General features: G+C 43.1%; 53 protein-coding genes, 1 rRNA gene, 2 pseudogenes and 1 riboswitch (1 of these 57 running past the window's edge). Of the genes and pseudogenes, 26 read left to right on the forward strand and 30 right to left on the reverse strand.

Features of this window, described 5'->3' with window-relative positions:
• The first annotated feature begins 262 nt into the window (after positions 1–262).
• Positions 263–377: ribosomal RNA gene (rrf, locus tag FTU95_RS05410) — 5S ribosomal RNA — on the forward strand.
• 267 nt (positions 378–644) lie between these two features.
• Here rrf and FTU95_RS05415 read toward each other — a convergent pair.
• From FTU95_RS05415 to FTU95_RS05465, 11 genes and pseudogenes are all read right to left on the reverse strand, one after another.
• Positions 645–861: pseudogene (locus tag FTU95_RS05415) on the reverse strand (transposase domain-containing protein); the annotation flags it as partial.
• A gap of 104 nt (positions 862–965) precedes the next feature.
• Positions 966–2,627, reverse strand: a complete 1,662-nt coding sequence (gene ltrA, locus FTU95_RS05420; RefSeq protein WP_180077788.1) for a group II intron reverse transcriptase/maturase — start codon at positions 2,625–2,627, stop codon at positions 966–968.
• A 575-nt stretch (positions 2,628–3,202) separates the two neighbouring features.
• Positions 3,203–4,582, reverse strand: a pseudogene (locus tag FTU95_RS05425) (IS66 family transposase); the annotation flags it as partial.
• Between the two features lie 74 nt (positions 4,583–4,656).
• Entirely contained in the window at positions 4,657–4,992 is a 336-nt protein-coding gene (tnpB, locus tag FTU95_RS05430; protein ID WP_180077790.1) for an IS66 family insertion sequence element accessory protein TnpB, read from the reverse strand.
• A complete protein-coding gene (locus FTU95_RS05435; RefSeq protein ID WP_180077791.1) occupies positions 4,989–5,372 on the reverse strand; it encodes a transposase in 384 nt (127 codons plus the stop codon). The genes tnpB and FTU95_RS05435 overlap by 4 nt, the downstream gene beginning before the upstream one ends.
• 340 nt (positions 5,373–5,712) lie before the next feature.
• Positions 5,713–6,291 carry a transglycosylase SLT domain-containing protein gene (locus FTU95_RS05440; RefSeq protein ID WP_005097055.1) on the reverse strand — a complete coding sequence of 193 codons (579 nt, stop codon included), beginning with the start codon at positions 6,289–6,291 and terminating at the stop codon, positions 5,713–5,715.
• A gap of 211 nt (positions 6,292–6,502) precedes the next feature.
• Entirely contained in the window at positions 6,503–6,991 is a 489-nt protein-coding gene (locus tag FTU95_RS05445) for a GNAT family N-acetyltransferase (RefSeq protein ID WP_100328563.1), read from the reverse strand.
• Positions 6,992–7,080: 89 nt separating this feature from the next.
• Entirely contained in the window at positions 7,081–8,280 is a 1,200-nt protein-coding gene (locus FTU95_RS05450; RefSeq protein WP_005097053.1) for an acyl-CoA dehydrogenase family protein, read from the reverse strand.
• Positions 8,281–8,302: 22 nt separating this feature from the next.
• The gene (locus FTU95_RS05455) at positions 8,303–9,598 is read right to left on the reverse strand and encodes an acyl-CoA dehydrogenase family protein (RefSeq protein WP_074382715.1); all 1,296 of its coding nucleotides are present in this window, start codon (positions 9,596–9,598) and stop codon (positions 8,303–8,305) included.
• Between the two features lie 234 nt (positions 9,599–9,832).
• The gene (locus FTU95_RS05460; RefSeq protein ID WP_180077793.1) at positions 9,833–11,206 is read right to left on the reverse strand and encodes an AarF/ABC1/UbiB kinase family protein; all 1,374 of its coding nucleotides are present in this window, start codon (positions 11,204–11,206) and stop codon (positions 9,833–9,835) included.
• A gap of 160 nt (positions 11,207–11,366) precedes the next feature.
• The gene (locus tag FTU95_RS05465; RefSeq protein ID WP_005097049.1) at positions 11,367–11,675 is read right to left on the reverse strand and encodes a hypothetical protein; all 309 of its coding nucleotides are present in this window, start codon (positions 11,673–11,675) and stop codon (positions 11,367–11,369) included.
• A gap of 199 nt (positions 11,676–11,874) precedes the next feature.
• On the opposite strand from FTU95_RS05465, the gene FTU95_RS05470 reads away from it, so the two are divergent.
• The 6 genes from FTU95_RS05470 (at position 11,875) to FTU95_RS05495 (ending at position 18,005) form a co-directional block, all read left to right on the forward strand.
• A complete protein-coding gene (locus FTU95_RS05470) occupies positions 11,875–12,261 on the forward strand; it encodes a hypothetical protein (RefSeq protein ID WP_005097047.1) in 387 nt (128 codons plus the stop codon).
• Between the two features lie 204 nt (positions 12,262–12,465).
• Entirely contained in the window at positions 12,466–13,476 is a 1,011-nt protein-coding gene (gene prmB / locus FTU95_RS05475; RefSeq protein WP_034609000.1) for a 50S ribosomal protein L3 N(5)-glutamine methyltransferase, read from the forward strand.
• A gap of 13 nt (positions 13,477–13,489) precedes the next feature.
• A complete protein-coding gene (gene aroC, locus FTU95_RS05480) occupies positions 13,490–14,584 on the forward strand; it encodes a chorismate synthase (RefSeq protein ID WP_074382718.1) in 1,095 nt (364 codons plus the stop codon).
• Positions 14,585–14,652: 68 nt separating this feature from the next.
• Positions 14,653–15,171 carry a GNAT family N-acetyltransferase gene (locus FTU95_RS05485; protein WP_074382719.1) on the forward strand — a complete coding sequence of 173 codons (519 nt, stop codon included), beginning with the start codon at positions 14,653–14,655 and terminating at the stop codon, positions 15,169–15,171.
• Between the two features lie 127 nt (positions 15,172–15,298).
• A complete protein-coding gene (locus tag FTU95_RS05490) occupies positions 15,299–16,207 on the forward strand; it encodes an AEC family transporter (protein ID WP_180072756.1) in 909 nt (302 codons plus the stop codon).
• A 330-nt stretch (positions 16,208–16,537) separates the two neighbouring features.
• Positions 16,538–16,625: riboswitch (glycine riboswitch) on the forward strand.
• 135 nt (positions 16,626–16,760) lie between these two features.
• The gene (locus FTU95_RS05495; RefSeq protein WP_074382721.1) at positions 16,761–18,005 is read left to right on the forward strand and encodes a D-amino acid dehydrogenase; all 1,245 of its coding nucleotides are present in this window, start codon (positions 16,761–16,763) and stop codon (positions 18,003–18,005) included.
• 84 nt (positions 18,006–18,089) lie between these two features.
• Here FTU95_RS05495 and FTU95_RS05500 read toward each other — a convergent pair whose 3' ends face one another.
• Positions 18,090–18,743 carry a hypothetical protein gene (locus tag FTU95_RS05500; protein ID WP_005097039.1) on the reverse strand — a complete coding sequence of 218 codons (654 nt, stop codon included), beginning with the start codon at positions 18,741–18,743 and terminating at the stop codon, positions 18,090–18,092.
• 100 nt (positions 18,744–18,843) lie between these two features.
• On the opposite strand from FTU95_RS05500, the gene ispF reads away from it, so the two are divergent.
• Positions 18,844–19,332: a 2-C-methyl-D-erythritol 2,4-cyclodiphosphate synthase gene (ispF, locus tag FTU95_RS05505; RefSeq protein ID WP_005170695.1), complete on the forward strand. Its 489-nt coding sequence runs from the start codon at positions 18,844–18,846 to the stop codon at positions 19,330–19,332.
• A gap of 2 nt (positions 19,333–19,334) precedes the next feature.
• Here the strand turns inward: ispF and FTU95_RS05510 are convergent, their stop codons facing one another.
• The 3 genes from FTU95_RS05510 to FTU95_RS05520 all read right to left on the reverse strand — a co-directional run bounded on the left by FTU95_RS05510 (position 19,335) and on the right by FTU95_RS05520 (position 22,032).
• Positions 19,335–19,859, reverse strand: a complete 525-nt coding sequence (locus tag FTU95_RS05510; protein ID WP_100535153.1) for a protein tyrosine phosphatase family protein — start codon at positions 19,857–19,859, stop codon at positions 19,335–19,337.
• Between the two features lie 63 nt (positions 19,860–19,922).
• Positions 19,923–21,014 (reverse strand): 3-deoxy-7-phosphoheptulonate synthase, encoded by a 1,092-nt coding sequence (locus FTU95_RS05515; protein WP_180000403.1) that lies wholly within the window; start codon positions 21,012–21,014, stop codon positions 19,923–19,925.
• 127 nt (positions 21,015–21,141) lie between these two features.
• Positions 21,142–22,032, reverse strand: coding sequence for a sulfite exporter TauE/SafE family protein (locus FTU95_RS05520; protein WP_005097034.1), 891 nt, complete (start codon positions 22,030–22,032; stop codon positions 21,142–21,144).
• 389 nt (positions 22,033–22,421) lie between these two features.
• On the opposite strand from FTU95_RS05520, the gene lpxB reads away from it, so the two are divergent.
• On the forward strand, positions 22,422–23,594 hold the full coding sequence (lpxB, locus tag FTU95_RS05525) for a lipid-A-disaccharide synthase (RefSeq protein WP_100328571.1): 1,173 nt from the start codon (positions 22,422–22,424) through the stop codon (positions 23,592–23,594).
• Between the two features lie 15 nt (positions 23,595–23,609).
• Here lpxB and FTU95_RS05530 read toward each other — a convergent pair whose 3' ends face one another.
• A complete protein-coding gene (locus FTU95_RS05530) occupies positions 23,610–24,533 on the reverse strand; it encodes an AraC family transcriptional regulator (RefSeq protein ID WP_180077795.1) in 924 nt (307 codons plus the stop codon).
• 188 nt (positions 24,534–24,721) lie between these two features.
• Here FTU95_RS05530 and FTU95_RS05535 point away from each other — a divergent pair, with 188 nt between their 5' ends.
• Positions 24,722–25,939, forward strand: coding sequence for an alkane 1-monooxygenase (locus FTU95_RS05535; protein ID WP_005170714.1), 1,218 nt, complete (start codon positions 24,722–24,724; stop codon positions 25,937–25,939).
• A gap of 404 nt (positions 25,940–26,343) precedes the next feature.
• Here FTU95_RS05535 and FTU95_RS05540 read toward each other — a convergent pair whose 3' ends face one another.
• Positions 26,344–28,131 carry an acyl-CoA dehydrogenase gene (locus tag FTU95_RS05540; protein ID WP_180077796.1) on the reverse strand — a complete coding sequence of 596 codons (1,788 nt, stop codon included), beginning with the start codon at positions 28,129–28,131 and terminating at the stop codon, positions 26,344–26,346.
• A 114-nt stretch (positions 28,132–28,245) separates the two neighbouring features.
• Here FTU95_RS05540 and FTU95_RS05545 point away from each other — a divergent pair, with 114 nt between their 5' ends.
• The gene (locus FTU95_RS05545) at positions 28,246–29,226 is read left to right on the forward strand and encodes a GlxA family transcriptional regulator (RefSeq protein ID WP_180077798.1); all 981 of its coding nucleotides are present in this window, start codon (positions 28,246–28,248) and stop codon (positions 29,224–29,226) included.
• A gap of 6 nt (positions 29,227–29,232) precedes the next feature.
• Here FTU95_RS05545 and FTU95_RS05550 read toward each other — a convergent pair whose 3' ends face one another.
• Entirely contained in the window at positions 29,233–30,432 is a 1,200-nt protein-coding gene (locus FTU95_RS05550; RefSeq protein WP_180077800.1) for an MFS transporter, read from the reverse strand.
• Positions 30,432–30,872, reverse strand: coding sequence for a MarR family winged helix-turn-helix transcriptional regulator (locus FTU95_RS05555; RefSeq protein WP_159138084.1), 441 nt, complete (start codon positions 30,870–30,872; stop codon positions 30,432–30,434). Before FTU95_RS05555 ends, FTU95_RS05550 begins: the two co-directional genes overlap by 1 nt.
• 256 nt (positions 30,873–31,128) lie before the next feature.
• Between FTU95_RS05555 and FTU95_RS05560 the strand changes: the two genes are divergently transcribed.
• From FTU95_RS05560 to FTU95_RS05570, 3 genes are read left to right on the forward strand one after another with little or no spacing between them, the layout of a single operon-like run.
• Complete coding sequence (locus tag FTU95_RS05560) at positions 31,129–32,574, forward strand: cytochrome ubiquinol oxidase subunit I (RefSeq protein ID WP_180077801.1); 1,446 nt, start codon at positions 31,129–31,131, stop codon at positions 32,572–32,574.
• Entirely contained in the window at positions 32,571–33,575 is a 1,005-nt protein-coding gene (gene cydB / locus FTU95_RS05565) for a cytochrome d ubiquinol oxidase subunit II (RefSeq protein WP_005097023.1), read from the forward strand. The genes FTU95_RS05560 and cydB overlap by 4 nt, the downstream gene beginning before the upstream one ends.
• Positions 33,576–33,584: 9 nt before the next feature.
• On the forward strand, positions 33,585–33,692 hold the full coding sequence (locus FTU95_RS05570) for a DUF2474 domain-containing protein (protein WP_100328576.1): 108 nt from the start codon (positions 33,585–33,587) through the stop codon (positions 33,690–33,692).
• Between the two features lie 67 nt (positions 33,693–33,759).
• Here FTU95_RS05570 and FTU95_RS05575 read toward each other — a convergent pair whose 3' ends face one another.
• Together FTU95_RS05575 and FTU95_RS05580 are read right to left on the reverse strand one after the other, a co-directional pair.
• Entirely contained in the window at positions 33,760–34,314 is a 555-nt protein-coding gene (locus tag FTU95_RS05575; RefSeq protein ID WP_005170726.1) for a thermonuclease family protein, read from the reverse strand.
• 221 nt (positions 34,315–34,535) lie between these two features.
• On the reverse strand, positions 34,536–35,453 hold the full coding sequence (locus FTU95_RS05580; RefSeq protein ID WP_074382731.1) for a LysR family transcriptional regulator: 918 nt from the start codon (positions 35,451–35,453) through the stop codon (positions 34,536–34,538).
• Positions 35,454–35,545: 92 nt separating this feature from the next.
• Between FTU95_RS05580 and FTU95_RS05585 the strand changes: the two genes are divergently transcribed.
• From FTU95_RS05585 to FTU95_RS05605, 5 genes are all read left to right on the forward strand, one after another.
• Positions 35,546–36,787 carry an acyl-CoA dehydrogenase family protein gene (locus tag FTU95_RS05585; RefSeq protein ID WP_005097018.1) on the forward strand — a complete coding sequence of 414 codons (1,242 nt, stop codon included), beginning with the start codon at positions 35,546–35,548 and terminating at the stop codon, positions 36,785–36,787.
• 55 nt (positions 36,788–36,842) lie between these two features.
• Complete coding sequence (locus tag FTU95_RS05590; protein WP_180077803.1) at positions 36,843–37,964, forward strand: phosphotransferase family protein; 1,122 nt, start codon at positions 36,843–36,845, stop codon at positions 37,962–37,964.
• On the forward strand, positions 37,961–38,659 hold the full coding sequence (locus tag FTU95_RS05595; RefSeq protein WP_074382732.1) for a histidine phosphatase family protein: 699 nt from the start codon (positions 37,961–37,963) through the stop codon (positions 38,657–38,659). The genes FTU95_RS05590 and FTU95_RS05595 overlap by 4 nt, the downstream gene beginning before the upstream one ends.
• Positions 38,660–38,712: 53 nt before the next feature.
• Positions 38,713–39,456, forward strand: a complete 744-nt coding sequence (locus tag FTU95_RS05600) for an SDR family oxidoreductase (RefSeq protein WP_100354797.1) — start codon at positions 38,713–38,715, stop codon at positions 39,454–39,456.
• 481 nt (positions 39,457–39,937) lie between these two features.
• Complete coding sequence (locus FTU95_RS05605) at positions 39,938–40,999, forward strand: fatty acid desaturase (protein ID WP_180077805.1); 1,062 nt, start codon at positions 39,938–39,940, stop codon at positions 40,997–40,999.
• A gap of 41 nt (positions 41,000–41,040) precedes the next feature.
• Here the strand turns inward: FTU95_RS05605 and FTU95_RS05610 are convergent, their stop codons facing one another.
• Positions 41,041–42,336: an alpha/beta hydrolase-fold protein gene (locus FTU95_RS05610; RefSeq protein ID WP_100357645.1), complete on the reverse strand. Its 1,296-nt coding sequence runs from the start codon at positions 42,334–42,336 to the stop codon at positions 41,041–41,043.
• Positions 42,337–42,590: 254 nt separating this feature from the next.
• On the opposite strand from FTU95_RS05610, the gene FTU95_RS05615 reads away from it, so the two are divergent.
• Both FTU95_RS05615 and FTU95_RS05620 read left to right on the forward strand, forming a co-directional pair.
• The gene (locus FTU95_RS05615) at positions 42,591–43,301 is read left to right on the forward strand and encodes an SGNH/GDSL hydrolase family protein (RefSeq protein ID WP_180077807.1); all 711 of its coding nucleotides are present in this window, start codon (positions 42,591–42,593) and stop codon (positions 43,299–43,301) included.
• A gap of 32 nt (positions 43,302–43,333) precedes the next feature.
• Positions 43,334–43,918, forward strand: a complete 585-nt coding sequence (locus FTU95_RS05620) for a uracil-DNA glycosylase family protein (protein ID WP_005097010.1) — start codon at positions 43,334–43,336, stop codon at positions 43,916–43,918.
• A 96-nt stretch (positions 43,919–44,014) separates the two neighbouring features.
• Here the strand turns inward: FTU95_RS05620 and FTU95_RS05625 are convergent, their stop codons facing one another.
• The 3 genes from FTU95_RS05625 to FTU95_RS05635 form a co-directional block, all read right to left on the reverse strand.
• On the reverse strand, positions 44,015–44,491 hold the full coding sequence (locus FTU95_RS05625; protein WP_005097009.1) for a hypothetical protein: 477 nt from the start codon (positions 44,489–44,491) through the stop codon (positions 44,015–44,017).
• 161 nt (positions 44,492–44,652) lie between these two features.
• Positions 44,653–45,090 (reverse strand): hypothetical protein, encoded by a 438-nt coding sequence (locus FTU95_RS05630; protein ID WP_005097007.1) that lies wholly within the window; start codon positions 45,088–45,090, stop codon positions 44,653–44,655.
• Between the two features lie 168 nt (positions 45,091–45,258).
• Positions 45,259–46,815 carry a phospholipase D family protein gene (locus tag FTU95_RS05635; RefSeq protein WP_180077809.1) on the reverse strand — a complete coding sequence of 519 codons (1,557 nt, stop codon included), beginning with the start codon at positions 46,813–46,815 and terminating at the stop codon, positions 45,259–45,261.
• 120 nt (positions 46,816–46,935) lie between these two features.
• Here FTU95_RS05635 and FTU95_RS05640 point away from each other — a divergent pair, with 120 nt between their 5' ends.
• The 4 genes from FTU95_RS05640 to FTU95_RS05655 all read left to right on the forward strand — a co-directional run bounded on the left by FTU95_RS05640 (position 46,936) and on the right by FTU95_RS05655 (position 51,806).
• On the forward strand, positions 46,936–48,048 hold the full coding sequence (locus FTU95_RS05640) for an S-(hydroxymethyl)glutathione dehydrogenase/class III alcohol dehydrogenase (RefSeq protein ID WP_159515735.1): 1,113 nt from the start codon (positions 46,936–46,938) through the stop codon (positions 48,046–48,048).
• A 210-nt stretch (positions 48,049–48,258) separates the two neighbouring features.
• Positions 48,259–48,789: a glycine zipper domain-containing protein gene (locus tag FTU95_RS05645; protein WP_180077811.1), complete on the forward strand. Its 531-nt coding sequence runs from the start codon at positions 48,259–48,261 to the stop codon at positions 48,787–48,789.
• Between the two features lie 519 nt (positions 48,790–49,308).
• Positions 49,309–50,358: a 3-deoxy-7-phosphoheptulonate synthase gene (locus FTU95_RS05650; protein WP_074382738.1), complete on the forward strand. Its 1,050-nt coding sequence runs from the start codon at positions 49,309–49,311 to the stop codon at positions 50,356–50,358.
• A gap of 251 nt (positions 50,359–50,609) precedes the next feature.
• Entirely contained in the window at positions 50,610–51,806 is a 1,197-nt protein-coding gene (locus tag FTU95_RS05655; RefSeq protein ID WP_180049338.1) for a PilT/PilU family type 4a pilus ATPase, read from the forward strand.
• Between the two features lie 55 nt (positions 51,807–51,861).
• Here the strand turns inward: FTU95_RS05655 and FTU95_RS05660 are convergent, their stop codons facing one another.
• From FTU95_RS05660 to FTU95_RS05680, 5 genes are all read right to left on the reverse strand, one after another.
• Complete coding sequence (locus tag FTU95_RS05660) at positions 51,862–53,046, reverse strand: MFS transporter (protein WP_100328583.1); 1,185 nt, start codon at positions 53,044–53,046, stop codon at positions 51,862–51,864.
• 241 nt (positions 53,047–53,287) lie between these two features.
• Positions 53,288–53,662, reverse strand: coding sequence for a glycine cleavage system protein GcvH (gcvH, locus tag FTU95_RS05665; protein WP_005097000.1), 375 nt, complete (start codon positions 53,660–53,662; stop codon positions 53,288–53,290).
• An 83-nt stretch (positions 53,663–53,745) separates the two neighbouring features.
• Positions 53,746–54,774, reverse strand: a complete 1,029-nt coding sequence (locus FTU95_RS05670) for an AraC family transcriptional regulator (RefSeq protein WP_005096998.1) — start codon at positions 54,772–54,774, stop codon at positions 53,746–53,748.
• Positions 54,775–54,925: 151 nt separating this feature from the next.
• Positions 54,926–55,375: a MaoC/PaaZ C-terminal domain-containing protein gene (locus FTU95_RS05675; RefSeq protein WP_180077813.1), complete on the reverse strand. Its 450-nt coding sequence runs from the start codon at positions 55,373–55,375 to the stop codon at positions 54,926–54,928.
• A complete protein-coding gene (locus FTU95_RS05680; protein ID WP_005096995.1) occupies positions 55,375–57,228 on the reverse strand; it encodes an ABC transporter ATP-binding protein in 1,854 nt (617 codons plus the stop codon). The genes FTU95_RS05675 and FTU95_RS05680 overlap by 1 nt, the downstream gene beginning before the upstream one ends.
• A gap of 207 nt (positions 57,229–57,435) precedes the next feature.
• Here FTU95_RS05680 and FTU95_RS05685 point away from each other — a divergent pair, with 207 nt between their 5' ends.
• Positions 57,436–57,671 carry the beginning of a hypothetical protein gene (locus tag FTU95_RS05685; RefSeq protein WP_180049340.1) on the forward strand. 421 nt of this gene lie beyond the right edge of the window, so only the first 236 of its 657 coding nucleotides appear in the window; it begins with the start codon at positions 57,436–57,438; the stop codon falls past the right edge of the window.

A 57,671-nucleotide genomic window follows, 5' to 3' on the forward strand; every position in this document is an offset into this window, starting at 1 on the left:
TGATAGGTTGGATGTGGAAGCATAGTGATATGTGAAGCTGACCAATACTAATTGCTCGTGAGGCTTGACTATACAACACCCAAACAGTTGTTGTATTAAGCATCAATTGATTCGATATTCAGCAAAACGACTTGATTCAGTATCTCGTTAGTAAGACAATATTCAACTCAGATATACCTGTTAATGTATTCTATTTGGTACGAAGTACGGCATACACTGCAAAGCAGTTAAATAAGACCCGAACAAGTCCATAAACAGTTGTGCTGGCGACAATAGCAAGAGTGAACCACCTGATCCCTTCCCGAACTCAGAAGTGAAACCTCTTAGCGCTGATGGTAGTGTGGGGTTACCCATGTGAGAGTAAGTCATCGCCAGCTCATTATTCGAAACACCCCCTGCATAAGCAGGGGGTGTTTTTTTGTGTATTTAAAATAATCAAGTTATTATTTAAATCTCAAGCTTTTCAAAAAATGATTGAGATATGTTCAAGTTTAGCTATCAAGATAGTTAGAATAGGACTAAGTGCTAGGTCTTTATTTAATAAATCCTGTGATAGCTTTCTTAGGTGTTACTGGCATGATTTAGATATTAGAATAGAAATTGTTAGAGTAATGTAAGCGTCCGCTGAATCCCATGCCTATTTTTTAATTTTGGTCGGATTTCCAGCGGTGTGGCAGTAATTCTTCTATTTGGGTCACTTTATGCGTCGGCAGCCTTTTCAGCACATCACTTAAATAGGCATACGGATCCAGTCCATTCAGCTTTGCTGACTGGATTAAAGTCATGATATTGGCCGCTGCGCAGCGAGCCAGCAAACAGCCAGTTCTTACGTCCCAACGCCCAGGGGCGCATCTGATTGTCGGGTAGTCAGACGCAGTTACCTACGTCCAACCCCCTAAGAACCGTGCATGCGAGTTTCCCAGCACACGGCTCAAGCCTCTGCTAAGGCGCCATTCGGCACCCGGTTATACATCGTTGACATTGGCAAACTGAACACTCCTCGGACAATACAGATGGTAAATCTCAAGATTAGCAACTGCATCCGTTCCACCATGACTTAGCTTCACAATATGACGGCTGTGCCATGGTGTATCTTTGGTGACTGGTTTAAGATAGGCGCAGCAGCGACCACCTTGTTTTAGCCACACCCGATACAGCTTGGCTCGCCCCTTTGCGGAGACCAGCATTCTTTTACCCCATCGGGATTCGAAGTACTCATCCCATGCGGGGTCATGAGGGTTAGCAGCAGCCTTGATCTTGATATGTCGCACAATTGGCGTGTCCGAGGCAGACACTAATGTGTATTGTCGCTTCCGACCATCGGCGGACTGTTCATCACATGAGAACACCCATCGACGCGCTCCTTGTACTTTGAAATACCGATCTTTGACCCATCGGAGTGTCTTGCGAGGGTGGCGACGTACAGCCCATCGCCAGAGCATTTCCCACACTGCGTTGTCTACCTGGTTGAAAACCTTCTTGGCAACGACATGACTATGATAGTTGGCCCAACCCCTTAGAATCGGGTTGAGCAAACCGATCAAAGTGGCCTGTCGTGTCGCTTTGTTTGCATTGATTAATGCTCGCAGCTTGTCAAGATGAGCACTGATGTTTGCCTTTGACGGCTTGATCAGTAGCTTGCCGTTGTACTTACGTACGTTCCAGCCAAGAAAATCGAACCCGTTCCCTATGTGCGTGATTTTGGTCTTTTCCTGAGAGAGCACGAGACCGCGCTGCGCCAGAAATTCAACCACGGCAGGACGAACTTCATTTTCGAGCCACTCTTTAGAATACCCCGTGATGATGAAATCATCCGCATACCGTACCAGTTGCAGCTTTTTGCCTGTCCATTTGGCGTTAGAGAACCTCTTCGCCAGCATCGTTTCCAGTCCGTCCAAGGTCATGTTGGCCAGCACCGGGGAGATAATACCTCCTTGCGGTGTTCCGGAAAGACTGGGAAACAGCTTGCTTTGGTAGACGTAACCGGCTTTGAGCCATTTCCGTAGAATCACCTTGTCCATTGGGAGGTTGGCGATCATCCAGTCATGGCTGATATTGTCGAAACAGCCTTGAATGTCACCCTCTAGCACCCACTCCGCACTTACTTTTCTTGACAGCACACCAAAGCACTGTGCTGCAGCATCCGCGGTTGAGCGTTGCGGTCTGAACCCATAAGAGTTCCGATCAGCGATGGTCTCCGCGATGGGTTCCAAAGCCAGCAGATGGAGCGCCTGCATGGCCCGGCATTTCATCGTGGGTATCCCGAGAGGTCTCATCTTGCCATTTTTCTTCGGAATAAGGACTCTCCGAAGCGGAAGGGGCGTGTAACCTCGCCTCTTCAACGACATCATCGCACCGGTCTTGGCCTTGGGTGTATTCCAAGTCACCTTGTCGACCCCAGCCGTGTTTTTGCCTTTGTTTTCAGACACTCGTTTGACGGCCAATGCTTTGCCACTAAACGAGTGAGTCAGCAGCCATTGCAAAGCTTTCGCCTTGTTATGCCTGCCGTCTTGTACCGCCTTCACAATACGCGCTTGCAGCCCTCTGACATGACGCTGTACAGCAATCCAATCGATGCTGTCCCACGATGTGCTGGAAGGTGCACACGCTGATACTGCTGCATTCATTTGCTCTCCCTCCATTAAAAGGGTTCTACACACTCTCTTGTGATGAGAGACCATAAGGACGTCAGCCCGCTTTCGCGTGGGGTAATGTTTCAACCTCTATCCAACCCATTACAGACTGGCATTCGCTTTTTCCTCGTTCCTTCGCCCGCATCACCATGGGCAGTTTTTGCAAACTGCTTTCCCAATGGGAGTAATACGGGATTTCCACGTTCCGCTTACTGAAGTACATCGGCTTAGGTGCCTGCTATCGACCGGGAGGCGTATGGGTCACGAATGCGTAATCGAAAGACGCAATTTCCACCTCCATTACCGTTTTGGTTCGAGCGTATCAGCCATTTCCGCTCGTTCAACTTAACGATCGTTACGCAGATTCACATGTGTTCACCATACCGATTATCTAGCCCTTGTCCGGCTATGGCTGCCAGAAGGGTACGCCTCTCACGATTGATACCCCGCACCTTGCGGTGCCTCGTTACATTGTCGAAGGCGCTCTTTATTCAGCCTTCTAGATTCACCCGGTGACACGGGTGGTTCCCGCAGGGGGAACAACTTCATTAAGCGACTTCGTGTCGCACTTCAATCCAGTTATTATCTATAGGCAAATTGCCATCATCCAGATAGCGGCAGAGTGCCTGCCAACGTTTTAGGCTGTAATTGATCGCCTTGGCAGTTGGAGAACTCGATGGCACCGCCAGATAATGTTGGTTGAGCCATTCATACAGTTGTTGCATCACCGGTTGGCTATGCTGTTGCCGGTATTCGCGGCGATGTTCTGCTGTACCATCGGTCTTTTTCCTGAGTTCTGCTTCTATGGCATACAGTTTCTGAATCAGCACTAATGCCTGTTCAGCGATCTGACTTTTCCCGGTCACATGCAGTTCATGGAATTTACGACGTGCATGTGCCATGCAGCCCACCTCAATGACCTGGCCTGATTTAAAGCGTGCTTTATAACCACTGTAATCATCACAGACCAGATGACCCTGCCAGCCATTCAGGAACGCTTCAGCATGCTGACCTGAACGACTATCCTGAAAGTCATAGATCACCGCTTGAACTGGATTGTACTGTGTGGTGGCATAGGCCCAGACATAACCTTTCTTCGGTTTTTTCTCATTCTCACCCATCCGCATGATGGTGACCGGCGTTTCATCGGCATGGATTACCCGCTGTTGCAACACCACCTGTTTTAAGGCATTGGCCAGAGGTTCCAGTTCCACACCGCAGCGACCAATCCAGTCAGATAAAGTGGATCTGGACAGATCAATGCCCGCCCGCTGATAGATCAGGCGCTGACGGTACAGCGGCAAATGATCGGCATACTTCGATACCAGCACATGGCTGAGCAATTCAGGTGAAGCAATGCCTTTATCAATCACATAGGCAGGCATCGCTTGCTGAGTCAGAGTGTCGCACTGATCACAGACCCATTTGCCACGGACATGCTGTTCCTTGTAGAACTGTGCCGGTCTGAAATGCAGTTTTTCACTGATATCTTCGCCGATACGACGTAACTGGCAGCCACAACTGCATTGGGTTGATGCAGGTTCATGCTCAATACGGATGGTGTGTAGATGATCTGGCAGCAGTCGACGTTTAGGTTTGTTGACTGTGGCTTTCTGCGCGGATGCATCAGTTTTACCTGCATTTAATCGTTCTAATTCCAGATCAACAGCGGCAATATCTTCTTCGACCGCTTCGTCCCATAGATGGATTTGTTTTGCGGTAAGATGTTCGTTTTTACTGCCGAATTTATGATTTTTAAACAGCGCCAGTTCATGCTCGTATTTTTGATTGAGAATAGAAAGATGCTGAACTTTGGCATCCAATTGCTGGTTTGATTTTTCTAATTCTTGATTTGATTGTGCCAGAGACTGATGCTGCATCGCCAACTGCCGGGTAAATTCCAGCAGTTGTTCATGGGTCAGTTGGCTTAAGTCAGGCAGCGTATTCATGACCGCAGTATGCCTGAGGTCATGAGAAGAATGAAATAGAACGTTTGGAGAATAGCAGAATGGAACAGCCTGGTTTAAAGCATCGTCACCACTTGCTGTCGTCCAATGCGCTGCCAGGGCAAACCCTGAATGAGTGCCTGTAACTGTTCTGGACTGAGAGCTACGTTTTCACCCTGGTGAACTTTAGCCCAGTGGAATTTTCCCTGTTCCAAACGCCGGGCACAGAGCCAGATGCCCAGTCCATCATGCACCATCACTTTCATGCGATGGCCACGTTTATTACAGAACAGGTAAGCGCAATGCGGTTTGATGTAGCCAAAGGCTCTCACCACCTGAGCCATGACAGTATCCATCCCTGCTCGCATATCCAGAGGTTGGGTAGAAAGCCAGATTTCATCAATGCGGATCATGTTGCAAGTGCCTTGAGTAATTCTGCTAAAGCAGATATTTCTGATACTTGCCATTTCAAGCCAATTTCTGCTTTTGAGTGGGGTAAAGTAATTTGAACCGTTAACATGTCAGTAGGAATAGGATCTAATGGTGCAGAGCAAGATAAGGCAATAAATGCAGGTTTATTCGGTAGTGGTGAGCGATCATTCCCTGGCTTACCATCAATTAAGCGAATCCATTTGGATACAAGATTTGTATTCAATCCATGTTGCAAAGCGACCGAAGCAATTGAAACGTCCGGTGTTTTACAAGCCTGAACGATCTGCTGTTTAAATTCAGCACTGTATGTTCTTCGTTTTTTCGCAAGAGATGCGATGGATGTCTGATTATTTGTAGTCATAAATTTAAGTCCCCACTTGTTTTTAAGTGGGGACTAAATTAAGGCTTATAGGATGAATTCATAAGGTGTGTTCAGCGGACGCTTACAAATAAATGTATGAAATATAATTAAATATAGTTTTTCGCTAGATATATAAAATTATATTTTATATGTTGATATTTAATATATAGGTATAAAGTTGATTGGTTAAATATTAATCTTCCCCAAATTAAATGAAAAAACAAATATGTGATGGGTTTTGCATTATTTTAACGTTTTCAGAATCAATATAGCCGATAAAAGATGAATCAGTTTAATTTCAGGAGTTTTAAACTGATTCAAGCATTATGTTAAAGATAAATTAAATTACATTCTTCAGATCTTTTTTATGCTGTTTCACTTGTTGTGCATAACGTTTGCCTTGCTTACGCATTTTACGGTTTTTCTCATAGGCAGTCGGACCTACATTATAATAGCCCAGTGCTTTTTCTAAGCTACCACTGGATTCATGATAACGAGAAAGAATATGGCTACCACATGAAATATTTATAGCTTCATTATATAAATCATCACCACAAGTCGCTTGCCAATATCTTGGCATAATTTGCATGAGGCCAACAGCTCCAGCATGTGAAGCCACCTGGCTACGATAAGTTGACTCCTGACGAATTACGGCTGCTACAAGTAATGGATCCAGACGATTTTTTTCTGCATTCTGAATAATCAAAGGTGAAACGCGAGTTGCTGTGGTTGCTGGAACACCGTAGGCTGTCTGAATTCCTTTAGACAGTTGAGCAGAACGTTTTTCTAAAGAATTGCCGCCGAGAGAAGAACAGGCACTAAATAACACGGTACTTAGACCAAGCAGCCCAATTTTAAAAATTGTGCTATTGAATACTGGTAATAATAAGTTTTTTCTAACAGAAAATTTGCCTAACAACTTTCAGCTTCCATGTATTTTTAAAATTAAACTGATCTTAGGAAGATGTATAAAAATCGTCAAGAAATTATATGATTTGTTTACAAAGTCAAAGTAGATCTACTTGAATCATGGATGATTTATGAAGAGATGATCAAAGAAAAGCCGGTTGGAATAGATATTTATTTAAGGCTTTTCTTGGTGTTATGGATAAGATGAGGATCGACATCGATTAGGCTAGGTTTTTAAGCATCCAGACTTCACAGGCTTGACTATGGCCAGTGTCGCCTTCAGGCCGATCCAGATGCTCAAAACCTAAGTTCTCGTACAGCTTCACCGCTTGCCAAAGATTTTTGGTAGTCTCGAGATAAATCCGTTCAAATTTATGTTGTCGGGCAAAATCAAAGGCCAAATTCAAAATCTGTTTTGCAAAGCCATATCTACGAATGGCTGGTAGGAAATACATTTTCTGTATTTCTAAAATATTGTGATCACCTTGTAGTGGAGCAATACCACCACCGCCATAGACCTGATCCTGTTCATCAACAATGACCCAATAGGCAGAATTTGGCTGTTGATATACGTCATACAGGTGATCCAGGATTGAATCACCTACAGCGAAACCGGACTCCGCTGCCAGACCAAACTCCATGGAAACGTCACGAATAATCTTGGCAATTTGAGCATTATCTTGAGGCTGAATGGGACGAATAGAATACATAGCACATGACATAAAAGAAGATGGAATTTTTATAGTCCGAAAACTTTAAAAAAGCCATCTTTTTCGTTCAATTTTCCTTCGATAAAGTTTTATTTTAGCTCACTCGAAGATTTACCCAGTTCGCGTCGGGCGATAATCAGTTGTTGAATCTGCTGGGTACCTTCAAAAATATCCAGAATCTTGGAATCACGTGCCCATTTTTCCAACAGTTCAGTTTCGTTATAGCCTACCGCAGCTGCCAATTCTACACATTTTAAGGTGATTTCATTCCCCATACGTCCAGCTTTGGCCTTTGCAATAGATGCTTCACGTGAATTCGGTTTATGATTATCTGCCATCCACGCCGCTTTGAGCATCAGCAAGCGCGCAGCTTCCCATTCTGCTTCCATGCGATAGATTTGTGCAGCGATATTGGAGCTTTGTAAATAGGGCGTGACATAACTGGAATCCAGTTGATCCTTAAAAATTTCCTTGATACGTTCCAGCGAGGCTTTGGCACAGCCAATTGCCATGGCAGCGACCAATGGCCGGGTATTATCAAAGGTTTCCATTACACCGGCAAAGCCCTTGGCAACATCGATTTCTGCATGACCGAGCAAGTTTGCCGCAGGTACTCGACAATTGATCAGGCGAATCGTGGCAGTATCCGAAGCTTTAATTCCTAACTTATGTTCCAGTCGTTCAACCTTCATTCCGGGCGTACCTTTGGTCACCACAAATGATTTAATTGCCGATCGTCCCAGTTTTTTATCTAATGTTGCCCAGACCACAACCGCATCGGCACGTTCCCCAGAGGTCACAAAAATCTTCTCACCATTTAAAATATAGTCATCACCATCTTTGGTCGCAGTGGTGCGAATTGCAGCGGAATCTGAGCCGAAACCAGGTTCGGTAATCGCCATGGCTGCCCAAGTCCCATGAAAACGTTGTCGCTGTTCTTCATTTGCCACCGCTGCAATAGCTGAATTTCCTAAACCTTGACGTGGCATAGACAGCAATAAACCCGTATCGCCATAGCACATTTCAATAATACTCAGGGCAGTAGACATATTAATACCATTTTTATTGCTGCTGTCAGTCTCGCCCCGTTTATTCACTGCTGCGCCCGCATTCATACCTTCACTGCCTTGATTCATGCCATCTACGATGGAGGCCAGCATATCCAGCTCTTTAGGATAAGTGTGTTCAGCCTTATCGTATTTACGCGAAATAGGGCGGAGTACATTGAGTGCAACTTCATGCGCTTGATCAATCAGGAGTCTGAATTTTTTTGGATTTTGTAGATTCATGATAGTGCTCTTTATTCTCCGATCAGGCATGTAGGCCAGAATGAACAATCGCAGTGGCTCTGAGGTCTCGATACCAGCGTTCGACCGGATGTTCCTTGGTAAAGCCATGACCACCCAAAATCTGCACGCCATCTGTACCGATTTTCATGGATTTTTCTGCGCAGAGTAAACGTGCCAGATAAGCTTCACGATGAAAAGGTTGGCCGGATTCAGCCAGACTGGCAGCATTGAAAATCAGCATCTGCATGGCATCAATTTCAATCGCCATATCGGCAATCATAAAAGCGACACTCTGACGATGGGAAATGGGCTCGCCAAAGGCAGTCCGTTCATTGGCATATTGTATGCAGTATTTTTTCACGGCTTCACAAGTGCCGACGGCCATGGCACACCACATCAAATTGCCTAAATCAACGAAAGTATGATAATCGAAATCATCATCACCCAAACGCTGCGCTGGTGTATTTTTAAATTGAAGTGTGACGCTTTCAGTTGCTTTTAGACCCATGGCAGGGGATTTTTTTGCAGTAATGCTATGGTCACGTTGTACCACAAAGACCTCAGGTGTTCCGTCTAGATCGGCACTGACCAGATAAAGATCCGCATTTTCTCCGAGCATGACCAAGGTCTTTTCACCGCTAATCAGATAATGCGCCTGATGAGCAATCGCTTGAGTTTTTAGTTGATACGGATTAAATGCGGCGGTTTCTTCCTGTACCGCAAAGCTTGCTTTCAGCTCTGGATTTTCTGCGAAAGCACCAAGATATTTTGCCTGAATCTGCTCTGAACCCCAGCGGGTAATGGCATTGATCACACTAAAGCTAGACAGTAAACCGGCAGTCAAACTGAAATCCCCGCGAGCCAAATGTTGTGCAATTAAAATATTACTGACAATATTCTGTTCGCAGGCGATACCCCCTAAAGCTTCGGGCAAGGCATAGAAATTCAGACCGAGATCGGTGTTATATTGCCACAGTTCATACGGAAATATTTCCTGCTGATCGGCAGCATGCGCCAATGGATAAAGTACCTCTTGAGCAAATTTCTGCATCGCATCGCAGGTCAGTTGCTGTTCTACAGACAGGTTTAGATCAAACAGTGCTTTAGATTGAGGGGGGAGACGCTGTTTTTGAATGTTCTGGCCAGATTTCAGGATTTTCTGGGTTTGACTCAGGGTTTTAAATCCTGCTTTGGAACTTTGATACAGGGATTTTTCTATAAATTTACGCAGCTTTAATTGATCTAATATTTCGCTACCCGCAATTTTGGTCAGCATGGACAAGCCAAATCCTTGAGCTTTGTTCACCATATTATTCATTTTGATTATCCTATGGGTGTTGTCACGTTATTTTATTCATGCTGACATGCACGCCAAGAAAAAACCATGTCATCGCTGACATGAATGATTGACAATTTTTAAGTTATTAAAAGTTAATAGATGGTAAGCTAAGTTTATGAAAATATAATTAAAAAAAAGAAAAAATTATTTTTGAATAAAAATTGACCCGGATGACAAAATCATCCGGGTTTCTATGTAGCGTCTATTAGGGTATCAAAGGTGATTTTTGATCATGGCACGCACATTGGTTTTGGCATCAATCACGGTCATAAAGGTATATGCACCGATGAATTTACGACTAATAAACATAAATTCCTTGGGTGGAACACTGAAATAACGCGAAGCCATAGATCTTGAAGCCTGTTGCATGACACGGCTATGCAATTGGCTTTTTTTCCAGTCATAACGATTATGTTGATCCATCACATTAGCTGGTAGCTCCTGATTATTCAACGGTGAGCTAAAAGCCTCAGTGGCCAGTAAAAAGACCTTGGCCATATCCGGCTTGATGCTTTGCGGAATTGAATCAAAAAACTCATAACCGGTCATGGCTTTGACCATCATGTCTGAGTCGTGATGATAACCGGCCTGAATCAGATTGCGCGCGACGCTGAGCAAATGCTGGTCAAACTGACGGATGGCACCAAAGTCGAGCAGGACAATCTTGTCAGGAATATCTTCGCCATTGCCCAGACGAACCAGATAATTCCCAAAGTTCGGATCGGTCTGCATTTCACCCCATTCAAAAATTTCACGTACGGCAATTTCTAACGATGCTTCACCCAACTGGTTGCGGCGTTCTTGTGGCAGAGACAACATTACTGGGCTATTGATCGGCACACCGCGTTCGAAAGTCATGCACAGCACGCGATCAGAGCAATACTCATCAATAATCATCGGCACGATATAGCGCGGATCGTCTTTTAAACGTGCCGCAAAACGCCGTGTGGTATCTGCTTCAATCTGATAGTCCACTTCACGATGCATCATCTCACGGACTTCATCGAACCACTGGTCGAACTCGCGGGTTTGCGGCACCAGACGCGTCAGTTTGAGCATGTTTTTAAATAGGCTCATATCTGAATCAATGGCTTCTGCCACACCGGGATACTGAATTTTTAAGACCAGTTCCATGCCATCAGATTTGCGGGTGGCGCGATGGACTTGGGCTAAAGATGCAGTGCCCAAAGGCTCATGATCAATGGTGAGATCATTCAGCTTTGCACCGAGCTGCTGCTGTAATTGTGTCTTGATCGCTGGCCAAGCCAGTGCCACGGTCTGGTTGTTGAGCGTATTTAAAGCCTGTGTGACTTCTTCTGGCAAAAAGTGTTCGCCATACAGCGCCATCATCTGGCCGATTTTAACGATTGAACCTTTGAGCTTACCAATTTCTGCAACCAGATAATCCGCCTGCTCTTTCATGGCCTTTTTACGTTTCTTTTCTTTTTCTTCTTCACTCGAAAATATGGAGCCTGCACTGGAAGCCGCCCAACGCGTGCCTGCCAGCAAGGATGCCTTTGCGATCGATAAGCGTCGATCCATAGAGGAGGTTTTCAGTTGTTTAAGCTTATCGTTCTGATCTGACATGTAAACTCAATCCTTTCATCATCAGCATGAAGCAGAATAAATCATTGTAGGGGATATTAGCGCTTCTGCACGTATTAAAAAAGTTTAAGCCGCTGAATTCATAGTAAAAGCTAGGCAAGCTTTCATTTATTCACCAGCCTGTATCAGTTTAGACAGGGCATTATGCCATTTGAAATTGGATTTTTAATTCAGATCGTTGTTGTAACTGTTGTTTATTTGTTTGAATATGTTGATGAATCAGGTGCTGGACACTGTCGTGCATAAAGCCCAAAGCATAGCCTTTTACAATCACAATACTTGGCAAACCAAAAAACAGATATTTGGCATCGTCCAGTGTGGCACTGCTAAATACACCATGCTGGATTAAAGTTGACTGCAAAAATACTTTTTCTTGCTGCACCTGACCGGAAACCTGGTCATTCCAGTAATTTTGGCGCATCGCCATAAGATTATTGTGCTTATAGCTCATAGGACCGGGCTCGTTTGAAGATTTAATTCGGATTATATGTGGGTGATATGCCAGTTTTCAATTGCACAACTGTTTAATTTGCTGCCGGAGAAATACATAGGATTTTTGCAAGGACTGCGTTAATATTCATGGATAATTTAAACAATATTGATTGTTAAACATTTATTGGAATTATACCAGTTTAGGTAAAGGGGATTTTATGCGTCTTGCATGGTTTTTGGTTGCAGTTTTTGCGGGTAGTGCAGTTCAGACTCAGGCTGCTGTAGGATATTCCAAGGAATATTCGCAGTGTATGAACTTTAGTTATGGTAATACCGCTAAAGCAGAGAAATGCCTAAAGAAAGAGCTGAAACTACACAACAAACGTCTGAAGAAAAGCTATAAAAATTATCTAAAGCTGAATCCGAATCAGACCGCGGCCATCCGCAGTCAGCATGTGCTTTGGGAACGTAAACTGTCGCAGCAATGTAATTTAAGAGTGTCTGGAAAATATGCCAAACAGCAACAAGGTCAATGTATGCTGGCCTTGATTATGGATCAGGCAAATCTTTATCAATCCCGCTCCTATGCACCAGGTTCACGATAAATCACCACATGAGGCATAGTTTGAATTGTCTGAACTTGCTCTGAAAAAACTAGAATGACAGGTTGAGGATTGGGTAAAAAAACACGAATTTTATCATTTTTATGAGCCTAGAGAATTCGTGTTTTTCATACTTTTAGCATTATAAAAGCAGGCAAAACAAGGTATCATAAGGCGTTTAAAAAAATGACCTTGGAGACGCCCTACGTGGATCGACCGACTATTAGCCCTGAACATATTCAGGAAGCCGCTGAAAACCTAAGCACAATTCGTGATTTTATCCGCTTTGGTGTGACAGCATTACGTCAATATGATGCGCACTTAGGCCAAGGTACAGAAGATTATTTTGCTGAAAGTTCAGCATTGGTATTACAAAGTATGTCATTGGAATGGAAAGCGGATGCTGAAATTCTCGAGGCAAAATTACTCCCAAGTGAAAAAGCTGAATTTTTAGGATTGTTGGAGCGCCGTATCAATGAGCGTATGCCAACTTCATATTTATTGAATTTAGCCTACTTTGACGATAAACCTTATTACGTGGATGAGCGTGTACTGATTCCACGTTCACCGATTGCTGAACTGATTCAAAATCGTTTTGCACCTTACTGTCTGGATGAAAATTATCAGGCGCGTGAAGGGGTAAACAATCTACCTGAAAATCCAGATCCAAAAATGCCTCGCCGTATTTTAGATATGTGTACAGGTTCAGGTTGTATCGCGATTGCTCTGGCTTATGCTTTTCCGGAAGCCGAAGTCGATGCCACTGATTTATCTAAGGATGCTTTAGAAGTAGCACAAATTAACTGTGAACATCATAACCAACAGTTTAATGTGGCCTTGCTTGAGTCTGACCTGTTTGAAAAAATTCCTGCTGAAAATCAATATGATTTAATCGTATCGAACCCACCATATGTGGATGCAGAAGATATGGCTGATCTTCCCGATGAGTTCCATCACGAACCTGAAATGGCATTGGCTGCGGGTCAGGATGGTTTGGACCTTGTACGTAAAATGTTGGCACAAGCTGCAGATTACCTGACTGAAGACGGTCTTATTGTCATTGAAGTCGGTAACTCGGAATGGGCGATGAAACAGAACTTCAATTCAGTCGATTTCTACTGGTTACAATTCCAGAAAGGTGGTTCAGGTATCTTTGCACTCACTGCACAGCAATGCCGTACTTACCGCGATTTATTCATTCAGTCTATTCAAGCATAAGGAGTCGTGTGACATGGCAGGTAATAGTATAGGGCAACTGTTCCGTGTGACGACTTGTGGTGAATCTCACGGTGTGGGCCTGATGGCCATCGTTGATGGGGTTCCACCGGGTATTGAGCTGTGTGAAGCCGATTTGCAAAAAGATTTGGACCGTCGTAAGCCGGGTACATCGAAATTTGCCACCCAGCGTAAAGAGCCGGATGAAGTAGAAATTATTTCTGGTGTGTTTGAGGGTAAAACCACTGGAACATCGATCGGGCTCTTGATTCGTAATACGGATCAGAAATCGAAAGATTATGGCAATATCGCGCAAACTTTCCGTCCGGGTCATGCAGACTATACCTATACCCAGAAGTACGGTTTCCGTGATTATCGTGGTGGTGGCCGCTCAAGCGCGCGTGAAACAGCGATGCGTGTGGCAGCGGGTGCCATTGCCAAGAAATTCCTGTTAGAGAAATTTGGCATTGAAATTCGTGGCCATGTCACACAAATTGGTACTGAAAAAGCAGAAAAACTGGACTGGAATGAAGTGCCAAATAATCCATTCTTCTGTGGTGATGCTGATGCCGTGCCACGTTTTGAAGCGCTCGTGACTTCACTACGTGAACAAGGCACCAGCTGCGGTGCAAAACTTGAAATTATTGCGTCTAAAGTACCTGTGGGTTGGGGTGAACCGGTCTTCGATCGTTTAGATGCAGATATTGCGCATGCCATGATGTCGATTAACGCGGTCAAAGGCGTTGAAATTGGCGATGGTTTTAGCGTCGCTGAGCAATTTGGTCATGAAACACGTGATGAGTTAACAACAGACGGTTTTCTGGCAAACCATGCCGGTGGTATTTTAGGCGGTATTTCTAGTGGTCAGGACATTCGTGTCGCAATTGCACTGAAACCAACGGCTTCAATCACTACTCCGGGTAAAACCATTAATATCGATCGTGAAGATACAGACGTGTTGACCAAAGGCCGTCATGATCCTTGCGTGGGCGTGCGTGCGACACCAATTGCAGAAGCGATGCTGGCGATTGTGCTAATGGATCACTTTATGCGTCATCGTGCGCAAAATGCCGATGTAGTTACGCCTTTTGAGCCGATTGAACCAAAATAATTCGCTTTTCATCTGAAGCGGATACGATTAGAGTCAGACTTCGGTCTGGCTTTTTTTATATTTATATAATGAAAAATAACAATATTCGCTTGGCAAAAACTACAGATATCCAGAACATTGTTGTATTGATCAATACAGCTTATCGTTCCAATCGTGGCTGGACACATGAACATAAGATGGTTGCTGGTCAACGGATTAATTGTGATCAGGTAATGATTCTCTTGGCACAGACTAATGTTAAGCTTTTTGTATTAGAGAATCATGATCAGATCATTGGCTGTATTGGGCTGACTGAATTCGATGACTCTATCGAAATTGGAAGTTTTGCCATTGATCCAGACCAACAAAACTCGGGTTATGGAAAGCAGTTACTAGATTTTGCCGAGTTTTATATTATTGATACGTATCAGAAGAAAGTGATTCGAATGTCAGTATTGAATGTCCGTACAGAATTGATTGCTTATTATCAGCGCCGTGGCTATCTATTGACTGAAAAAATTGAAGCATATCCACTAGATCAAAATGTCGGAGAGCCTTTGATTCCGTTACATTTACTGATTTTAGAAAAAATGATCAGATCAATATAATGAGTTGATGAAAATTCAAGCATTTTACTTCTTAAATTAATTGGTGAAACAGCCACTAAATATGCTAGTTTTTGTGCACCGTCTAAAGGGTATTGAAAAATAGACGGGAAACAGACCAGGATGGCACATGCTGCAAATTATTTTAACTTCTTTATTTCCTCTTATTGGCTTGATCAGCTTTGGCTATCTGCTTAAGCATGGGCAATGGTTGAGTGAAGACTTTTGGCGCGGTGCAGAAAAGTTAAATTATTATGCACTGTTTCCAGTGATGTTATTTTTAAATCTGGCCACTGCCAAGATTCAGATGAATGTGATTCAGGATGTGGTACTGGTGGTATTTAGTATCATGATCGTGGTCAGTATCGCACTGTATATGTTGCGCCATATGTACCAGATATCTTATGCGCGTTTTGGCGTCTATGTTCAGGGCTTGTTGCGCTTCAATACCTATATCGGACTTGCTGCGGTCAGTAGCTTATTTCATCAGCAGGGCATGACCATCTTCGCTGTGATCATGGTGTTGTGTATTCCTTTGGTGAATATCTTGTCGGTGCTGGCATTTACCCGCAGTCACGATATGCAGCTGAAAAAAATCATTCTGGATTTATCTAAAAATCCATTAATTTTAGGCTGTATTGTGGGTGGTGTGTTTAATCTTTCCGGTTTGGCACTCTGGGCCGGAGCAGAGCAATTTCTTAAACAGATTGCACTATGCAGTTTGCCACTCGGTCTGATGTGTGTAGGAGCAGCCTTAAAGTTTCAGGGCTTTCAGCGAGATGTATTGCCACTCAGTCTGATGACCTTTGGTCGCCTGTTTGGAATGCCGCTGATTGCATTTTTAGTCTGTAAAATTTTCCAGATTGATGCATTCACCACGCAAGTATTGGTATTGTTCTTTGCCTTACCTACCGCCTCAGCGTCTTATGTGTTAACCCGGGTATATGGCGGCGATAGCCAGTTAATGGCGAGCATTATTAGTGTACAAACCGTCGTAGCGGCGGGAAGCTTAATATTGGTACTTTCCTGGATTATTTAAAATTCCTTGATTCTCAAATAGATGATATAAGATCTAAATCCTGAATTTAAACTCTCTATGCTTTGAACCATTAAAATAGCCTAAGCAATAAAGGTTCTATTTAAGCGCCAAAATCAAATCAATCCTAAAATCTTATAAAGTTTAGAATCTGTTGTATCTCACTGAATAGAGCAAAAGTGAAATCTAAAAATTTGGTAGATGGGCAATATCAGTCAGCAGCAATAACTCAGTTTAATTCGGAACAGTAATTACAAATTGATTCACGTGAACTCACATAAATAAAAACTGTCTTATTGAATAAAATGGTATATAAATTGCTCATGATAATAAAACATTATTGCAGGAGAGAAATGCTTCTGCATTCGCCGAAGGAGCAAGTTCCCAGGAAACTCTCAGGCAAAAGGACTGTGATAATGGATAAAAACTCTGGAGAGAAGTGTTCAATCACTCACCGAAGGGGAAGGTGCTCGCATTGATGTGCAATGCAGCGACCGAAGCTCTCAGGTACACATGACAGATGGGAAAAGACATCAATATAATCAAGGAGGTGTCTATGCGTCATGTCGTGGTGATTGGGGCGGGTATTACTGGGGTAACCACAGCGTATGAGCTTGCTTTGGCAGGCTATCAGGTGACTGTGATAGATCGACATCTCTATCCGGCCATGGAAACTTCTTTTGCCAATGGCGGCCAGCTTTCAGCCTGTAATGCCGAAGTATGGAACCAGAAAGCTACGGTACTCAAAGGTATCAAATGGATGTCTCAAAAAACTGCACCACTTTTGCTCAATCCTTCTTTTAGTGTGCATAAATATAGTTGGCTCATGGAATTTTTGGGAAATATCAAACATTATGAAGCCAATACCCGAGAGACTGTACGTTTGGCTTTATTGGCCAGAGCACGTTTGTATGAAATTGCCCAAACAGAACAGATTGATTTTGATCTGGAAAAACGCGGCATTTTACATTTTTATCATAACAAGACGGATTACGATGTCGCGATCAAGGTCAATGACCTGTTGTGTAGCGGCGGACTGGAGCGCAATGCCATTTCCAATGCGGAAATCAAGCAGATCGAACCTGCATTAACAGGCGATTACTATGCCGGATTTTACTGCCAGAGCGATGCGACCGGAGATATTCATAAATTCAGTACAGGACTGGCCAAAGCCTGCATGCAAAAAGGCGTGAAATTTGAATTTGGCCAAGATGTCTTTGCCGTCGATCATCAGGCTCAACATATTCGGGTGAAATGCAAACCCAGTACTGAAAATGTACATCATTCTACAGATGACATTCTGGAAATTAATGCAGATGCCATTGTGGTGTGTGCGGGTGTGGGCAGTTATCAATTGGCCGAGATTTTAGAGGAACGAGTCAATGTTTATCCGGTCAAAGGTTATTCAATTACCGTGCAGCTGAATGATGAACAGAGCCAAAACAATGCACCATGGGTCAGCTTGCTCGATGAAAGTGCCAAAATTGTCTTGTCACGTCTGGGTAAGGATCGTTTACGAGTCGCAGGAACCGCCGAGTTTAATGGCTATAACCGGGATATTCGTGCAGACCGGATTCAACCACTGATTGACTGGAGCAATCGTAACTTTGATCTGTGTACCGAGCATGTCGTACCTTGGGCTGGCTTACGCCCGATGATGCCAAATATGATGCCTGTGGTGCGCCGTGGTAAACATGAGCGGGTATTTTATAATACCGGCCATGGTCATCTGGGCTGGACCTTGTCGGCTGCAACGGCTGCACTGATTAGCAAGGAAATTGCTCAATACTATCCTGCTTAAATTGATGGCCCGCATGCGGGCTATTTTTTACATCAAATTTCTCATTTTATATAAGGTTAAGTTTTTAATATTTTTTAAATTGAATCAATCATATAAGCGATAAACCCCAGTAAAACGTTCACAACCTTTTTGCTGAGTGTTGACGGCTAGAATCGCTTTACTATAGTTAAACTCATAGCGGCAGTCATTTTCATTATCCATGATCTGTTCTTTTGCTGCAGGCGTGGTATAGGCTAAAAATGGAACAGTCTGCGTTTCGGCCCGGTTATTGGGATTGCGATAGGCCAGACCTTCAATCTTGATGCGGTCTTTAGTCAGTTGATGAATCTTGATATGCACAGGCTGTTTGGCCATTTGTCCCTGCTCGAACTTAATATAATGCTGAGTTAGGCTTTGATTCAGTGAAATATAGATATTTAAATCATCGAGGCGCCATTCAAACTGCTGTTTAAAACAGTCCAGCGTTTTGCATTGCTGTAACCGATTTGCCCATAACTGTTGGGTGTCTTGCAATAAGCGAACGGGGGCATCAGTAATTAAAAAAGCGGTCAAGTATTGGTCAGCGAGTTTTTCCCGAGCTTCGGACAGCGCTACTGAGCAGACTTTATTCATGGCCGCTGTTTTTTTGCTGTCGTTGTTACAGTCGAGTGGGTTCGCTGAACTACCCGCAGATATCATCCCCAGGCCGAGCATCAGGCCAATTATTTTCAACATATTTATATCAGTTTTCAGTAGCATGATCGCTTATACTTTCACTGTGTTACGCTTGGTCTAACTATAGCGAAATAGAAAGCAAGTGTACAAGATTTCAATGGGCTATTTCTAAAGGATGTATAAGGTGATCGCACAAATTCGTATTGGTCAGGGTCTGGATGTGCACGCATTTGAAGAGGGTGAGTTTGTCACTTTGGCCGGCATTCAAATTCCGCATACGCACGGTCTGAAAGCACATTCGGATGGTGATGTGATTCTGCATGCACTCTGTGATGCATTGTTGGGCGCGTTGGCACTTGGAGATATTGGCCAGCATTTTCCGGATACAGATCCGGATTTTAAAGGTGCGGATAGCCGGGTATTGTTGAAGCAGGTTTATCAGTTAATTCTGGATCGTGGCTATCAGCTGAACAATGCTGATATTACCGTCGCCTGTGAACGTCCAAAACTGGCGAAACACAATCTGGCCATGCGTCAAAGTATCGCAGATGTGCTCAATGTCGATGTCACTCAAATCAGTATTAAAGCCACTACCACTGAGCAGCTCGGTTTTACCGGTCGTCAGGAAGGTATTTTATCTATGGCAACCGTGCTGTTGAGCCATAATAAATAGGCTCAGACAAAATAATTTGGATTAATCAGGGATCGTTCCAGTTCCTGGGTTGCTTTACGGCCTTGCAGCTGTAGGGCAACTGCATGCATGAGACCTGTCCAGGTTTCATTCGGTTCCCAGATTTGATGCAAATGTTCATGCGCTGTAGGAAGATCCACGTCCATATAGTATTGACGATATAAATACATCAGACAGCTGACATGATAGTTTTGTGAACAGTGTACCCAGACCATCTGTTCCTTAATCAGGTGATTGATCAGCTCGAGTACCAGTAAACATTGATTGTCTGAAGGGGTTTCCCATGAAATCGGTAACTGGATATAGTTCAGGCCCAGCTCAAGGCAAATTTTATCTTCATGTGGCAGATATTGGTCGTTATCTGTTAATGCTACATTGATGACCGTAGACACACCGTATTCTTTAATCAGCTGCAGCTGCTCAGTTGTCGGTTGACCGGATGTAAATAAATGGTCATGTATAAACTGAAAATTATCAATCTGGCTTAATGCTGTTTCAATATCATTCATCAGATAAAATTTCCTTGTTCAGAAATGCAAACGCCATCTTGGCGATGGCGTTTGTCAGATCATTTAACGATTAGCTAAAGTATCTTTTAATGCCTCATGCATGTCGAGTAAGACTTTTTCAGTCGTTTCCCAGTCGATACAGCCATCAGTGACTGATTGGCCATACTCCATATCACAAAGGTTCGTAGGAATGTCCTGACGACCGCCTTTAAGATGACTTTCTACCATAATACCAACAATTGACTTGTTTCCATCAAGAATTTGTTCGGAAATATTTTTGAGTACAAGCGGTTGCAGGTACGGGTCTTTGTTTGAGTTGGCATGGCTGGCATCAATCATGATTTTGGTGCTGACTTTGGCCTTGGCTAATGCGGCTTCCGCATCTGCGACCGAGCCGGCATCATAGTTAGGCTTACCATTACCGCCACGCAGTACCACGTGGGCATACGGGTTGCCTGAAGTACGGATCACAGCGACCTGACCTTGATCATTTAGACCGAGGAAGCTGTGACCATGTTTGACCGATTGCATCGCATTGGTTGCCACGGTTAAACCGCCGTCCGTCCCGTTTTTAAAGCCGACTGGTGAAGACAGACCTGAAGACATTTCACGATGCGTCTGGCTTTCAGTCGTACGTGCACCAATTGCAGACCATGAAATCAGGTCTTGATAATACTGCGGTGAGTTCGGATCAAGTGCTTCAGTGGCACATGGTAAACCTATTTCATTCAGTTCAAGTAACAGCTTACGACCGATACGCAGACCTTTTTCGATATTGAACGAGTCGTTCATATCCGGATCGTTGATCAGGCCTTTCCAGCCCACTGTGGTACGTGGTTTTTCAAAATAAACCCGCATCACGATGTATAAGCTGTCTTTAACTTTTTCGCTTAACACTTTTAAGCGTTCAGCATATTCGTGTGCAGCCGCAGGATCATGAATAGAACAGGGGCCGATGACAACGAACAGGCGTTTGTCTTCACCATCCAGGATTTTACGAATCGTTTCACGACCATGCAGTACGGTTTGATAAGCAGTTTCAGTCAAAGGTAATTCTGCTTTAAGCTCAGCAGGGGTTACCAAAGGAATCATGCTGTGGATATTCACGTCATCAATATCTGATGCTGAAATGGGATTTGACTGTTGTGTATTCATTGCCGTCACTGGTTCGATCATACAAAAGGTTGTTTAATAGCCCGAATATAACATGAATGATGCGTCACTTTGTTATAAAAAAGATGAATACTTCTTTGAAAAAAAAGTGATGAATCGCATAGTTAAATTAAACGGACTGGGAATTCTGGCTCATGACGACCATCGCTGTTTCGGCAGGTTGAGCCGGTTTTGATTTTACAGGGTTAAGCATGAAATTCAGGCCGAGCCCAAATAAGGTAATGCCTAAAATTTTGCGAATCAGTTTTTCTGGCATCCGTGAACTGAGTAAAGTGCCGACAATAATCGCTGGAATAGAACCCACCAATAACCACATGAGCAGCATGAAATCGACATTGCCTGATGACATATGCCCCAAGCCTGCAACCAGCGTCAGTAACACCGCATGCACCACGTCTGAGCCAATGATACGAATCATCGGCAGATTCGGAAACATCACCACTAAAGCCATGATGCCAAATGCACCTGCACCGACTGAAGATAAGGTGACAAAAATACCCAAGATAACGCCCATAATCATGATGGCGATGCGCTTTTCCTTGGCTTGCAGTTTTACTTTTTCCAGATCCTGCGTCATATCTGGCAGTTCTTGTTTTCGGTATTTGTTGAAAAGATTTTCGATCTGGGTGCGAAACAGAATAGACAAGCCGGTAATGGTCAGCATAAAGCCCAATACCATGGTCAGGACGGCCTTGTAATGTGTCGATTGGCTTAAATAGTTGTCGAGTACCCAATGCGTGGCAAAAGATGCTGGAATACTGCCTACTGCCAGCCAGATCACAATTGGCCAGACAATATTCATTTTTTTGGCATGCACAAAAGAACCGCAGAATTTTGAAATCGCGGCATAGAGCAGATCCGTACCAATTGCAATGTGGGGTTCAATCCGGAATAGGCTGATCAGAATGGGTGTCATCAATGAGCCACCACCGACACCGGTTACTCCAACACAAAAACCTACCAACACACCTGCTAAAATAAACTCAATCGGACCAAACATGCATATATGCCAAAATCAAAAAACGTGGATATCTTATGACTTTTGGATATAAGTCGTTGTCTTGATTATTGATTTACTTATGCATAAAAAAGATAAAGCACTGGGCTTAAAATTAAATGAAGTTTCATGTTCATCCTCGCTATAGAAAATAACGTGAAAGACCGGTCACTTATTTTAAAGGACACTTTGATCTGCCTGAAAATGAAGATGAATCAGGAAAACCACTTCAATAGAAAAAATCATCAGGGAAGATTAAGAGTAGGCTAAGTAATTCTAAAGCATACCTTTCTTAAAATATAAGATGCTCACTGCTTATTCAGGCATAAACCCAGCTTTATGTTAGAATTACGATTAAATACAGTTCAATACGGATCTGAGAGGGAACTCACTTGCTAAATCGAAAACTAAAAATTGGAATCGTGGTCGGTGAGGTCTCTGGAGATACGCTTGGCGCAAAGTTGATTCGCTGTTTTCGTGAGCAAGGGATTGATGCCGAATTTGAAGGCATCGGTGGTCCACAAATGATCGCAGAAGGCTTTAAAAGCTATTATCCGATGGATGTTTTATCGGTGATGGGCATTGTTGAAGTTCTCAAGGATATTAAAAAACTCTTTGCTGTACGTGATGGGCTGGTCGAAACTTGGACTAAAAACCCTGTCGATATTTTTATTGGTATAGATGCACCTGATTTTAACCTGCGCCTGTCGAAAACCATTAAACAAAAACAGTTGCCGATGAAGACCGTGCAATATGTCAGTCCTTCGGTCTGGGCATGGCGTCAGGGACGTGTGCATGGTATTAAGGCCAACATTGATCTGGTGCTGTGTTTATTCCCATTCGAAAAAACCTTCTTTAAAAAATGGGATGTGCCAGCCGCTTTTGTGGGTCATCCTCTGGCCAGTCAGTTGCCGCTTGAAAATCCGATTATCGATGCTAAACAAGAACTGAATCTTGATCCGAATCAGAAGCATATTGCACTATTACCGGGAAGTCGCCGCGGTGAGATTGAACGTTTGGGGCCTTTGGTTCTGGATGCAGCCAAGATTCTGCATCAGAAATATCCGGACTATACTTTCCTGATTCCGGCAATTAATGAGGCGCGCAAGCAACAGATAGAACGCTTGCTGGTGACTTATCCTGAAAGTCTAAAGATTCAAATCCGCTTAATGGAAAACAGCGGTACCGAGTCAAAAATCGGCCGTCAGGTCATGAATGCATCCAATATTATTGCGCTGGCGTCAGGTACTGCGACATTGGAAGCGATGTTATTACATCGTCCGATGGTGACTTTCTATAAGCTGAATTGGTTGACTTATCATGTGGTGAAATTTCTCATCAAAATTCCTTATTATTCGCTACCAAATATCATTGCCGGCAAAAAAGTCATTCAGGAGCTGATTCAAGCCGATGCTACGCCTGAAAAGCTGGCGGCTGAAATTGAAAAACTAATGAATATTGAAACTGCACAAATTCAGGTGATGCAGCATATCACCATGCATAAGCAGCTATTGTCTGGTAATAGCGAAGACCCGGTCAAAGCCGTGCTCGCGCTAATCCAGTAATTTGACGTTATTGTTCTAACAATTCAGCCGGTACTGGGTGGGCGTCTGTTCAAACTGTTTTTTAAAACTTTGACTGAAGGCTGTCTCGGATGAATAACCGACCAAATAAGCAATTTGCTGAATGCTGAATCCGCTATTTCGCAAATATTGTGCCGCCAGCCGAAGGCGATGCTGTTGCAAATAAGCCAGTGGCGGCTCACCGACAATCTGGGTAAAGAGCTGGGCAAATTTGGAACGTGACATATGACATTGCTCAGCCAGACTTTCTACGGTCCAGAACTGCTCAGGTTTGCCATGAATTGCAGCGAGTGCATTGGACAGTTCCGGATGCGAGAGCGCATTCAGCCAGCTCGAGGAATTTTCCAGATTTAAAATATAATCTCGCACACATTCAATCAGTAAAATACTGACCAGATGATCCAGAATCTTGTCACGTCCCGGCCGCATCTGCTGGGTTTCCAGCGCCAGAAACTGTAAACCGACCTGTAACCATTCCGGTGCGGTGTCGCCCAGAATATGCTGAATATGCAGGTATTTAGGTAAGGCACTTAGCAGAGGCTTTGCCATCTGCATATCCAGGCTGGAACGAATAGCCAGTATGAAACTATGCTCCGCCGAATTTTCCCGATTGAGATCAACACATTGCTGTGCATTGCTCTGAAAATAAGGATTAATCGCATGGTGCTCAGAAAAATCGGCATTGTCTGGGCAGGAAACATGATGGGCGGAACCAGCGGGTAATAGCACCAGATCACCTTGTTGTAGCTCGAGCAGATCACCATTCATGAACTTTAATTGCGCCTGTCCTTGTAATAGGATATAGGCCAACATAAAGGGTTCATGCTGATAGTCAAAGCCGCCCGGATGAAACACATTCAGATAAAGATATTCTGATTTTTCCAGATGAATATCATCAAAAATTTTACTTAAAGCATCCATGCCTAACTCTATTCTTCTGTTTTATTTCATTTAATTGACTATAAATTTTTTAACTTTGTGATTTTAGGCCAGAATTTGGCAGCATGTGCCAAAGACGCTGACATAGCTTTTCTGGACGTTGAATACTGTTCGCTACTGCTGAAATATTCAACTATAAGTGCAGAGTAACATAAAAAAGGAAGGTCGCAATGAATGCCCCTGCACAAATCCAGAAAGCGCAGTTTACGCAGGAAGCGTCAGCACTAAAAGGTGTAAAGCTGGATAAAAAACGTTTTGGCTGGTTGCTCAGCCCAGGTTTGCCTGTGATCGGAATGGGAATTTTGGCCGGTTATCATTTTGGCCCCAAAGCGACTAAAAAAGTCTTTGCTTTGGGCGGGCCTTTATTATTGCATGTGATTATTCCGACTCTGGATGCCCTGATTGGCGATGATGCCAACAATCCGAATGACGAACAGATTCAGGCGCTGGTCAAAGATCCGTATTATGACCGGATTGTAAAAGCCTTTATTCCCTTGCAAATGGCAGCCAACGCTTTTGCCGGCTATGTGGTGACACGTCCAAATGTATCGATACTGGATCAGCTCTTATTGGGAGTTTCCATGGGTGCGATTAACGGCATTGCGGTCAATACGGCACATGAACTGAGTCATCGTCCGCAGAAAAAAGACCATTACTGGTCGCATGCCAGCCTGATGCCTTTGGCCTATAATCATTTCCGTATTGAACATCCTTATGGGCATCATAAACGGGTGGCAACGCCAGAAGATCCAGCATCTTCACAAATGGGCGAGTCTTTTTACCGTTTCTGGCCACGCACTGTGTTTGGCGGATTAAAGTCAGCGATCCAGATTGAAAAGAAACGTCTGGAACGTAAAGGATTGAAATTTTTAAGCAAGGAAAATGAACTGTTTCATGGCTGGGCGATGAGTGCAGGCTACCATGCCTTGATGCTAAGTGCTTATGGTAAAAAGCTCATTCCTTATACACTGACTCAGGCCTTTTATGGGGTAACTCTGTTTGAAATCGTCAATTATATTGAACATTATGGTTTGAAACGCACAGAAAAAGATGATGGCAGTTATGAACGGACCTTGCCTGAACATAGCTGGAATAATAACAATATTGTGACCAATCTGTTTTTGTACCAGTTGCAGCGCCATTCAGACCATCATGCCTTTCCAAGCCGCCCATTTCAGGCACTGCGACATTTTGATGAAGCACCCGAATTACCCAGTGGTTATGCCACCATGTTGATTCCGGCTTTAATTCCGCCGTTATGGTACAAAATGATGGACCAACGGGTCTATCAGCATTATCAGGGTGACCTGACTAAGGCCAATATTCATCCAGGCAAACGTGAGAAAATTTTTAAAAAGTTTGGACTTATTTTAAGTACTGAAGCATAAACCTAGTTTTAAATAAAAAATGCGCTTCTTACAGCTAATGCCAGTCAGTTAAGGAATTGACTGGCATTTTCTTTTTCAAATTCATGATTATATCTGATAGATAAAAAAGTCATCCGCAACTGTTTGAGGCAGGACTACATTTAAAAATGATTGTTTCTGCGACAAATTTACTAGTCGATGGTGGCTGACGAGTTTTGCGGTGAGGAGTGTTGCTCCGCAAGATGCCCTCCTTGCGAAGCTTCGCTTCTCATTTGGGCGAAACCAAAGTAACAAATAATTTACAAGAATTTGATTTATAACATTAATACTCCGCATTGAATGACTAAAAATTAAAGAGTCTGTTTCTAAACTCCTTAACTGATCAGCATTACTTCTTACAGCGCATTTTTATTTAGCTATGAACCTTAAAACCAGTCAGCTTGCATATTCCTGCAGCTATCATCAAAGTTCATCAGTAACTTGGCCTGATGTTCAATTTCAGGCAATTCCCAACGGATAAAATATTGGGCTGCCTGAAACTTGCCCGCCAAAAAGTCCTGATCTTCTTTTTGATCGGAATTGCCAAATTTAAGTTGTGCCTGCTGCGCCATGTCTAAGCAGAGCCAGGCAATCATGGTTTTTCCCATCATGTCTAAATAAAGCCCAGAGTTGGCTAATGCTTCATTGATTTGGCCTTGATGCAGAGCCTGACCTAAAACCTGGGTGGTTTTTTGCACGGTAGCCAGATGTTGTTGAAAGCTTTCTGCCAGTGCGACTAACTTGGGATTCTGAATCTCAGACAACGTATGCTGGATGCGTTGCATCAACAGGCTGAGTCCCTTGCCATTGTGCTGCCAGAGTTTACGCCCAAGCAAATCCAGGGACTGAATACCATACGTGCCTTCATGAATCGGATTGAGGCGGTTATCGCGGTAGCATTGTTCGACCGGATAATCACGGGTATAACCCGCGCCGCCCAAAACCTGAATCGCCAGATCATTGGCTTTTGGGCCATAGGCTGAAGGGAAGGATTTGACCACTGGAGTGATCAGATCAAGCAAGAGGGCACTGTCCTCATCATGTGCTGCCTGATGTTCATCAATCAGACGCGCCGCAAATAAACACAGGGCCAGTGATCCTTCGACATAAGCTTTTTGTGCCAGCAGCATACGTTTGACATCACTATGCTCAATAATATTGACCGGTTTGGAATCAGGCGATTTTTCATGTGCAAGACGACCTTGCGGACGGTTTTTGGCATAGTTTAAGGATTCCAGATAACCGCGATAGCCAATCATGGCTGCGCCCAAGCCTACGCCGACACGCGCCTCATTCATCATTTTAAACATATATTTTAAGCCATGACCTGCTTCACCAATCAAATAGCCTAAGCAAGCATCATTTTCGCCAAAGCTTAAAACCGTTGAAGTCGTTCCTCTATAACCCATTTTGTGCAGTAAACCAGCCAGCTGTACATCATTGGATTCACCTATAGAGCCATCTGGATTGGTTTTAAATTTCGGCACAATGAACAGGGAAATACCTTTGACCCCTTGCGGTGCATCCTGAATCCGCGCCAGAACCAGATGAATAATATTTTCGGTAATATCCTGATCACCACCAGAAATAAACATTTTCTGGCCTTTAATGTTATAAGTTCCATCTGCCAGAGGAATAGCTTTGGTCGTTAGATCACCCAGAGAAGAACCGACATTCGGCTCGGTCATGGCCATAGTGCCGGCAAAGCGGCCGCTCAACATATGCGGTAAAAATAGCTGTTTTTGTTCCGGTGAAGCAAAGGCTTGAATCAGATTTGCCGCCGCCGCAGTCAGAAAAGAATAGGCAACAGTTGAAGGATTGGCCGCCATAAAATAGGCATTGCAGGCCATATTTAATAAAGTCGGGAGTTGCATACCGCCATGTTCATAATCATGCTGGGCACAGAGCAGGCCGGCCTCGGCAAACTGCTGCCACGCCGTTTTGACTTCAGCAATGGTTTTGACCTGCTTCCCATCAAAGCTCGGTTCATGCTGATCGGCTTTGGCATTATGCGGGGCAAAGTAATCGGTCGCGATACCCTTGGCTGTATCTAAAATACTGTCAAAGGTATTTTTATCATGCTCCTGATAACGTTCCAGTTTTGTCAGAGCTTCAAGTTTGAAGACATCATAAAGTAGAAAATTAAGATCTTTATCATTTATTAGCTCGGTCACGGTACTGTCCTGAATGTAAAATCCTTGAGATAGCGCCAAGACTAACAGTTGCTTTTATTCAGCAGGATTGTCAATAATGACATCAAACAGGTAAAAAGTGACAATGAGATCAAGATGCAGCGAGTTGTAGTTTTGGGTTTTGATGGCGCTCTGGCTTCTGCCATTACCGGTGTCGTCGATTTATTTGCCATGGCCGGTGTGAGCTGGAACCGCATTCAGCAGCAGGATGTACAGCGCCTGTTTAAAGTCAGTATTGCCAGTCAGGACGGACAACCGATTCGTTGTATTAATGGTCTGGAATTACAGGCACATTGTTCCTATCAAGAGATCCAAACTGCAGATATTGTGGTGGTGCCCACCATCGCTGCACCGATTCAGGATGTATTGCAACAAAACCCTGAGCTGATCCAGTTTCTAAAATCTGCTCATGCAGATTCGACCTTAATTGCTGGAAATTGCACCGGAAATTTCTTTCTGGCAGAAGCCGGTATTTTAGATAATCGCGTGGCAACGACGCATTGGGGCTTTCAAGATATTTTCCTGACGCATTATCCGCAGGTCAAATTGAATGCCGATCTGATGATTAGCCGCGACCAGAATATCTATTGCGCGGGTGGTGGCCTGGCCTGGTTCGACTTAGGTTTGCATCTGATTGAACGTTTTTATGGCTTTGAGGTGGCCATGCAATCGGCCAAATCTTTTGTGATTGATTATCGACGCGATAGCCAGCTGTCTTATTCCTTACTCAAGATTGGACAACCGCATCATGATGAACTGGTGCAAAATGTCCAGAACTGGCTGGAGCAGCATTTTCATGAGTCTTTTAGCTTGGATGATATTGCAACACGTTTTAATGTCACCACGCGTACCTTGATTCGCCATTTTAAACAGGCACTGGACTTGCCGCCAAATCAGTATCTGCAAGCGATCCGAATTGAAGCTGCACGCAAACGTCTGGAAGAAACCGATCAGGCGGTGGATGTGATCATGCAAAATATTGGTTATCAGGACCCAAGTTCATTTCGCCGTTTATTTCATAGAAAAACTGGCTTGACGCCGTTGGAATATCGGCGCCGCTTTAGCCGTCGCTTTTAGAAGTGTTTAATAAGAAGGTTGTATTTCCCCCGCTTTACGGCCATGCAACAGGTAATACCAGATCAGACAGCTGATGGTCAGTACAGCAGAGTACAGGTAAAGCTGACGATAACCGATCTGATCCAGAAGCATGCCGAGGAAATAAGGTCCAAAACCCAAACCTGCATCTAGCGCAATAAAGAAGGTTGAAGTCGCCAGCCCCATACGCTGCAAACTGGTACTTTTTACCGCAATGGTCTGACAGACGGACTGGAGATTACCAAAGCCAAAACCAAGCAGTGCGGCGCTGGCCAATAACATCGTAGCATTATGTGCCTGACTGAGTAATAAAATTCCTAAGGCCATAATCACAATGGCCGGATAGATGATGATGTTTTCACCTTTACGATCCATTAGCGGGCCGGTAAATGGACGTGAAAGCAAAATCGCAATGGCATACATCAGAAAGAAAAAAGAAGCCGTTTCGACTAAATTAATCTCTTTGGCATAGAAATGAATAAAAGATAAGATGCCGGAATAGCAGGTTGCCACAATCAGAACAATCATCGAAATCGGCAAAGCCTTGGGTTCAATATATTGCGCCAGTCTGCTAGATGATTGATTTTCTATATGATTGACTGGATTCGTTATTTTAATCTGTGGCGGCTGAATAAACAGGCTGCAAATCAGGCAGCTGAGTGCGACTACACTGGTAAAAACAAAAATCACCTGATAGTTAAAATTTGACATTAGCCAGATGCCTAAGAAGGGGCCAATCGCTGTGCCAAGTGTGCTGCTCATACTAAAATAACCAATGCCTTCACCACGTCGAGTCGCAGGAATGGTCTGGGCAATCACGGTGCCTAATACCGTTGAGGCCACACCCATCATAAAACCGTGCATCAGACGGATGCCCAGTAAAATTTCCAGCTTGGCCGGAATCAGATAGAGGCCAGAAAAAAGCAGAAAACCTGTCAGACCGGCCACAAGCGTAATTTTTAGGCCCAAACGGTTTAGCAGTTTCCCGATAATAAGACGGCCGAATAAGGTACCGACAATAAACAAGCCAGAAACCAGCCCTGCCTGTGCCGTGGTTGCACCTAATTCTGCTACCGAGTAGCCGACAATCACAATCACCAGCAAATAAAACACCAGCACCAACTGGAAATTCACCAGACTGATCAAAATAAAATTGGGAGTCCATAAAGGCGTTTGTTCTTGGCTCATTAAAGTCGATCCTGCGAAGCGGGTTGTAACTGCTGAATGAGCTGCATCAAGATATTTTTACTACTTTCAATATCATCTGAGGCAATTTGCTCAAGCAACTGCTTTTCAAATGCCTCAATCTGTGTGGAACCCAGGGCAAAAGTCTCGACTCCTTGCTCACTCAGTGTGAATAGCTTCTGACGCTTGTCTGCAGTTTCGAGTTGGCTAATTAGACCGAGTTCCACTAAATTCTGGATACGTTTACTGATGCTGGGTTTAGATACGTTCAAATAATGAGAAATATTCATCAGGGTACATTGCTGATGCGTCTGAATCACATACAGCACTTGCCATAAGGAATAATTTAACTGTGAAGATAATAAAATCGTATTGATTTCATCACTGAGTAACCGTGCACAACGTAATAACAAGGCGCGAAATGGAAGAGAGGCAGAAGGCATATAGTTAACCTGGCTAACTAATTTAGAGCCAATTTACGCCTATTTTTTGGATTACACAAGTGGTCACCGTTCAATTAAATATTCACTTGCATATTTAATTAAATAGCGCTTACACATTGTTAACTTGAGTAAAAAATAACCGACAAAAGTCTACATATTGCCAAGCCAAATTAAGCCTAAGCTAAGACCAAGAAAAAACACTTCACTAATAAATCTAAGCAAGGCTCCTACAAATAATTATATATAGGTGAAATGTATGACCCTGGGTTTAACCGCATTAGAGTTAGCGCGAATACAATTCGCCTTTACTGTCTCTTTTCATATTATTTTTCCTGCAATCTCAATCGGATTGGCCAGCTTTTTGGCGATTCTGGAATGGCGCTGGCTCAAAACCCAAGACCCGATTTATCGGGATCTGTTTAAGTTTTGGGTGAAAATCTTCGCTGTAGCATTTGGGATGGGCGTGGTCTCTGGCGTGGTCATGAGCTATCAGTTCGGCACCAACTGGAGTGAATTCTCCCGGATTGCAGGTGGCGTGACTGGCCCATTACTGGCCTATGAAGTTCTTACCGCCTTTTTTCTGGAAGCGGGCTTTTTGGGAATTATGCTCTTCGGCTGGGGACGGGTGGGGCCACGTGCACACTTTTTCTCGACCTTGATGGTCGCGGTAGGCACCTGTATCTCGATGTTCTGGATTTTATCCTCCAATAGCTGGATGCAAACGCCGCAAGGCTTTGCCATCGAAAATGGTCTGTTTGTCCCCAAAGACTGGCTCGCCATCGTATTTAACCCGTCATTTCCCTACCGTTTGGCGCATATGGCCATTGCTGCCTTTTTGGTTTCTGCATTGCTGGTGGCAGCCACAGCAGCCTGGCATCTTATTCAGGGCCGTCGTGATGCCTTGGTCAAAACTTCATTTTCCATGGCAATGTGGCTGATTCTGGCACTTGCGCCGCTACAGGTTTTGGTGGGTGATGTACATGGTCTAAATACGCTTGAACATCAACCCGCCAAACTGGCGGCAATGGAAGGTCATTGGGAAACCAATCATGATGGCGGCATGCCTTTATATCTGTTTGGACTGCCAGATATGCAGGCTGAGGAAACCAAATATGCCATCGCCATTCCTAATCTGGGCAGCTTGATCCTGACACATTCCATGGACGGTACTGTCACCGGCTTAAAGGATTTTGTACCTGAAGACCGTCCTAATTCGGCAATCGTGTTCTGGAGTTTTCGGATCATGGTCGGGCTAGGAATGTTGATGCTACTGCTGGCAATCTGGGGGGCATGGTCACGTAAAAAAGGTCGCTTTTATGAATCCCGAGGATTACATCGGTTTGCCCTGATTATGGGGCCTTCCGGTTTTATTGCCATGTTGGCTGGGTGGTTTACGACGGAGGTTGGCCGTCAACCCTGGGTGGTGTATGGCATCATGCGTACCAAAGATGCCCTATCGCCGGTATCGGCAGAGCAGGTAGGCTTGACCCTGATTATCTTTGTCGTGGTCTACTGTGTGGTCTTTGGCGCCGGTATTTATTATATGTTGCGACTCATGCACAAAGGCCCGGAATTTATTCATTCTACACCCCCACATGAAATTGATAGTGACGTGATTCAGGCATCTCGCCGGCCATTGAGCAGTATTCGCGAGAGTATTGAGGATGGGGCCGATAATGCAGATCAGGAGAATAAAAAATGATTGATTTGTCATTGATTTGGGTGGTGATCATCGCCGTTGGTGTCCTGATCTATGTCATTCTGGATGGTTTTGATCTGGGCATTGGCATTCTATTTCCGTTTTTTCCGCATCAGGATGACCGTGATGTGATGATGAATACTGTTGCGCCTGTCTGGGATGGCAATGAAACCTGGATGGTATTGGGTGGCGCAGGTTTATTTGCAGCATTTCCGCTGGTCTATTCCACCGTATTATCTGCACTGTATATGCCGATCATCCTGATGGTGATTGCGCTGATCTTCCGTGGTGTTGCTTTTGAATTCCGTTTTAAGGCCAATCGCAGTAAACATTGGTGGGACAAAGCCTTTATTGGTGGTTCTGCGCTGACCAGCTTCCTGCAAGGGGTGATTTTAGGCGCTTATATTCAGGGAATTGAAACCCGAAATGGCATTTATGCGGGCGGCGGGCTGGACTGGTTGACACCATTTAGCCTGTTTACCGGTCTGAGTGTCATGGTGCTGTATGCTGCCTTAGGCTGTGGCTGGCTGATTTTTAGAACGGCCGATCAGTTACAAGACCGTATGTATCAGCTAATGCCAAAAATGATTATCGCCTTATTGATTATCCTGGGCGCTGTCAGTATTTATACGCCGCTGACTCATCCGCAGATTGCGGAACGCTGGTTTAGTCAGCCACAATTTATGTATCTCATGCCCGTGCCGATCTTAGTCCTGTTATTTACCTGGCTGGCTTTACGTGCCTGCAAACAACGTAAGGAACTTAGCCCATTCATGTACATGCTGGTGCTGGTTTTTCTGGCCTATACCGGATTTCTGATCAGTCTCTGGCCTTATATCATTCCACCGTCAGTGACCATCTGGGAGGCGGCAGCGCCAGAAAGTAGTCAATTATTTACCTTAATTGGTGCTTTATTACTTATTCCAATCATTCTGATTTATACCGGCGTGTCGTACTGGGTATTCCGCCATAAAGTGCGGGTCGGGGATGATGGCTATCATTAAGGAGCAACAATGAAAGGGAAGCAGATATTATGGTTTGTGGGCCTATGGATTTTAGGCTTCGTTACTCTGGCTTTAATTGCAGGCGCATTCAGGTTTTTTGTCCATCTGGCGTATTAATTTAAAAATTAAAAAGTGATCTGGCGAGCCGGATCACTTTTTAATAGCGAAGAGAAATCAGCAAAGATTAGGATTTTACCTGTTTTCGATACACACTTGGGCGTACAGGTCGGCTACTTTTCCAGAGTCCTTTTTTCTGTTTTTTGGCTTTGTTTTGCAAGTCCAGCATATAGCGTAAATGGTTTTTATCTTTAATATAATCTTCGTAGACCCATGCTGCGCCGCGTTTCACGATTTCTTCATTGATATTTTTACGATAGCGGTAAACGACGCCGACGCAGCGACCATAACGGTCAATATCTGTAATTTTCACGCGAACTATTTTGTTTTTCACCATGCTTTTAACTAGACGCTGTGACTCTTTGCCATAGCTTTGGCTGGATTCTGGCGCATCCACATAGGCAAAACGTAGTCTGGTTTCAGAACGTCTAATATTGAAACGGTAGCAGGTGAGGGTATCCCCATCGCTAACCGCCTTAACACGACACCAGTATTTCTGTCCTTTTTTAAAGGGACGAAATATATCCTTGAGGTAAATGGTGAGTTTGTGCAGCAAATAATAGGAAAAGCATAAGGCAAATAAACCCAGCACAATTTGCCAGGTGGGAGAAAGAGGCAACAAGCTAAAATCCAGATCATCAAAAGAAGCTGCAGAAGAACAACAGCAAGCAGATGCATGATTGTAGAGGAAAGCCCCAAGCACTAGAGTTCAAAAGCTAAACAGTCAGTGTTTCATTTTGTATTTATAAATAGCCTAAGAGATTTAGGTTGAGCCTGACATTTCAGGCTACAATACCAACCATTAGAATAGCCTAAGCAAAATTAATATCCACTTAAAATAGCCTAAGTAAAAATGTTATTAATTTCGCTTCGCAAAAATTGATGTCTCTTATTTTCCTGTAAATCTTTGTGCCAATACATTCCCATATTAATCTTAGGCAGTTGCACAGGCACTTCAAAAAAATTCAGAATTTTGGCTATCTGTAAATGTTCTAAGATATTGCGTGGCATAGTCAACATCGCTTGGGGATATTGCTCCAAAATTTGCAACGCAGTTGAATAATGCTGACAGCGTAAAAAAATCTGTCTTGAAAGCTGCTTACGGCTCAAATACAGATCTTCAATTAAGATACCTGTACGGCGAGATGATACGCCTATATGTGGGGAGGAAAGATAGGATTGTTCTGAAATTTTATTTTGCTGCGTACAGACGACAAATTCATCTTGTACTAAGGGTTCAAACTGAATTTTATCTCCCAGTTTTTGCTCAAGATCCATGACAAAATCGACCTGCTGCGCCGCCAGGTCAGCACTGATATTTTTACGATCCAGCTTGATGCTACTAAACTGAATATCCAGATTCATTTTCTGAAAATGTGCCACCAACTTTGGAAAAATCATTGGTTCAATTTCATCATGTACGGCAATTTTTAAACTTTGCACCATATTTGGTTGAAATTGTTGATGCTGAATAGAAATACTTTGAATCGTCATCAGGGCATTTTTAATGGCGGGATAAATCTGTTCAGCAAACGGCGTGGGTTGCATTTTTGCACCAAAACGTACGAACAGATCATCCTGCAACTGATTTCTGAGCCGCTGCAAAGCGTGACTAGCAGCAGATTGGGTGATACATAATCGCTGTGCTGCTTTAGAAATACTGTTCTGTTCAAAAATAGCGACAAAAAGTGGATATAAATTGATATCTATACGATGGAAAACACTCATATCCATCAGTGTTTTATTATGAATGCTATGCATGATGAGCTATGGATTAAAATCATTTTATTCATAATAGTTTTTAAGTTAAGGTCTTGTAAAGCAGAATACAAAATATCCAGAGGGAAATAGCCATGTTTGAGTTATCCGCACGCGCGCAAGACTATGTTGAACGAACTAAAAAATTTATTAAAGATGAAATCGAAGCTGTTGAAGCCGATTTTTGGCAGCAAGTGCATGAGTTAAATCAAGGCAGTGACTGGACCAAATGGCAATGGCCGACTGAACTGGAAACTTTAAAAGCCAAAGCCAAAGCAGCAGGGCTGTGGAATATGTTTCTGCCATGTCCTGAACTGGGCCAAGGTTTATCAGTCAATGAATATGCTCATATTGCCGAGCTTTCGGGCCGTAGCCTGATTGCACCGACCGTATTTAACTGTAATGCGCCAGACAGCGGCAATATGGAAGTCCTCTGGCGTTATGGCTCTGAAGAACAGAAACAGCAATGGCTTTTGCCATTACTTGAAGGCAAAATCCGTTCTGTATTTTGTATGACTGAACCGGCGGTGGCTTCTAGTGACGCGACCAATATGCAAGCAACGGCGGTCATCGAAGGCGATGAAATTGTTCTGAATGGCCGTAAATGGTGGTCATCAGGTCTGGGCGATCCTAATGCCAAAGTCATTATTTTTATGGCGCATACGCCAGATGAAAGCAAAGACCGTCATCATCAGCATTCCATGGTTCTGGTTCCTGTCGATACGGCGGGTGTGAAAATCGAAAGAATGTTACCGGTATTTGGCGACTATGATGCACCGCATGGTCATGGTGAAGTCAGTTTTGAAAATGTCCGCGTTCCAGTTGCCAGTTTTATTGGTGGTGCCGGTCAAGGCTTTGAAATTGCTCAAGGTCGTCTCGGGCCAGGCCGTATTCACCACTGTATGCGTTGTATCGGCGCTGCGGAAAAATCTTTGGAGCTGATGATTGACCGCGGTATGAGCCGGACTGCCTTTGGTAAAGAAATTTTAAAACTGGGAGGCAATCTGGAACGTGTTGCTGAAGCACGGGTCGCGATTGATCAAGCACGTCTTTTAACCTTGTATGCAGCCTATAAAATGGATACTTTAGGGAATATGGCGGCTTTGACTGAAATCTCGGCCATTAAAGTGGTTGCGCCAAGCGTATTAGAAAAAGTAGTAGACATGGCCATACAAATTCACGGTGGTGCTGGTGTCTCCCGTGATACGCCACTCACCGGATTCTTTGCTCAGGCACGTGCCCTACGTTTGGCGGATGGACCAGATGAAGTGCATAAAGGTATGATCGCAAAACTGGAACTGGCTAAACGCGGTTACAGTACACGCCATAAAAAATAAGCTTAAACACGATATAAAGTTTGAAGACATTTGAAAAAGAATTGAAGGAAAAATTATGGCAGTTATTGATGTCGGTGGATCGGTTCGTGCAGGTGAGGAACTGGATGTTCAGGCTGTAGGAAACTGGCTGATTGGGCAGGGCGTTCAACTTGAAGGCCCGGTCGAAGTTACTCAATATTCGGGTGGCGCATCGAACTGGACTTATCGTCTGAAATATGACAATGCCGATTTAATCCTGCGTCGTCCACCCAAAGGTACCAAAGCCAAATCTGCCCACGACATGGCCCGTGAATTTAAGGTTCAGCACGCACTTTCCGAGTTTTATCCGGTATTACCAGAAATGGTGGCACTTTGTCAGGATGAATCCGTGATTGGCTGCGACTTCTATGTGATGAAACGCATTGAAGGCATTATTCCACGCGCCAATTTACCCAGAGAACTGAATTTTAATGAAGCTCAGGTACGTGAACTGTGTATTAACGTCATTGATAAGCTGATTGAGTTGCATCAGGTGCCTTATGTGGGTACTGAACTGGAGAAATTAGGCAAAGGCGAGGGCTATTGTTATCGTCAGGTAGATGGTTGGGATGCACGTTATGCCAAAGCCAAGACCTTGAATGTGCCATCTTTCAGATATGTCCGTCAGTGGCTTAAAGACAATACCCCAGTGGATGCTAAAACCTGTCTGATTCACAATGACTGGCGTTTTGATAATGTCATTTTAGATCCAAACGATCCGACTCAAGTCATTGGCGTTCTGGATTGGGAAATGGCGACACTCGGTGATCCATTGATGGATCTGGGTTCAGCTTTGGCTTACTGGGTTGAAGATACGGATAATGCAATTTTTAAAGCCACACGTCGTCAACCCACCAACTTAAAAGGCATGTTTAGCCGTAAAGAAGTGGTGGATTATTATCTGGAAAAAACCGGATTAACCCCTGAAAACTGGACCTTCTATGAAGTCTTTGGAATTTTCCGTTTAGCGGTGATCGCGCAGCAAATTTATTATCGCTATTATCATAAACAGACCAATAATCCAGCATTTAAGGATTTCTGGATTGTGATTCATGCCTTGCATATTCGTGCCTTAAAACTGATTGGCCGCCAGAAAATTGAGGCCAATGATATTGCACAGAAATATATGACCAAATTTAAGGAGTTCATGCCGAAATGACGACGATTTATTTAATCCGCCATGGACAGGCGTCTTTCGGTGCAGAAAGCTATGACAAACTTTCTCCAAATGGTGAATTACAAGCCAAATTATTGGGCCGCTATTTTGATGAAATTTTAAAAGAAGCACCTTATGTGGTGGCAGGCTCCATGCAGCGTCATCAACAAACGGCGCAATTGGCCTTGGCTGAATGTTTTCCTGAAAGTGAGCCAGTTACAGATTCAGCCTGGAACGAATTTAATCATCAACAAGTCTTTGCTCAATATGAGCCACGCTTTAATCAACCTGAACTGTTGAAAGAAGATGTATCGCAGCATGCCAATCCACGCGCCTATTTAAGTAAAATTTTTGAAGGTGCAATTGAGCGCTGGACTGGCGGTGACTATCACCATGAATATGAAGAATCCTGGCCGGATTTCAAACAGCGGGTGGAAACGGCATTGCAGCATTTGTGTGATGATCTGGCTGAAAAGAAACCGCGCTATGCTGTAGTGTTTACGTCGGGCGGGGTCATTTCGGTTGCTGCGGGCAAAATTCTCGGTTTGTCTCCGAATAAAACCTTTGCTCTAAACTGGGCAATTACCAATACCAGCATGACCACGCTACGTCTGGTAGGCAACCAACCCCAGCTATTAAGCCTAAATGAACATCATTATATTAAAGCGCAACGTCCGGATTTATTGACCTGGATTTAAATCTGTACCGCAAATCTGATCGCTTAGAAAAATAAAGGAATAAGGTAAAACACATGGCAAAAACAATTTTAATTACTGGTGCAAGTTCAGGAATTGGTGCAGGTATGGCACGCGAATTTGCTCAGAAAGGCTATAACCTGGCCATCTGCGCGCGTCGCCTGGATCGTTTGGAAATACTTAAACAAGAGTTGGAGAGTCAATACGGCATTCAAGTAATTGCTAAAACTTTAGATGTCACTAATTATGATCAGGTCTTTGACGTATTTCGTGCTTTTAAACAAGATTTTGGCACGATTGACCGGGTGATTGTCAATGCCGGAGTTGGTGAAGGCCGTCGTATTGGCAAGGGAAACTTTGCCATTAATAAGGCCACAGTTGAAACCAATTTTATTTCGGCCTTGGCGCAATGTGAAGCAGCAGTAGAGATTTTCCGGGCGCAAAATTCAGGCCATCTGGTCATGATTTCTTCAATGAGTGCCATGCGCGGTATGCCTAAACATTTAACCGCTTATGGTGCAAGTAAAGCAGGTGTTGCACATCTGGCCGAAGGGATTCGTGCCGAACTGATTGATACGCCAATCAAAGTCACCACAATTTTCCCGGGCTATATTCGTACCGAACTTAATGAAGGCGCCAAGAAACTGCCATTTGAAGTGGATGAAAAAACCGGATCGCGTTTACTTGCTGCTGAAATTGAAAAAGTGCCAGTAAAGGCTTATGTGCCAAAATGGCCATGGCTGCCATTGGGTCTGGCGATGAAAATATTGCCGCTGAAATTGGTGAATAAATTAGGCTAAGATTTAAAATCTAAAAGCTCCATAAGGGGCTTTTTACTTTTCTAGAACTTCAGAAATTTTTTTGCTGGTAATTTCACTTGAAAAAATTGCTTTGCAAAGTCAACGCTAATGCTGGCGTTATCAAAGTTACAGATAAAAATGTGCCAAATACATGCACTATCCTGTGTAAAGAAAACAAAGCTCGTTAATTCGATTAATCAGGATCAGGTAGTTTGATAAGCTTTTAATAATGAAATATTTATTATTTCAAAGCAAACCAAGTTTAATTAATATAGAGATAAATTTCTGTTAAAAAACAGATTTTTTAGAGACTGAATCTCATAAAAAATTACGCATGACCTCCCTGTATTTTTATTCATCTTAGAAAAAGTGCCAAAATTGTCCAAAACTTGGACATACTCGCTCGGACAGTCAAAAGATCACTTCTCTTTTTTTTAATTTCCTTTAATGTGCAACTGTCCAGAAATTAAAGGTTCTCTATATGTCTACATCTTCAGAGATGACAGACCAGCAGCGTATCTCCAAAGTTAGAACTGTGGTGACACAGGCAGGTGAAGATTTACGTAACCGTTATCCAATATTGAAACATCAAAATTTTATTGGTGCCAGTATTCTCGGTTTTGCCTGGATCGGTATGGTTTTATGCGCATTGGCCTATGCCTATGGCTATCTTTCTGTATGGCTGACGATTCCTTTAATTGCAATTTTTGCTTCACTGACGCATGAATTAGAGCATGACTTAATTCATTATATGTATTTCAAAAAAACGCCCTGGGCACATCACTTGATGCTGGCTTTGGTGTGGTTGGCGCGTCCAAATACCATTAGTCCGTGGGCACGTCGTCGTTTACACCTGCATCATCATAAATATTCTGGAACTGAACATGATCTGGAAGAACGTGGAATCAGCAATGGTATGCCCTGGGGAATTCGCCGGGTTTTGATCATCAGTGATCAATTGATGTCGGTTTATCTGCGTCCTTTCCAGATGTTTAAAATGATCCATCTTTTTCTGGAAAAACAGCCTGAAAAAGAACGTAAAATTGCCATGATTTCCCAGCTATTGGGCTTTGTGCCATTAAGCATTCTTTATTATGGCTTATTTTATTTATTTGTCGTGTTCCATGTTTCAAATGCAATCGTGCCTTTATTTGGCTATGAGATGCGCTGGTCGCAAGTCGTAATCGAAGCAATGCCAATCATTAATTTTATTGCAGTCATCTGGCTGATGCCCAATTTTATCCGTTCATTTAGCCTGCAATTTGTCAGCTCGAATATGCATTATTATGGCGATATTGATCCAAGAGATGTCATCAAGCAAACGCAAGTACTGACGCCTTGGTGGATGATGCCATTTCAGTTGTTCTGCTGCAACTTTGGGGCCACGCATGCGATTCATCACTTTGTCGTTAAAGAGCCTTTTTATATTCGTCAAATGACCTCGAAAACGGCGCATAAAGTGATGAAAGAAGTGGGCGTACGTTTTAATGACCTGGGCACATTTAAACGTTTAAATCGCTGGAATGATATTCAAACAAAATAAAACTGAATTAAAAAAATCCTGCAAATGCAGGATTTTTTTATCTACTCTTTGGAATTTGCAAAGAAGTACAGCAAAGCGTCTTGCAATATCACCTGCCAAATTGCATAGGAATGTGCGCCTTCATAAACCTGATATCTGACCTCATGTCCTTTGGATTTTAAAGCTTGTGCCACGATGGGTGACGTTTCCAGAATACTTAAGTCATTGTTGGTACGCGAAGATTCATAACGATTCGCTGAAATATGAAAATACTGTTGAGGCTGTTTTTTTAAATTATGAATCAATTGATTCATACCATTGATTTTTGAGTGTGGTTCAGGTGACCACCAGAACGAGCCGGATAAAGGCACAGCATGACTAATGTGCTGTGGATTTTCCAAGGCAAGATAAGCTGCACTCAGCCCTCCCAAACTGGAACCGAGAAGAACTGTTTTTTGCTTATCACGTACAATTTTCTGATCGAGCCAAGGCAAAAATTCCTGATTAAAAAAACCTGAAAATTTCGGGTTTGGTGTCAGCTCTTTAGGACGAAGTTCACTATTCGGTGCATGTAAAAAAACCGCTTGAATCGGTGGAAGTTTGCCTTGTTCCACCAGAATATCCAGCACTTTTGGCACATCAACCAAATGGGCATATTCATTTCCATCAAAGAAAATAGCCGTGATATAAGATTGTTGTGCAGTTTTTTTAGATTGATAGATTTCAACACGACGTTGATTTTTTAAAAACTGGCTGGATAGCTGATAACGTTTTAGTTCAGGCTGCGGATGATCTGGATAGCGTTTAGGATCGATAAAGGGAGGGGCTTGATCCAGGGCGATAATATTTTCATTCCTCAGTTTAGAGGCAGTATTTTCTTTAAGCCAGCGTTTTGGATTCAATGGATCAAGTTGTAATACCTGCAATACAGCACGGCGCTGCGCCTGGGGTTCTTTGAGTTCTGGGTTTAAATGTGCACAGTAATTCGATAGATAACCGTCCAAATTTGGTAAATCCACTGCAAAACTATAACTGCCGATATAGCGACGGTTCACAATATTTTCCTTAAACCAGATATCGGTATCGGGCAGGCGAGTCAACCATTCATGATCATTACTCGGGCCACCGACCAGACGCACATTATGTTTGGCTGCTTTCCATAAAAAAATCAGTCGAACATGATCCTGATCAAGTGGCTCAATAATCGGTGTAGTTTGATTTTGCACTTTTTCCCAGAATTGTTGGATTAATCCCGCTCGGTTTTCAGGAGACTGCTTTAATTGCTGCTGTAAACTTTTTAACAGGTCGCTTTTGGGTTGAACTGCTTCACACGCTGCAGCATAAGGTGCTTGCTCCATTGAGGAAGGTGAATCTGCCAAACTATGTAATGATAGTGCGCTTAGTAAGAGTGTGCTTAAGTATAAGTATTTCAAATCATCCCCTGTTAGTTTAAAAAAGTAATGATAATTATTATCAATTGTAAATACAGATTTGTCTTTCAATTATTTTTATATATTTATTCAATTATTTACATGATGTTTTATCAAAACTCATAGCATGACAGGCTACAATAAAGTTCTAATTCATTGTTTTATATTTAAAGTATAGATTTATGTGGCTGAAAATATCGACTCTTGCATTAATTCCAGTATTGGTAATTCAGGGCAATCGCGTCAAAAAAAACACTGTGCAACTCCCAGAACCGGAGGGTGAACGTGAAGGAACGTGCGGTCAAGGCCAGCCGCTTTCTATACTGATTGTCGGCGATTCTGCGGCTGCCGGCGTTGGGGTAGAGCATCAGGATGATGCATTGCTGGGCGACATTTTAAAAGATTTGCAGCATGACTTTAAAATTCAATGGAAATTGCATGCAAAAACAGGGGATAGCACAGCTAAAGTGATTCGTGCCATAGAACAACTGGAGACAGAACATTTTGATGTGGTCATTAGCTCGGTTGGTGTAAATGATGTAACCAAGCTCATGCCGGCTGATATCTGGATTCAAAAACAGAAAAAACTATATGCCATGATTCAACAAAAATTCAGTCCTGAATTGGTCATTGCAGCAGGTGTGCCACCCATGAATATGTTCCCGGCATTACCAAATCCTTTGGCCTGGTTATTTGGACAATATGCCAAAAAAATGAATCAGCAACTGGCGAAATTCGTAGCAAGCCAAGACAGCATGCAATGGATTGAATATGATATTGAAAAATATCGTGCCATGAATTTAGAAATGGCTGCAGATGGTTTTCATCCGAGTAAGGAAGTTTATACACTTTGGGGACAAGAAGTGGCTAGCAAGATTCGGCAAACACTCTAAAATAGTTGAAAGTTCTCAATTTAAGGAATTCTATGTCTGATATTGAAACGCATCCATTACCGCCTTTTTTACCGCCAAATGCCAAGTTGCTGATGCTGGGTAGTTTTCCACCACCAGCAACTCGCTGGAAAATGAATTTTTATTATCCAAATTATCAAAACGATATGTGGCGGATTTTTGGTTTAATTTTCTTTCAAAATAAAGATTATTTTCTGGATATTGAGAATAAAAAATTTCAGGAATCATTGATCCGTGAATTTCTATTGGAGACTGGAATTGCGATTTTTGATAGTGCCTCTCAGATCAGACGGCTGACGGGCAATGCTTCAGATAAGTTTCTGGAAATTGTGGTACCGACCAATTTAAAGGATTTATTACTACAGATCCCAGAATGTACCTATATTATGACCACCGGTGATAAAGCCACCGATACCATGATGCTGTCTATGCCTGAAGATGCAGAAAAGCCCAAAATTGGAGAGCCGACGCAAACCAACCTGGAAGGACGCGAACTGCATTTATATCGAATGCCTTCATCTTCTCGAGCATATCCGGTTTCTCTGGAGAAAAAAGCCGAAAGTTACCGGATGATGTTTGAGCATGTGGGTTTGGTTTAATATTTAATCTAATAATCAGATAAAAAATGGTTAAAGAGGTTTTAGGTTGTAGATAAGAAATAAACTTACTATTTGTAAGTTAGTAGCTTTATTCATTCACATATTTGGATATTTGACCCAGCGATAGCTATTGATTTTAATCTCCCGGACATGATGAAAGCTGGACCAGATTAACTGGCTACCTTTGGTCCATTTTAAAGCTCGAATACGAGACTCCACCTGCTGTATTTCCTCTGGCGAGGCCGGACGTAAAGGGCCAATTTCTGCATATAAGCGTACTCCTGGATAACGCTTAAATTTACCTTTAAGCAACGAATGAATCCAAAACAGTTTGCTACTGTTGACGGCCTGTATGCAGGCCATGGGTTGATGCTGTAAATTTTCAGAAAAAGTAGTGGAATAAGTATCAAAAAAGAAACCCGCACTGGTCTTTTTGTTGAGAAATATGGTTCCAATCGGAGTAATACTAGGAAAACCTTTGCAATTGACTGTTGCAATAGAGCAATGCATGGCAGCCCGTTGTGCATCAGCGACCACTTGGCGTATCTGATGCCATTCATTATCAGAAATCATGTCTTGATTCTCTTATTATTTTTTATAAATTTTATAACAACTTACTTAGCTTGGCATTGTCTGAAAAAATTGAAGATAGGGCAATTTAATCAATCTAAAATGCTATTTACATCATAAAAAAAGAGCCACATGAGCTCTTTAAAAAATAGAAAACTCGGCGATTAACCATCATATTCCACATAGTCCCACAGGTTTAAACGGGTTTTAATTTCCTGACGGATCTCTGGCAACATCGGCAATAACGTCCCATCAATCCATAAACTGAGCGCCTGTGCAGAGAGCAATTGCTGTTGTTCATCGACTAGTTGTGCGCCTTTTAAGATCACGCAGGTTTCTTCAAGCGCTTCAGTTTCGACACCTTTGAATAATACCTGTAAATCATGACCGCTATCGTGAATCAACCACTCTAACTCGAGCTGTATATTTTCACTGGATTTTAGAACAACTTGACCCTGAATAATATCGGATTCAGACAGACAATCATGTTCTACCCGAATTTTGGCCAAATACCATTCTTGCTGAGATAAATCATGGAGAGTTTTTACAGGCGTCAGAATATCACTGAATTTAAACTGACGGCTTAAATCAAAAAATTGCATGGGAGTAGAGGGCGAAAAAATCGCAAAATATTGGAAAAGTTGAATTTTAAAGCAAGGCTAATCGCCTGTAAAACCCTTTAAGCGATGATAGCGCCAGATGACTTGACGCTACCATGCCCGGAAAATAGATTCTGTACGTTGTGTAATACCAAAGTCATTACAATGTCATTACATTAGCCATTCCCCGGGGAATTTTGTCACCAGATTCATCATAAAACGCTGAAATTTTGTGGTTTCAGGGTCATGTACATGCTGAATAGTACGGCCATCTTTTTGATGCTCTAACCAGATTATTTCATCTTTTTCATTTAGTTTGAGCTGATAGGCCACGCGCGGTAAAAATTGATTCATCGCATTAGAGATTTCCTTTTGAAAATCTTCCGATTTAACCACCAAACCGACTTCGGTGTTCAGATAAGCTGAACGCGGATCAAAATTAAATGAACCCACAAACACCATACCATCCAGATCAAAAAATTTGGCATGTAGACTCGAACTGTTTTTATTTTTGGCCGGGATGATGTCACCAGTCATAATTTCATACCAAGTCCGTTCTGGCCGGACTATATACGGTTTAAACTCCCAGAGTTCGATGCCATTTTTCAAGAGCTGCTGACGATATTGCTGATAATAAGCATGTACCACAGCTACATCATTGGCCTGAAAAGAATTGGTCAGGATTCTAATTTTGACACCCTGTTGTGCACGCATACTTAAATAATCTGTGCCTTTTTGTGTGGGAATAAAATACGAGGAGACCAGTTCCAGATGATTTTTCGGCTCGCCCATCAGTTCAAGCATATGGGTGTAAATATAATCGCCATTTTTTGCATGCGGACGTGCTTTTGCAGGTGTATCCGCGACAAAATAAGCCGGTGCCCAGTAGATAGGTTGTTTCTTTAAGTGCTCTGCAACTTGTTTTTCGGCAATACCTACTCGGCGTTTTAATTCAGTTTCATCCACTTCTTCGCGCGCAAAATCAGCTCTTAGCCTTTTTAACATTTCCGGATGACCTGAATCATTCAGAGTCTGCCGAACATCATAACTCAGTTTATCATTCCAGAAATTGATGAAGGTCTGATTGGCATTTTCGACGGGTTGACCTGCAAAGAAAATATCGACATCGGTAAACTGGAAATTTTCGCTGGCATCAAAGTATTCACTGCTGATATTGCGGCCACCAGTGACAGCTGCGGTACCGTCTGCAATGATCAGTTTATTGTGCATGCGATGATTGATCTGTTTCATTCGAAAGCCATAATCCAGCGCACGTAAATGACGGAATTTATAAGGATTAAAAATCCGCACTTCAAAGTTTGGATGTTGGCTTAAGGCCAGCAGTTTATCATCAAGCTGGGTGCCATTTTGGTCATCAATCTGCACTCGCACCTTGACACCGCGATCTGCGGCTTTTAACAGCTGGGCCAGCATTATGTTGCCGATAAAATCATCCTTCCAGATGTAATATTGCAGATCCAGATGATATTGGGCTTTATTGATCAGGTGCAAACGTGCGGCCATACTCATAAAACCATCATAGAGCGGTAAAAAAGCGGTTTTTCCTTCATTCATCTGCTGTTTTGAAATTTGATTATCAATCCAGTGCGCAGGTCGAACCGGCGTGATTTCTGCTTGTTCAGCAGTATTTGCAGCCAGTTCGCAGCCAGAAAGAATCATGCTCAAAGTTAAAATGTTCAAACAAACAAAAGGTGAAGGGTTAGTCATTGATGTTCCATTGATTATAGGATTTTTTATTCCTTATCTTCTGATGTTAATAGTTGAATCTCCGAATAGAAAGAGATTACTGTTAGTCATCTGTAAATCAGCAAAAAAGGATAGTTTTACATGAAATCACGTGCAGCGGTTGCGTTTGGTCCAGGTCAGCCCTTAAAGATCGTGGAAGTAGATGTTGCTCCACCCAAAGCAGGTGAAGTGTTGGTAAAAATTAGCCATACCGGAGTGTGTCATACCGATGCATTCACGTTGTCTGGTGAAGATCCTGAAGGCGTATTTCCGGCGATTTTAGGCCATGAAGGCGCAGGTGTGGTGGTCGAAGTTGGTGAAGGTGTCACCAGTCTGAAACCGGGCGATCACGTAATTCCGCTTTATACTGCTGAATGTGGCGAATGCTTGTTCTGTCAATCTGGCAAAACCAACTTGTGTGTGGCTGTGCGTGCAACTCAAGGTAAGGGTGTCATGCCGGATGGAACCACACGTTTTTCTTATAATGGTGAGCCGATTTATCATTATATGGGCTGCTCAACCTTTTCTGAATATACCGTGGTTGCTGAAGTTTCCCTGGCAAAAATCAATCCTGAAGCCAATCATGAGCATGTCTGCCTGCTCGGCTGTGGCGTAACCACTGGTATTGGTGCGGTGCATAACACGGCTAAAGTCCAAGAAGGCGATAGTGTTGCAGTATTCGGTTTAGGCGGTATCGGTCTGGCTGTGGTACAAGGTGCACGTCAGGCCAAAGCAGGTCGTATTATTGTGGTAGATACCAATCCGGATAAATTTGAACTGGCAAAACAGTTTGGTGCCACAGATTTCTTAAATCCAAAAGAATTTGATCAGCCAATCCAGCAGGTAATTGTAGAAATGACGGGTTGGGGCGTAGACCATTCATTTGAATGTATCGGTAATGTTGATGTAATGCGTTCAGCGCTTGAATGTGCGCACCGTGGCTGGGGTCAGTCGGTGATTATTGGAGTCGCTGGAGCAGGTAAAGAAATTTCCACCCGTCCATTCCAGTTAGTCACAGGCCGTAAATGGATGGGGACTGCATTTGGTGGAGTGAAGGGTCGTTCACAATTACCAGGCATGGTAGAACAATCCATGAAAGGTGAAATTCAACTTGAACCTTTTGTGACGCATACCATGCCGCTTGAACAGATCAATGATGCTTTTGACCTGATGCATGAAGGCAAATCAATTCGTACCGTTATTCATTTTGAATAAGTGAGCGTTTGATTTTGAAAAGACTGGTTTAATACCGGTCTTTTTTATGCGCGTTTCACTTAATTCAGGATACATTAGTGCATGAAAGCGTCACAGAGAATCACTTAAACAACACAAGCCTGCTAATGTCATTACATTCGAGATGCTTATATTAAATAGAGCGTATCAAAATACGTGATTAAACCATTTTAAAAAATAAGGATAAGCGCTATGTCGAATGATAATTTTGATCGTGATGTAATAAAAAACTCTCCTAAAGATGTGCGTGATGATTTAAATGCCGATCCAATTACCGGTGAACCGGGCGCACACCCTGTTGGTACAGGTATAGGCGCTGCAGGTGGCGCAGCGGCAGGTGTAGCCATTGGTGCAGCAGGTGGCCCTGTAGGTGCAGCTGTGGGTGGGGTTGTTGGTGCAGTGGTCGGCGGTCTGGCAGGTAAGGGTGTCGGCGAAGCAATGAACCCAACAGAAGAACAAGCTTATTGGCGTGATAATTCCATTAATACACCATACTATTCAGAGGCTCGTACCACCTATAGCGATCTGGATTATGACCGTGATTATGATACGGCGTATCGGGTCGGTTATGAAAACCGCGGCAGCTATGATGCCAATACCCGTTTTGAAGATGTTGAACCTGAGCTTAGAGTAAAATGGGAACAGATGAAGGGCCAATCGCGTTTAAACTGGGAACAGGCGAAATATGCGGTACGTGATGCCTGGAATCGCGTTACACACTAATTTTTAATCTGTGTATTGAAACAAGTTTGATTGGCAAGACCTATATTAAATTTACAGGTTTTGCCAATTTTATCGATATTCAACACTATTCAGTAAATTGATAAATAAAAGTAGAAAAGTTAATAAATATTTTTTTATATTTAATGCTTGTCAAATGCGCAGAGACCGCGTATTTTAATTTTAGATTCACATTTTATGAAAGACATAACATGTTAAAGCAACCTATCATTTCAAACGCATATTTTTATTTCTGGCAGTTTAGATAATTGCCTGAATGCGTTTGGGCAATGAACAGGTTGCCCACCAGTTTATACCTGATCGGCAACCCTGATCAGGTTTTTTTATGCTTATCATTTTTACAAAACTTTGGAGACAGCCATGACAAACTTTAACTATTCATATTTTAACAACTTTTATTGGTCTTACTTTAGTCAGCTCATGACACTCTCGACCTCGTTAATTAGACCCATAACGCTCAAATAAAAGTTTGGACTGATTGCCAGTCCCAGGATTAAAGTCATGAATACCTTAAATACATCACAACAACATCACGCTGAAACCATTTTAACTTTACCTCAGCAACTGAAACAGCAATTGCCCCTGTCTGCGCAATTGGCTCATCAAGTCGCTGAACAACGTCAAACCATTCAAAATATATTAGAAGGCAAGGATCATCGATTAATGGTGGTTACAGGCCCGTGTTCCATTCATGACGAAGCCTCGGCTTTAGAATATGCAGAAAAATTAAAACAGCTACAAGCTCAGGTGTCTGATCAAATTTTTCTGGTCATGCGTGCTTATATCGAAAAACCACGCACGACCGTGGGCTGGAAAGGTTTTCTTTACGATCCGAACCTCGATGGTTCTTCCAATATGCAATTGGGCCTGGAAAAATCCCGTGCTTTATACCTTAAAATTATTGAAATGGGCTTGCCAATTGCATCTGAAATTTTAAGTCCGATGGCAACTGCTTATTTTGATGATCTACTGGCTTGGGGTGCCATTGGCGCACGCACCAGTGAATCGCAAATTCACCGTGAAATCTCAAGTCACATGCCCTACAGCATCGGTTTCAAAAACGGCACTGACGGTTCAATCCAGATTGCTCTGGATGCAATCCAGTCTGCCTCTCATCCGCATCAATTCCTAGGCATGAGTCAGTCCGGTTTACCCTGTATTTTAAACTCTCAGGGCAATCCTAAAGCACATTTGATTTTACGTGGCTCAAACAGTGGGCCGAATTACCAGTGCTCAGAAATCGAGAAAATCAAAGCGAAACACTCAGCAGAATTGCCAGCACTGGTGATTGACTGTAGTCATGGCAACAGTGCAAAAAATCCAATGCTGCAAGCTAAAGTGCTGGAGCAAATCGTCGCAGAACGCCTGCAGACCAATGTTCGCGGCGTAATGCTGGAAAGTCACTTGGTGGATGGCAACCAGAAAATTTCTGCAGAGATGGTGTATGGTCAATCAGTTACTGATGGATGTCTGGGCTGGGTAAAAACTGAACAGTTGTTGCTTGGCATTGCTCAGCATTTATCGCTTCGCTGTCTAAAACGCAGTGCATAAAGCTTTAAAAGCACTTTCTCTGAACAGGTTTGGTGAAAGTGCATTTTATTTTAGAAGCTTAAAGTGCTTCCCAATAAATTGACTTAACATGAAATACATCACACAAATAAGATGATAAATTTTATAAAATAAATAAAATCTGTTTGTGTCCTCTTATAAATCCCTACACAATTAAAAGACAATATATCCATTTGAATATATAACCTTTTTTTCAATAATTTAATGTCATGGCAGGTTGTTTGGGGATCTTGATGTTTGCAACAGAGCTCTTAGAAGAAGCACGAAAATTCATGCACCACATGCTGACCAAAGTGGTCGAATATGGTGGTTCAGATTTATTTATTACCGCCGACTTTCCACCGAGTATTAAACATCAGGGTTTAATGAAGCCTTTTGGACAGCAAGAACTGACGGCTGAAAAAACCAAGCTGTTTGCCTATAGCCTGATGAATCAAAAGCAGCGCAAGGAATTTGAAACAGAACTGGAGTGCAACTTTGCTATCACTGTGCCGGGTGTTTCGCGTTTTCGGGTTAACGTGTTCCAGCAACAACTGAATGTTGGTATGGTGATTCGTACTATTACCGCAGAAATTCCAAATTTCCAGAAGCTCAAACTTCCTGATTCACTTAAACATGTGATTATGGAGAAACGTGGTCTGGTGCTGGTGGTCGGGGGAACCGGCTCAGGAAAGTCAACCTCGCTCGCGGCGATGATTGACTACCGCAATGAAAATTCAGCCGGGCATATTATTACCGTGGAAGATCCGGTGGAGTATGTACATAAACATAAAAAATCCATGATTACGCATCGTGAAGTCGGTGTGGACTGTCATTCCTGGCACAATGCGCTGAAAAATACCTTGCGTCAGGCACCCGATGTGATTCTGATCGGGGAAATTCGTGATACTGAAACCATGGAACATGCGATTGCTTTTGCCGAAACCGGGCATCTTTGTCTGGGAACTTTGCACTCCAACAATGCCAATCAGACTTTAGACCGGATTATTAACTTCTTCCCGGAAGAACGCCGCAATCAGTTATTGATGGATTTATCCTCGAATATGAAGGCGATTATTTCCCAGCGTCTGATTCGGACGCAGGATGGTAAAGGCCGTCGTGCAGCGATTGAAATCATGTTAAATACACCATTGATTTCCGACCTGATTTTGAAAGGTGAGTTTCATGAGCTGAAAGCGATTATGGCAAAATCCCGTGAATTGGGGATGCAAACCTTTGACCAGGCCTTATTTGAATTGTATAACCAGGGCGAAATTTCTTATGAGGAAGCGTTACGCAATGCCGACTCCACCAATGAATTACGCTTACAGATCAAGCTGAAAAGTAATCGTCAGGATAATGCAGCAGTCGGAGAAAGTACGCAGTTTTCTATGCTACAAGAACCAAAACCTGAAGAAAAATCAGCAGAAAATCAAAATGTAGCTGAATAAAGAGTGTCTTGAAGCACAATCAAAACAGGTAGATTTGAATTCTGCCTGTTTTGGGTTAGCTATTTTTGACTGCTTTAGCCTGAACCACCAGATGAAAATATCCCATACTACTTAGGGTCAAGACAGCACAAATCACAAAAGCAGTTTGATAACTATAAGCGGCAATGATAGCACCGATCAGGACTGAGCCAATGGCAATACCCAGATCATAGCAGGTATAAAAAGTCGAAGTTGCGTAGCCAATCCGGTGTTTTGGTGCACGTTGAATGGCTAAGGTTTGAATGCACGGTTGCACACTACCAAAACCGACTCCGACCAGAACCGCAGCCAGCATAAATCCCCATAAAGTCTGAATCTGGCTCAGTAAAAACAGACCCAGACTAAAAGCCAGCAGTGCCGGATAAATCACGTATTGTGGACCTTTGCGGTCATAAATTTTTCCAGTGATCGGACGCAGGCTCATCATGGAAATTGCAAATATCACAAAGAATAAACCGGCATAGGCCATTAAATCCTTACTGGCTGCAAATGGCGCGATAAAAGACATGATGCTGGCATAAGAAAAGGAAATCAGCATGGCAAGTCCTGCCACAGGCAGTGCTTTCTTTTCGACAAAATCAGTCAGCCCTAGTGATGTTTTCTTGTCGGTGTTGTCGATCATTTTTTCAGGCTCTTTGACCGGAATCAGTAAACAGAAGATAAAGCCGATAAAAACCAAAGCGATCAACAAGGTGCTGACCTGAAAATAAGACCAGTATTCAATTAAACTCAGACCAATTAAAGGCCCCAGGACAATTCCCAGATTGACAGACATGACAAAATAACCCATGCCTTCGCCTTTACGCTGTTCTGGAATAAACTGGTTGACCACCGGCACACAGGCTGTGGTCAGAATACTAAACCAGATGCCATGCAAGAAACGGATGATAAACAGAATCGTGAGCTGATCAGCGAGCAGGTAAGCTAAGGAAAAAAGACTGAAAAATATTTCTGAGACAATTAAAGTTTTGCGTATGCCAAATTTTTCGATAATTAAGCCACTAAAAGGACGTACTGCAATGGCAGAGACCATAAATAAGGTCATGGCCAGACCAGCTTGGGTCAGATTACCACCTAATTCTTTTAAGATATAAATCGGCAAAATTGTGGTTTGCGCAAAATAGAAAATAAATAAAAACAGGTTGTTGGCCAGACACAGTACAAATGACTTGGTCCATAACGGCGCTACAATGGCATTCATGATTATCCTAAAATGATGGGTGATGAGACGCTGGTCTTAGAATGGGGGAATTATTGTTATAAATAAGTGTGGCATATTCAGGAGTGCAGCGCGTCCTGTTCAGTACTTTAGGAAATATACGTGAAAAATACAATAATATTTTAATATGAATATATGTAATTGAAGCCGATTGGGAAAGCTGAACAATATCTATGGCATAAAAAAATCAGCCCGCAGGCTGATTTTCTAAATATAAGCGGGTTTATAGGCCAGCTTCATATGCTGTATTGGAAAGCAGGTGTTCAACATCTGACATATTGTCTGGTTTGATTTTATAGATCCACCCTTTGCCATAGGGATCGTCATTAATAAAATCAGGATCATCTTCAAGATCAGGATTGATTTCAACGACAATACCAGAAACAGGTGCATGAATATCAGACGCAGTTTTGACCGATTCAACTACACCGGCTTGCTGACCCGCAGTGATGTGTGAATCAAGATCTGGTGCTTCTACATAGACCAAATCACCTAATGCATCCTGTGCATGGTCGGAAATACCGGTCACAACAAGATCACCCTCAATGCGTACCCATTCATGCGTACTTGCGTACTTTAATTCTGAAGGATGATTCATTGATAACTCCTTAAAAAATCTTTAGATCATTTTTGACATGTTTTATACATTCTTTTTGGCCAAAACAAAAGGCTTATGACCCTTTATAAATAAGGATCTTTGCGCCAGTTGCTCGGGCTGCGACCACTCCAGCGTTTAAATGCCCGGCTAAAATTGGCGACATCACTATAACCAAGTTCATCAGCAATCTGTTCCAAGCTAAAGTCGGTCCGGGACAATAACGACGTCGCATGCCGGTAGCGTACTTCATCGACCAGCGTAGAAAAAGAGGTACCTTCAGCCGCCAGCTGGCGTTTTAGGGTGCGGTCGGACATATGCAGACGATCTGCCACACTTTCAATACTCAGATAATGCTGCTCGGAATGGGTTAGAATATCACGAACCCGCATCGCAATCCGGTGTCGCTCGCCCAAGGCCGAGAGTTCAGTTTCACACTGGTTAATTGCAATCTGGCTGGCAATCGGATCGGCATGCACCAGCTTGTTCATCAGGTAGCTCTTATCAAAACTCAAGATCAAATGCGGCTGTTCAAAGCGAAACTGATGATGTGGAAATTTGGCCATAAAGCGTTCAAAGCCTTCCGGTTTTTTGAAATCAAAATCGATTTCTCCAGCGGCATAATCAATTCCGGTAATGGCCTTGGCCATACTGATCATGCCAAAAATCAGTGCAATCGAGATTTCGGTGCGTAAGGGTTCCAGCTGAATATCGGTTTGCAACTGGACTGTAGCCTTGGCACCAAAGGTCGAAAAGAATAGCTGTAAAAAGGGCATACGCAGCTGGATGAAACGGTTGGCCAGTACTAATGCATCGGTAATATCCTTGGCCGTCATGATTGCATAGCCAATAAAACCATGAATAGAAATCCGCATCTGGGTACCCAGATGATAACCAAGTGTCGGTTCACCGCTCAGCTTGAGGGCATGTTTGACCAGTTCATTGGCCACAGGTGTCGGGATGCGAAAATCAGGATCCGCCAGCTGCTCCGTACTCAGGCCAAAGGACTTGAACAACGATTCGTCATTATATCCCCAGCGGGAAATGACATCGAGCAGCAAAAGAGCGTATACACCTGGAATTCCCTGATCTTGGCGTGGAGCAATTGTTTTCATGCGCGATCCGTTGCACTCACTTAAATTTTTTTATTTATGGTCTGATATTGGCATGAAACTGCCATTTTTTTCATTAAAATTGTTGGACAAAGTTTTGGCTATTGCCACAATCATTGTGGCAGATTAGTCTGAATTTTGCCTAAAAATCAATTTAAACCGGAGAAAATCCTCGTTTAAATACCACAATTTTAGTGGTTGAACTAAAAATCATTTTATGATGCTGGTCAAATGCCTGCGTCTGGTAGCTAACGATCCCACGGTCAGTTTTGCTTCTGGAGGGCTGAATATCCATGATTTCGACTTCGACGTGAATCTCATCCCCGGGGCGGGTCGGACAAGGCCAACGCAGATGCGACTCTGAACCAATGAGCCCATAAGCCACAGGAAAACATTCAGTCCACAAGCGCATAACCACTGCCGCAGTATGCCAACCACTGGCGGCAATTCCCTGAAATACCGGATGGGCTGCAGCTTGCTGTTCATCAGTATGAAAGGCTTGTGGGTCATAAGCCCGGGCAAAATTTTGAATTTCTTCCAGTCCCATATGATATTTACGGCTGCTAAAGCGGTCAGCGATGTTCAAATCTTCCAAATACAGCATTATTCACGATCCTTCGTTGCTTTGATCTGTTGTTGTATCAGTAATCCGCCCGTTTGACGCTGCCAAAGCTGGGCGTAGATTCCATTTAATGCTACCAGTTCATCATGGGTACCTTGCTCGGCAATTTTGCCTTGATCCATTACAATCAGGCGATCCATCTGGGCAATTGTCGATAAACGATGCGCAATGGCAATTACGGTTTTGCCTTGCATCAGATCATCGAGGCTGTTTTGAATGGCCGCTTCGACTTCAGAATCCAGCGCACTGGTGGCTTCATCCAGAATCAAAATGGGTGCATCTTTTAGAAATACCCGTGCGATTGCAACACGTTGACGTTGACCACCAGAAAGTTTTACACCACGCTCACCGACATAAGCCTCATAGCCTCTTTTGCCGCGTAAGTCGGTCAGATGAGGAATAAACTCTTCTGCTTTGGCTTTACGTACCGCTTCATACATCTCTTGATCGGTTGCATCAGGACGACCATATTTGATGTTCTCTGCAACGGTACGATGCAGCAGCGAAGTGTCTTGAGTCACTAAAGCAATGTTCTTACGCAAACTGTCCTGCGTCACATCTTCAATGTTCTGCCCATCGATTAAAATACGACCTTGGTCAAGATGATAAAAATGCAGCAATAACTGAATCAGGGTCGATTTACCTGCGCCTGAACGTCCCACAATCCCGATTTTTTCACCCGGGCGAATGGTCAGGTTAAACTGGTCAATGACATTTTTATCATTATAGGCAAAGCTGACATTGTCGAATTTAATTTCACCATGCTGAAGCTGTAGCTCTTTGGCATTGGGTTTATCTTCAATGGCAATCTTGCGGCCTAAAGTTTTCATACCATCCTGAATGGTCCCGACATTTTCAAACAGGGCAGAGGTCTGCCACATCATAAACTCGGCAATACTGTTCAGTTTGAGTATCATGGCCGTGGTGGCTGCAATAATGCCCAATTCGGCCTGTCCTTCCATCCATAGCCAGATGGCCGTACCCAACACACCGCCATAGAGAATAATGCTCAGAAATAAAATACTGATTTCATACTGAGCCCCCAGACGCATCTGTTTGTAAACCGTGACCATAAATTCCTGCATGGAGGTTTTAGCATACTGGCTTTCTCGACCAGCATGGGCAAACAGCTTGACAGTCTGGATATTGGTATAGGCATCGGTGACACGGCCGGTCATGACGGCACGCGCATCGGCCTGTGACTTGGAAATCTTGCTTAAACGCGGAATAAAGTACCAGGCCGCACAGATAAATAGCAGTAGCCACACCATCAAAGGGATAACTAAATAGGGAGAAATATTGCCTAAAACGATATTGATGGTGACGAAATAAATCAGCACATAGGCCAGCATATCTCCCAAAATGACCCAGAATTCCCGGATGGCCAGCGCCGTTTGCATGACTTTGGCAGATAAACGTCCGGCAAAATCATTATGGAAAAAATCCAGACTTTGTTTCATCAGTAAATTATGAAAACGCCAGCGTAACCGCATCGGAAAGTTGCTATACAAAATCTGGTGCTTGATCAGGGATTGGGCACTGGCAAAGAAAATATTGGCCAGCAGGATAATGCTCAGCAAGGTTAGGTTGCTGGCATGTTGTTCCAGAAAAGTATCTGGCTGGCTTTTGCTGAGCCAATTTACCAGATCGCCAATTTTTGAGTAGAGTAAGGCTTCAAAGCTGGCAGCACCGGCCGTACACAGCACCAGAATCAGCAAATAACGGCGCACACCGTAGGCTGCCTGCCAGACAAATGGAAAAAACTTGGTCGGTAAAGGTTGATTCAGGTTTTTGGTGGGATAGGGATCAACCAGTCTTTCAAGCCATCGAAACATTATCGTACTCTTATCATGCATTTTGCTTTGTAGTGATTATAAAGGATTGAATTTTTTTAAGCCTAGGATTAGATGAAATAGCCACAAAATTATTATCCAAATCAGACTTTACTTTTCATGCCAGATACGTAATTCTAAATCCATAATTATATTAAAGTTTAAACCATTTTTCCTCATAAAAAGAATCAAAAACGAGAGAGCTTAAAGATGAGTATTTGGGTAGTGGCCAGCCGTAAACGAGGCTCAGGAAAAACCACGATTGCGATGTATATCAATGAGTTATTACGTGGGCAAGGCGCGACCTTGCTAATTGATGCCAATCTGGAACCGTATGGTTATGAATGGGCAAATCTGAAAAATAAACAATTTTCTTTCGAGCATCTGGATATCTTAAAACAAGATGGTCGTAGTCTGGATCATCGTCTGGAACTACTGAAACAGCA

It is taken from the genome of Acinetobacter sp. YH12208 (assembly GCF_013418055.1).
GTDB lineage: Bacteria > Pseudomonadota > Gammaproteobacteria > Pseudomonadales > Moraxellaceae > Acinetobacter > Acinetobacter pseudolwoffii.

Coding starts and splice junctions, on each gene's coding strand:
- FTU95_RS05660 (WP_100328583.1), bottom strand. CDS start 53,046: ATGAATGCCATTGTAGCGCCGTTATGGACCAAGTCATTTGTACTGTGT.
- FTU95_RS05560 (WP_180077801.1), top strand. CDS start 31,129: ATGACCCTGGGTTTAACCGCATTAGAGTTAGCGCGAATACAATTCGCC.
- FTU95_RS05470 (WP_005097047.1), top strand. CDS start 11,875: ATGCGTCTTGCATGGTTTTTGGTTGCAGTTTTTGCGGGTAGTGCAGTT.
- FTU95_RS05570 (WP_100328576.1), top strand. CDS start 33,585: ATGAAAGGGAAGCAGATATTATGGTTTGTGGGCCTATGGATTTTAGGC.
- FTU95_RS05640 (WP_159515735.1), top strand. CDS start 46,936: ATGAAATCACGTGCAGCGGTTGCGTTTGGTCCAGGTCAGCCCTTAAAG.
- aroC (WP_074382718.1), top strand. CDS start 13,490: ATGGCAGGTAATAGTATAGGGCAACTGTTCCGTGTGACGACTTGTGGT.
- FTU95_RS05490 (WP_180072756.1), top strand. CDS start 15,299: ATGCTGCAAATTATTTTAACTTCTTTATTTCCTCTTATTGGCTTGATC.
- FTU95_RS05465 (WP_005097049.1), bottom strand. CDS start 11,675: ATGAGCTATAAGCACAATAATCTTATGGCGATGCGCCAAAATTACTGG.
- FTU95_RS05605 (WP_180077805.1), top strand. CDS start 39,938: ATGTCTACATCTTCAGAGATGACAGACCAGCAGCGTATCTCCAAAGTT.
- FTU95_RS05495 (WP_074382721.1), top strand. CDS start 16,761: ATGCGTCATGTCGTGGTGATTGGGGCGGGTATTACTGGGGTAACCACA.
- FTU95_RS05435 (WP_180077791.1), bottom strand. CDS start 5,372: ATGACTACAAATAATCAGACATCCATCGCATCTCTTGCGAAAAAACGA.
- FTU95_RS05630 (WP_005097007.1), bottom strand. CDS start 45,090: ATGCAATTTTTTGATTTAAGCCGTCAGTTTAAATTCAGTGATATTCTG.
- ltrA (WP_180077788.1), bottom strand. CDS start 2,627: ATGAATGCAGCAGTATCAGCGTGTGCACCTTCCAGCACATCGTGGGAC.
- FTU95_RS05645 (WP_180077811.1), top strand. CDS start 48,259: ATGTCGAATGATAATTTTGATCGTGATGTAATAAAAAACTCTCCTAAA.
- FTU95_RS05535 (WP_005170714.1), top strand. CDS start 24,722: ATGAATGCCCCTGCACAAATCCAGAAAGCGCAGTTTACGCAGGAAGCG.
- FTU95_RS05680 (WP_005096995.1), bottom strand. CDS start 57,228: ATGTTTCGATGGCTTGAAAGACTGGTTGATCCCTATCCCACCAAAAAC.
- FTU95_RS05610 (WP_100357645.1), bottom strand. CDS start 42,336: ATGGAGCAAGCACCTTATGCTGCAGCGTGTGAAGCAGTTCAACCCAAA.
- FTU95_RS05585 (WP_005097018.1), top strand. CDS start 35,546: ATGTTTGAGTTATCCGCACGCGCGCAAGACTATGTTGAACGAACTAAA.
- FTU95_RS05650 (WP_074382738.1), top strand. CDS start 49,309: ATGAATACCTTAAATACATCACAACAACATCACGCTGAAACCATTTTA.
- FTU95_RS05450 (WP_005097053.1), bottom strand. CDS start 8,280: ATGAATCTACAAAATCCAAAAAAATTCAGACTCCTGATTGATCAAGCG.
- FTU95_RS05455 (WP_074382715.1), bottom strand. CDS start 9,598: ATGAATAATATGGTGAACAAAGCTCAAGGATTTGGCTTGTCCATGCTG.
- FTU95_RS05445 (WP_100328563.1), bottom strand. CDS start 6,991: ATGTATTCTATTCGTCCCATTCAGCCTCAAGATAATGCTCAAATTGCC.
- gcvH (WP_005097000.1), bottom strand. CDS start 53,662: ATGAATCATCCTTCAGAATTAAAGTACGCAAGTACGCATGAATGGGTA.
- FTU95_RS05545 (WP_180077798.1), top strand. CDS start 28,246: ATGCAGCGAGTTGTAGTTTTGGGTTTTGATGGCGCTCTGGCTTCTGCC.
- FTU95_RS05515 (WP_180000403.1), bottom strand. CDS start 21,014: ATGAATACACAACAGTCAAATCCCATTTCAGCATCAGATATTGATGAC.
- FTU95_RS05555 (WP_159138084.1), bottom strand. CDS start 30,872: ATGCCTTCTGCCTCTCTTCCATTTCGCGCCTTGTTATTACGTTGTGCA.
- FTU95_RS05625 (WP_005097009.1), bottom strand. CDS start 44,491: ATGATTTCTGATAATGAATGGCATCAGATACGCCAAGTGGTCGCTGAT.
- FTU95_RS05635 (WP_180077809.1), bottom strand. CDS start 46,815: ATGACTAACCCTTCACCTTTTGTTTGTTTGAACATTTTAACTTTGAGC.
- FTU95_RS05580 (WP_074382731.1), bottom strand. CDS start 35,453: ATGCATAGCATTCATAATAAAACACTGATGGATATGAGTGTTTTCCAT.
- FTU95_RS05615 (WP_180077807.1), top strand. CDS start 42,591: ATGTGGCTGAAAATATCGACTCTTGCATTAATTCCAGTATTGGTAATT.
- tnpB (WP_180077790.1), bottom strand. CDS start 4,992: ATGATCCGCATTGATGAAATCTGGCTTTCTACCCAACCTCTGGATATG.
- FTU95_RS05675 (WP_180077813.1), bottom strand. CDS start 55,375: ATGCTGTATTTGGAAGATTTGAACATCGCTGACCGCTTTAGCAGCCGT.
- FTU95_RS05600 (WP_100354797.1), top strand. CDS start 38,713: ATGGCAAAAACAATTTTAATTACTGGTGCAAGTTCAGGAATTGGTGCA.
- cydB (WP_005097023.1), top strand. CDS start 32,571: ATGATTGATTTGTCATTGATTTGGGTGGTGATCATCGCCGTTGGTGTC.
- FTU95_RS05460 (WP_180077793.1), bottom strand. CDS start 11,206: ATGTCAGATCAGAACGATAAGCTTAAACAACTGAAAACCTCCTCTATG.
- FTU95_RS05590 (WP_180077803.1), top strand. CDS start 36,843: ATGGCAGTTATTGATGTCGGTGGATCGGTTCGTGCAGGTGAGGAACTG.
- FTU95_RS05655 (WP_180049338.1), top strand. CDS start 50,610: ATGTTTGCAACAGAGCTCTTAGAAGAAGCACGAAAATTCATGCACCAC.
- FTU95_RS05670 (WP_005096998.1), bottom strand. CDS start 54,774: ATGAAAACAATTGCTCCACGCCAAGATCAGGGAATTCCAGGTGTATAC.
- FTU95_RS05520 (WP_005097034.1), bottom strand. CDS start 22,032: ATGTTTGGTCCGATTGAGTTTATTTTAGCAGGTGTGTTGGTAGGTTTT.
- FTU95_RS05595 (WP_074382732.1), top strand. CDS start 37,961: ATGACGACGATTTATTTAATCCGCCATGGACAGGCGTCTTTCGGTGCA.
- FTU95_RS05485 (WP_074382719.1), top strand. CDS start 14,653: ATGAAAAATAACAATATTCGCTTGGCAAAAACTACAGATATCCAGAAC.
- FTU95_RS05550 (WP_180077800.1), bottom strand. CDS start 30,432: ATGAGCCAAGAACAAACGCCTTTATGGACTCCCAATTTTATTTTGATC.
- FTU95_RS05530 (WP_180077795.1), bottom strand. CDS start 24,533: ATGGATGCTTTAAGTAAAATTTTTGATGATATTCATCTGGAAAAATCA.
- FTU95_RS05620 (WP_005097010.1), top strand. CDS start 43,334: ATGTCTGATATTGAAACGCATCCATTACCGCCTTTTTTACCGCCAAAT.
- FTU95_RS05510 (WP_100535153.1), bottom strand. CDS start 19,859: ATGAATGATATTGAAACAGCATTAAGCCAGATTGATAATTTTCAGTTT.
- FTU95_RS05500 (WP_005097039.1), bottom strand. CDS start 18,743: ATGCTACTGAAAACTGATATAAATATGTTGAAAATAATTGGCCTGATG.